The following is a 46,111-nucleotide window of genomic DNA, read 5'->3' as shown; positions in this document are numbered from 1 at the left end:
GGGCTTTGCCGACCTGCAAAAAGCCTGGGCCAAAGCTCCGGACAAGGAGCGCGAGGCCGTGCTGCGCGACGGCGCGCTGACCCTCCGCCGCCAGATGGCCGCCGAGGAGGCCGCCGTACAAAATGTCGTCAACGGCCTGCTTCTGGAAGAGGTCAAAGCCTGGCGCAAGGCCCACAAGGCCGCCCTGGTTCTGCCCCGGCAGAATGTGCTGGACGCCGACGACACGCTGGACATCACGGCAAGCGTGCTCAAGGGCATGGACGCCCGCAAGGCCGTCTTCCCGGCGTTGCCCGTGGTGTCCGTCAAGCTGCCCGGCGAGAAGGGGAAAACGCCGGAAACCCCCGGCCAAGCCAATCACAACGCCGCCCCCGGCGCAAAAAGGAAGTAAGCATGAGCGCACAGAAAAATTCCGGCAAGACCGGGGCTGAAGCCGCCGCTTCCGGCGAAGGCCAACAAATCCGCGTGGCCCTGAACAGCGCGCGGCTCCGCACGTCCTACGCCAATGTCTTCCAGACCCGCTGCACGGCCGAGGAAATCATCCTCACCCAGGACGGCGGCACTGAAAACGTCCTGGCCGTGGACCTGGACCGGCGCATCGTCATGACCCCGGCCTCGGCCCAACGCCTGCTCCTGGCCCTGGACAGCACGCTCAGGGAGCATGCCGCCCGTTTCAGCGGCAACTGCCCGCAAGGCTGAGCCGACTTTACGACCCGAAACCACGCAAAAGGGCCGCGTCGTGCTGACGCGGCCCTTACGTATTCTTTCTGTGTCCCGCCGGTTAAACGGCGTTTTGAACAGCGGCTTCCGTCTCTTTTTCCAGCCGGGCCTGTTCGTCCGCGCCGATGTTCAGGGCCCGGGCCAGGCCGTCCAGGTAGCTGCGTTCCATGAAATTGTCCACATTCACCACCGCGCGGGAAAGGCGGTAAAGATCGCGCCCTTCCTCGGGGTCGCGCACTCTGGCCGCCAGGGCCGCCGGGTCGATGGGCCTGTTCATGAGCCCGTCCAGCAGCCCGGTCATGCTCTGGCCGGGAAAGAGCGAGGCCGCCGTGTCCTGGATGCGTGATTTTTCCTCTTCGTCAATATGGCCGTCAGCCCGCGCCGCAAAGACCATGGCCTCCAGCAGAAGCAGGGCCGTGTTCTCGGCCGGGGGCAGAGCGCCCTGGGCATGGGACGCGGGGCTTTCCGCCGCCGGAGCCGCGTTTGCGCCGTCCGCCTGGCCGCCCTGGGCCCATTTTTTGTAGAAGTTCCAGGCCAGCGCGCCCGCCGCGGCCGTGCCTCCGACCACAAGCGCGCCCTTGGCGATGTTTTTGGCGCTCTTGCCCGTGAACAAAGCGCCCAGCAGGCCGCCCAGGGCCGCCGAACCCAGCAGGCCGCCGATGCCGCCCGGACTGCCCGCGCCGACATTTTGCAAAGTGTTTTTGAGCGTGTCGCCCATGTTTCCGAGTCCGGCTTTCAGGCCGCCGTTGCCGTTCAGTGCGTCAAGAATATTTTTCATACGGTCCTCGTAGGGGGATTTGCCATAACATATAGGCAGCGCGGTCGCTTTGACAAGCGGCCGCATGGCGTCAATCAGCAAAGGCTCGCCCGCATGCGCGGGCGGGCCCAGACTGATGACAAACCCCGCTTCGCGTGGTTTGCGCCACCAACGGCGGCTTAGGCTCAGCCCTCATTAAAAGCGCCTGCTGCAAAGCCGCCTTTTTCCGTGCGGCTGCGTTGCAAAAAAGAAATCGACCTCGCGGTATGTTCAATACAGCTTCGCCCGATTTCTCCTTTGCGCCTTGCCGCCCGAAAAAATGCAGCTTTTCGCGGACGGCGTTTTAATGAGAGCTGAGCCTATCCGCCGGGTGGAAAGGCACGAAAATCAGTCGCTTAACGGCGCGGCAAAGCCGCGACCTGTTCCTGATTTTCGGGGCTGCCGACTTTGTCAGCAGCCTCGGCCCGTCCGCATGCGCGGGCGGGCCTTATGTCTGTCGCGACCTTGCGGGTTTATTCCGCGCTGACCGTGCCCACGGCCTGCAGGCGGATGTCCGAGGGAATTTCCGCCTGGGAAATCACGGGCACCGTGGGCAGGAAGCGGGTGATCAACTGGGCCAGATGCGGCCGGACTATGGGGCTTGCCAGAATCACGGGCTGTCCGTCGGTATTCACGGCGTTTTCCACGGCGGAGTTGATGTTCTGCACCAGGCGCTGGGCCGCCGCCGGATTGAGCGAAAGAAAGGTTGCCCCGTTGTCGGTCTGGCGGATGCCTTCCTGCACCATGCGCTCGGCGTTGCCGTTGAGGGTCAGCACGGGCAGCACGCCCTGGCTGTCCAGATAAGGCCGCACGATGGAGCGGGAGAGTTTTTCGCGCACGTATTCGGCCAGCATGTCCGGATTTTTGACGCCGCCGCCGAAGTCGCCCAGAGTCTCCACAATGGTCAGCATGTCGCGGATGCCGACGTTTTCCCGCACCAGCAGTTGCAGAACTTTCTGCACGCCGCCCAGGGAAATGGTGCCGGGCACCAGATCCTCCACGGCCTTGGGCGAATGCTTGGCCACGGTGTCCAGCAGGCCCTGGACGGCCTGGCGGTCCAGAAAGTCGGCCAAGTGGCGCTTGAACACTTCCGTCAGATGTGTGGCGATGACCGTGGCCGGATCCACCACCGTATACCCCGCCAGCATGGCTTCCTCGCGCTGGCTGTCCGGAATCCAGAGGGCGGGCAGGTTGAAAGCGGGCTCGCGGGTTTCGATGCCGTTGATCTTGGTGGTCACGTTGCCGGGGTCCATGGCCAGGAAGTGGTCCACCAGGATTTCCGCCGAAGCCACCTGATTGCCCTTGATCAGCAGGGCGTACTGGCCGGGCTTCAGTTGCAGGTTGTCGCGAAGATGCAGGGAGGGGATGACCACGCCCATATCCAGAGCGAACTGCCGCCGGATGGAACGGATACGCGCCAGCAGGTTGCCGCTCTGCTCCTCGTCCACCAGGGGAATCAGGCCGTAGCCCACTTCCAGCTCCAGGGTGTCCAGAGGCAGCAGGGCCTGCACTTCCTCGGGGGTGTCCGCCGTGGCCGGGGACTTGCCGCCGCTCTTGCCCTTGGCACCCTTCTTGTCGGCCTTGGCGCCTTCCTCTTCATCCTTGGACGTCAGACGCGCCACCAGGAAAAGCAGGGTGGCGAGCACCAGGAAAGGAATGGTGGGCAGGCCCGGCACCAGGGCGAAGACCAGCAGCACGCCGGAAACCATTTTCAGGGCCTGGCTGTTGAAAGTGAGCTGGGCCAGGAATTCCTCGCCCATCTTGGCCTCCGAGGCGGCGCGCGAGACCAGCAGGCCCGTGCCCGTGGAAACGATGATGGACGGAATGGTGGAAACCAGGCCGTCGCCGATGGTCAGCAGGGAGTAGGTGGTCAGTGCCGTGTTCCAGTCCATGTCTTTCTGGACCACGCCGATGATGATGCCGCCGATCAGGTTGACCATGGTGATCATCATGCCCGCGTTCACGTCGCCGGAAACGAATTTGCACGCGCCGTCCATGGCGCCGTAGAAGTCGGCCTCCTTGCGCAGGGCGTGGCGGCGGTCGTTGGCCTCTTCCTCGTCGATGAGTCCGGCGTTGAGGTCGGCCTCGATGGCCATCTGTTTGCCGGGCATGGCATCCAGGGTGAAGCGCGCGGCCACTTCGGCGATGCGCGTGGTGCCCGCGGTGATGACGCTCTTGTTCAGGATGAACATGATCATGAAGATGACGCCGCCCACCACGTAGCTGCCGCCCACCACGAATTCGCCGAAGGCGCGGATCACGCTGCCTGCGGCCTCGGCTCCCATATCGCCGTTGAGCAGGATCAGGCGGGTGGAGGCCACGTTCAGGGCCAGGCGCAGCAGAGTGGTCACCAGCAGCAGAGAGGGAAAGATGGTGAACTCCAGGGGCGAGGTCATGAACATGGTGGTGACCAGCACCAGCAGGGAAATGGAAATGCTCACGCAGAGCATGATGTCCAGAAAAAAGGTGGGCAGCGGCACCAGCATGACGAACAGGATAATCACCACGCCCGCCGCCAGCATAAGTTCGCCGTGCTTGGAGAAGCGGCTGTAATCAATTTGCGGAAGTCCGGTCGTCGCCATTTTTCTGACACCTCGTCATGTTCTGCGGGCGGGGAGCCCCGCAAATAAATCTATTACTTTGACACTTGGAATGTTCGCTTACGGCAAGCAAAGCCCGCCTACGCGCATTTCGCGGCAAGGATTTGCAGGCAAATCCTTGCCGCGCGGTTAACGCGTTTCATGCGCAAGCCGCTCTAATTCTGCCGCATGGTTGGCTTGAGCTTCCAGATGCTGGCCAGCACAGTGGCCACGGCTTTGTACAGCTCTTCGGGAACCATGTCGCCCACTTCCACAGCCTTATACAAAGCGCGTGCCAAGGGCACGTTTTCGCGGATGGGCACGTTGTGCTCGCGGGCCACGGCCTTGATTTTTTCGGCCAGGTGATCCGCGCCCTTGGCAAGCACCACCGGGGCCGGGGCCTCCTGCGCGTTGTAGCGCAGGGCCACGGCGATATGGGTGGGGTTGGTCACCACCACGTCGGCCTTGGGCACGTCCTGCATCATGCGCTTCATGACCACTTCCATCATCTTGCGGCGCTGCTGCCCCTTGATGACCGGGTCGCCTTCGGCCTGCTTGCGCTCGTCCTTCACTTCATCCTTGGTCATTTTCATGCCTTCCTTGTAGGCAAAGCGCGACTGCCAGATGTCAAAAGCCGCGATGGCCAGGATGGGCAGCAGGGCATAGTAGGCCAGCTTGAGACCCATCTGGAGCATGTAGGCGGCCACGCCTTCGGGCGTGGCGTAGTACATGGGCAGGAAGTTCTGGTATTCCTGATAAATGAGATAGCCGGGAATCAGGGCAAGAATGATGGAGAACAGCAGGCTTTTAATGGTGCGCAGGGCGGTCTGGGGCGAAAACATCATCTGTTTCAGACCCTTGATGATATTGAAGCGCTGCCACTTGAATTTGAAAACCTTGGTGGTCCAGAGCTTGCCCACCTGAAGGCGCTGGGCCAGAAAAGCCAGAAAACCCAGAAAAAGCAGGATCGGCAGGATGATCTTGCACAGCTCCACTGTCAGATCGATGCTCAGAGTGTAGACGTTCTGGGGGTTGGGATCGAATTCCCAGGCATGGCCGAGAAAGCGCCGGAACAGCGTCTTGATCTCCTCGGTCATGGGGCCGATCCAGAGGTGGAGGGCAATGAGGCCGCCTGTCAGGCTCACGGCTTTGCCCAGCTCCTGGGATTTGGGAACATTGCCTTCCTGGCGCTGCTTGTTTCTGCGCTTCGGAGTGGCTTCTTCCGTTCTGCTGGGGTCTTGCTGCTTGCCGAACATGTGACGTTCCCGCTGTTGCGTTTTTGGCGATCAACGGGAAGACAGCAAGAAGCATGCCCCGGCCGGAGACGGCCCGATCATTGCCTGGCGGACGGGTTGCGACTATTCTGCACGGGAGCGGCACCAATAGCCGGGGGGCTGGACTATGCCAAGGAGCACGGCGGGCGACGGGGACACGGACAAGGGCTTTCACGGCATTTTGATCGCGCCGTATCCGGAAATGGGCGCGGTATTCACGCCCATTGCCCGGCGCATGGGCTGCCGCCTGCGCGTGGTCGTGGGACAGGAGGACGCGGCCGTGGCCGTGGCGCGGGCCACGCCGCCCGACGACTGCGACGTCTTTCTGAGCCGCAGCATCAACGCCGCCTTTTTGAAGCGGCATACGGCGGTGCCCGTGGTAGCCATTGAAATGACGGCCATGGATCTGTTGCGCCTGCTGCTGCCTGACGTCGGAAAGGTCCGGCGGGTGGCCTGGTTCCGTTACGCCGGTCCCCTGCGGGATGTGGATTGCGTGGCCGGGGTTCTGGGCATGGAGATCCGCGAGTGCCTTTTCCGTTCCCGCGCGGAGGCGCGCGACATGGCCGAAGCACTTGAACCGGGCTCCGTGGACCTGGTGGTGGGCGGCACCTATGTGCGGGATTTTGTGGCCCCCCTGGGCTTTTCCACCCGCCAGTTCAGGGTTGACGGAGACGCCGCCGCGCGCTGCCTGCGCGAGGCCGCCGCCATCGCGGAAGCCCGAAGGCTCGAGCGGCGGCGCGCGGCGCGCATCCACGCTGTCTTCAATGCCGTGAGCGAGGGCCTGCTGGTGCTGGACGAAAAGGGCGCGGTAAGCCATGTGAACACCTCCGCCGCCCGGCTGCTCAAGAGAACGCCCGAAGACCTGCTGGACAAGGACATCCGCGCGGCTGTCCCCGGCGGTTTTCTGAGCGGCGAGGGGCTGCCGGACAGGGCCGAACGGGGGCGGGTCCGGAACATCGGCGGCACGACCCTGGTCGTCAACCGGGTGCCCGTGGCGGTTCAGGGCAAAAGCGCGGGCCTGGTCTTCTCCTTTTCCGACGCCGGAAGCATCCGGCGGGCGGAAGGCCGTCTGCGCAGCAGCCTCAAGGCGCGCGGTTTTACCGCGCGTTATACTTTTGATGATATCGAAGCCCGCTCGCCAGTCATGCGGCAAGTAAAGGAACTGGCGGCGCTTTATGCCTCCACGGACGCCAATCTGCTGATCTGCGGCGAATCGGGCACGGGCAAGGAAATTTTCGCCCAGAGCATTCACGCGGGCAGCCGTCGCGCGGACAGCCCCTTTGTGGCGGTCAACTGCGCGGCCATTCCCGAAGGTCTGCTGGAAAGCGAGCTGTTCGGCTATGAGGAGGGCGCGTTCACGGGCGCGCGCCGCCAGGGCAAAGCCGGGATGTTTGAACTGGCCCATACCGGCACGCTTTTTCTGGACGAGGTGGGCGATCTGCCGCTGTTGTTGCAGGGCCGCCTGTTGCGCGTTCTGCAGGAGAGGGAGATCGTCCGGGTGGGGGGCACCCAGGTCATCCCCCTGGATGTGCGCGTGATCTGCGCCACCAACCGGGATCTGGAGGACCTCGTCCGGCGCAGGCTCTTTCGCGCGGACCTGTACTACCGCCTCAATGTGCTCAACCTGACCCTGCCTCCGTTGCGGGAACGGCCCGAAGACATTGTGGCCATGGCCGTTTCCTGGCTGCGCAGGCATCTGCGGCCGACGCCTCCGCCGGAGGCGCTGGAACAGGCCCTGGGGCCCCTGCTGACCCGCCGGGCCTGGCCCGGCAATTTGCGCGAGTTGTTCAGCGTGCTGGAGCGCCTGGCGCTGATCGCCAACCATACGGGAGCGGCAGGCGGACGGGATTGGGCGGAGCTTCTGGCGCGCGTCTGGCAGGGCGCGGAGCCGGCTTTGGAGAGCCCGCCGGGCGAAGCCTGTGCCGCTGACCTGCGGACGCAGATGCGGGCTCTGGAACGGAAGATCATTGAAACGGCTCTGGCCGCGACGGGCCAGGATCTGGGCGCGGCGGCGCGCCGTCTGGGCATCAGCCGGATGACGCTCTGGCGCAAGCTGCAGCCTTGAGGCGCGGCCCTGCCGTGCCGCAGCTTGTAACACTTTTGTTACATATTTGCATAAGAATTGTTACAAAAATCGCCGTAAAAACTGTCTGAACAGCCTTGGCTCCTCCCGCGGCCCGCTGCTGCGCCCTTTTTCACGAATGGCGCATTCCTGGCATGGATCTTGATGAAACTGCTTCAACCTCAACGCTGGAGTAGTTATGAGAAAGCTCATCCTTGCCGTCTGTCTCACGCTCGGCGTCTGCCTGCCGGGCCTTGCGTCCGAGGCCCGCGCCGACTACCCCCAGGACCGCCCCTTGAACATCATCGTGCCCTTCGGCCCCGGCGGCGCGGTGGACATCGCCGGCCGCATCCTGGCGGAGTATTTCCAGAAAGAATTCAAGATCACCATCAATGTGATCAACAAACCCGGCGGCGCGCAGGCTATCGGCCTCAACGACATGCTGCGCGCCCGGCCCGACGGCTATACGCTGTGCTTTCCCGCATTCGGCGGGCTGTGCACCACGCCCAAGCTGACCAATGTGGGCTTTACGGAAAAAGACTTCAAGCCCGTGGCCCAGATCACGGTCATGGAGCTGACTTTTTCCGTCAACAAGGCCTCGGGCCTGAAAGATTTCCCGGCCTTTATCGAGGCCGCGCAGAAGAACCCCGCCGATATCGTCTACGGCAGCACCGGGGCCATCACCACCCAGCGACTCTACCTGACCAGGCTTCTGCAACGCTTCCACAACGGCCTGAAAGTCCGGCACGCGGCCTACGGCAGCGGGCATGAGGTTTCCACGGCCCTGCTCGGCAAACACATCACGGCCGGATTCCAGGTGCCCGCCAATGTGCTGCCCTATGTGGAATCCGGCGACTTCGCCACCATTGCCGTTACCCGGAAGACCCGTCATCCGTCGCTGCCGGACACGCCGACCTTCCGCGAGATTTACGCCGACAGGCTGAGTCCGGAAGACGAGCAATGGATCGACATGGGGTCGTGGCACGGCCTGGTGGCCTCCAAAAAAGTGCCCGACGAACGCATCGCCGCCTTGCAGCCGCTGCTGCAAAAGGCCCTGGCCGATCCCGACGTCATCGCCAGGTTCAAGAAGATCGGCCTGTCCGTGGACTATCTGCCGCCCAAGGAATTCGGCGAGGTCATCGCGGCCGGTTCCGCCCTGGTGGACGACGTGCTGGCCGGGCGCAAATCGCTGGACTGATCCTTCGCGCCGGGCGCGCCCCGCGCGAAGAACGGGATGCGGCAAGGAAGACCCGCGTCCCGCCCTTCCAGCCCAGGTATGCCGCCAGATACGGGAGGCCCCATGAAAAACAAAACGGATTTTTTCATCGCCTTGGCTCTTCTGGTGATCTGCGCCGTGGCCTGGCAACAGATCCGCCTTTTGCCGGAATCAGCGTCGGCCGAGTTTTTCAGACCGGCCTCCTTTCCCACGGGCGTCACTGTGTTGCTGGCTGTGCTGGCCTGCATCCTGCTGGTCCGCAGTTTTCTGGTCCGGGGCCGGGCCGCGTGGCCGGAACGGCCCGTGCTGCTGAAAGTGCTGCTGCTGATTTTGCTGGTGCTCGGCTATGTGGCGGGCTTTGTCCGGCTTGGAGAATACGCCTATGACGCGCTCTGGCCGGGCGGCACGGGCTTCTGTTCCGCCACCCTGGTTTTTCTGGTGCTGGCACAGGTGCTCACGGGCTATCGCAGCCCCTGGCGCATCCTGCTGATCGCGGGCCTGATGACCGCTTTTCTGTATCTGGTCTTCGCCCTTTTGTTTAACGTCCCGCTTCCCTGAGGCTGAGCCTATGGATACTTTCCTTTCGGCACTGGCCGCGGCGTGCGGCTTTGAGGCGCTGCTGGCGAATCTTCTGGGCGTGGCGCTGGGCATCGTGTTCGGAGCCCTGCCGGGGCTCACGGCCGTCATGGGCGTGGCCCTGCTCATCCCCCTGACCTTCGGGCTGCCCCCGGTGGTGGCCTTTTCCTCCCTGCTCGGCATGTACTGCGGGGCCATTTACGCCGGTTCCATCACGGCCATTCTGGTCAGCACGCCGGGCACGGCGGCGGCCGCGGCCACCATGCTTGAAGGCCCCCGGCTGACCGCCAGGGGGGAATCGCTGCGCGCCCTGGAAATGACCACCGTGGCTTCCTTCATCGGCGGCGTGTTTTCCTGCTTCATCCTGGCCGGGGTGGCCCCGCAGCTCGCGCGTTTCGCCCTGAATTTCAGCGCGCCGGAGTATTTCGCCCTGGGCATTTTCGGCCTGACCATCGTGGCGACTCTGTCCGAGGGAGCGTTGCTCAAGGGCTGCATCGCGGCCTGCCTCGGCCTGCTCATCGCCATGGTGGGCATGGACCCGCTCACCGGCAATCTGCGCCTGACCTTTGATTCCGCCAACCTGATCAACGGCGTGTCGCTGATCCCGGCTCTGGTTGGCTTGTATGCGCTTTCGCAGGTTTTTCTCACCTGCGAGGACATTTTTCGCGGCAAGCGTCTTTCGGCCGTGAACATTTCCAGGAAGGGCATCTCCCTTGCGGAAATCTGGGCCAACAGAAGCGCGCTGCTGCGCGGCTCGCTGATCGGCACCTTTATCGGCATTGTGCCGGCCACGGGTTCGGGAACGGCCTCGTTCGCGGCTTACAGTGAAGCCAAGCGCAATTCCAGGCATCCGGAAGCCTTCGGCAACGGGGCCATAGAGGGGCTCGCGGCCACGGAGTCGGCCAACAACGCCGTGACCGGCGGGGCGCTCATTCCCCTGCTGACCCTGGGCATTCCCGGCGACGTGGTCACCGCCGTCATTCTGGGCGCGCTGATGATCCAGGGCATGACGCCCGGCCCGCTGCTTTTTCAGGAGCAGGGCGCCCTGGTCTACAGCATCTTCATTTCCCTGCTGCTGGCCAATGTCTTCATGCTGGTTCTGGGCATGGCATCGGTACGGGTGTTTTCGAAAATCGTGAGCATCCCCGGCGGCATCCTCATGCCGCTGGTCACCACGCTTTGTGTGGTGGGCGGCTACGCCCTGAACAATTCCAATTTCGATCTGGGGGTGATGGCGGTCTTCGGCATCCTGGGCTGGATCATGACCAAGGCTTCCATTCCGCTGGCCCCGCTGCTGCTGGCCATGATCCTCTCAGGCATCATTGAAACCAATTTTCGCCGCGCCCTGAGTATTTCCGACAATGACTACACGGTCTTTCTCACCCGGCCGGTGTGCGCCGTTTTTCTGTGCATCAGCCTGTTCATCCTGTTCAATCTGCTGCGCAAGGAATGGAAAAAAGCCGCGGCTCGGCGCTGAGGCCGCCACTACCCTAAAAAAACAGAAGGACGCGCTATGCCTGCCGCCACCCATATCTATCATAACGGAACTATCCTGACCATGGACTCGCGCGCTTCCACGGCCTCCTGCCTGGCCGTGCGCGGCGACAGAATCGCGGCGGTGGGCGGACCGGATGACGTGGCTCCCCTGCGCGGCCCGGACACGCGGCTCGTGGACCTCAAGGGACGGACCATGCTGCCCGGCTTTTACGACTGCCATAGCCATTATATGCGCGCGGGCATGTACAACGCCCTGTATCTGGACGCCTTTGCCGCGCCCATCGGCGGTCTGAAGACCCTGGCGGAACTGGCTGGGCGCATCCGGGCCGGAGCCGAGAAAACGCCCAAGGGCGAATGGCTGCTCTGCGCGGGCTACGATGACACGGGCCTGGCTGAAAAACGCCACTTCAGCCTGGCGGAACTGGATGCTCTCGTGCCGGAGCATCCGCTGTTTCTGCGGCACATTTCCGGGCATTCGGCCTTGTGCAACAGCCTGGCCCTGGCGGCGGCGGGCATCGGCCCGGACACGCCGGACCCGGCGGGCGGGCTGTTCCGGCGGGGGCCGGACGGGGCCCTGACCGGCCTTGTGGAGGAGCCCGCGGCCATGGACAGGGTGCTGGAGGCGGCTCCGGCCATGACCGGCGAGCTGTGGCTGATTTCAGCCCGCCGGGCCTGCGAGGACTACCTGGCCAAGGGCGTGACCACGGCCCATGACGGCGGCGTGACCACGGCCATGTGGCACAATTATTTCAAGGCGCATGCGGCGGGCATCATCAGGAACCGGGTCCAGCTTCTGCCCAAGCACGGCCTGTTCGACTTCAGCCTGGCCCCGCGCGACCCGGCGCCGGGCACCTGGCTGACCGGGGACGGCAAACTCAGCCTGGGCGCGGTCAAGCTCTTTCAGGACGGCAGCATCCAGGGCTACACGGGCTATCTGAGCAATCCCTACCATAAGCTTCTCGACGCCGGGCTTCCCGGCCAGTGGCGCGGCTATGCCATCCATACGCGCGCGGCCCTGGCGGAGCTGATCACGGGCTACCACAAAAAGGGCTGGCAGGTCGCCGTGCACGCCAACGGCGACGCGGCCATCGACGACGTGCTGGAGGCCTATGAGCAGGCCCAGAAAGCCCTGCCCGACGTGAACAGGCGTCATATCATCATTCACTGCCAGACCGCGCGCGAGGACCAGCTGGACCGCATCAGGCGGCTGGGCGTGGTGCCCTCCTTCTTTGTGGTGCATACCTATTACTGGGGGGACAGGCATCACGAGATTTTTCTCGGCCCGGACAGGGCCGGGCGCATCAACCCCCTGCGCAGCGCCCTTGAACGGCGGATTCCCTTTACCAATCACAACGATTCCGCCGTGACGCCCATGGACCCGCTGCTTTCGGTCTGGTCGGCCGTCAACCGGCGCACCGCTTCGGGCCGCGTGCTGGGAGAAGAGCAAACCATCCCGGTGCTGGAGGCCCTGCGCAGTGTGACCACTTGGGGGGCCCGGCAGTTTCACGAGGAGCGGATCAAGGGCAGCCTTGAGCCGGGCAAGCTGGCGGACATGACCATTCTGGCCGAGAATCCGCTGACCGTGGCCCCCCCGCGCCTGCGCGGCATCAGCGTCGCCGGCGTGCTGGTGGGCAATGAGCTCGTGTTCGGGGAATGCTGAGGCGGCGCGCGCCGCAGCCGCGTTGCGGGCGCGGCACGGGGGAGAAGCGTGTTTTACGGATGGAAGATCAGCCTGCTTTCCATGGGCGGCAACTTTATGCTGCAGGGCAGCGTGCTCTACTGCATGAACGCCTTCATGGAACCCTTGTGCGAAGTCCACGGCTGGACCCGGGCGGGACTCAATCTCAGCATGGGCTTTGCCGCGCTTATGGGACAACTGGCCATGCCTCTGGCCGCCGCCGTTTCCGCCCGCTGCTCCCTGCGGCGGCTCATGACCCTGGGGGCGCTGGCTGGCGGCGCGGCCACGGCGTTCATGGGCCTTACCGGGAACATCCTGCTCTATACCCTGCTGTTCACCGTGGCCTGGGTCTGCACCCAGATCTGCGGCGGGGTGGTGGGCAACGCCCTTATGAACAACTGGTTTCATCATTACCGGGGCCGAGCCTTCGGCCTGGCCAACGCGGGGACGTCTCTTTCAGGCGTGGCGCTGCCGTTTCTGAGCCTGGTGCTGATCCGGCATTTCGACGCGGGCACGGCCTATCTGGTTCTGGGCCTGCTGACCTGCGCTCTGGCCCCGCTGGCTTGGTTTCTGGTGCGCGACTCGCCCCGGGCCATGCATCTGCACCCCGACGGCAGGCGGCGCGAGCCCCGGCGTTCCAGGCGGCCTCCCGCGGAGGTCTCGTTTTCCGGCATGCTGCGGGAGCCGCACGCCTGGTTTCTGGGGCTGGCCTTCGGCATGGCCCTGATGGCCGGTTCGTCGATCATGAGCCAGATGAAGCCGCGTTTCGCGGATCTGGGGCTGGAAGCGTACCCGGCCATGCTGCTGGCCTGCGCCGCGGCGCTGTTCGCGGCCCTGGCCAAATACGCCTGGGGCTGGGTCTGCGACCGCTTCACGCCGCTTTTCGCCGCGCGTCTGGTCATGCTCTGCAGTTCGGCGAGCCTGGCCCTCTGCTTTCTGCCGCCCGGCCTCTGGAGCATGACGGCCTTCAGCCTGAGCTTCGGCGCCTGCATCGGCGGCCTGTGGACCATCCTGCCCGCCGTGGTTTCCTACTTTTTCGGCAACGGCAATTTTCTGCCGTCCTACAAGTTCATTTCCATCTTCATCATTCTGCGTAGCGCGGGCTTTCCCGTCATGGGCCTTTCCCATGACCTCACCGGCAGTTACGCCGCCTCGGACGTCATTTTCGGCGTGAGCCTGCTGGCCTCGCTGGGGCTGACGCTGCTGCTGCGCGAAAGCGAGGCCGTGGAAAGCGCCGCGCGCAGGCATGCCGCGGCGGCAACACCGGAACGGATCAGATAAAGGAGAGACGGTCCCGGCCGTCGTTTTTGGAATGGTACAGGGCTTCGTCCGCGCGTGAGACCAGACTGTCCATATCGTCCGTCTCTTCAATGCGGGTCACGCCGATGCTCAAGGAAACACCCAGTTCCCTGAGTTCCGGGTGTTCGCGCACGGCGGCCAGCAGCCGTTCCAGCAGGGCACGGCTCTCTTCCGCGTCAGCGTGGATCAGGCCGAAGAATTCATCGCCGCCCCAGCGCGCCACCATGCCGCTTTCCCCCGCGCTTTCACGGGCCAGCCGGGCCGCCAGCACCAGTACGCGGTCACCGGCCAGGTGCCCGTGCCGGTCGTTGATCTGCTTGAAGAAGTCCACATCGAACAGAAAGGCGTGGCAGGTCCGCTTCCAGTCGCGGGTGGCCTCCACCTCCCGGCTGATGATGTCGCCCAGCGCGCCCCGGTTGGGCAGGGAGGTCAGTTTGTCCGTGACCGCGAGTTTCTCCAGCATGCGGCTGTGGCGGTTCATGAGATAGGAAATGAGCAGCAGAACGGCGGCGATCACCAGCAGGGCCGTGGCCGCGCTTTGGATCAGCTGGACTCTGAATGCGCTCCGGAGCGGGGAGGTATCCTTTTCCACAATCAGGTACCAGCCCAGGGTGTCCACATAACGGGACAGCATGCAGATGTTCCGCGAGCCCAGGCCGGACCAGCGCCCCTCGGTTTCGTCCTTGTGCCCGAGCAGTTTGTCCTTGAGTTCGGACAGCGGCGGTGTGGCGAAGAGATTGCGTTTTTCAATCAGCGCGCTGTCCGAGGCGACCTGAATCACGCCCTCGTCGTTGACCAGATATGCCTTGAGCGCGAAACGTCGCTCATAGGAAGTCAGGATATCCTGGAGGCGGTGCATCTTCATGCCCACGCCCAGTACGCCCAGCAACTTGCCGTTGTCGTCGTCGATGCGGCAGTTGACGAAGACCGTAAGCGCATTGTGGTCCGCCTCATCCGTATCCACGTCCAGACCGTAGAGGCGGCCGCTGTTCACAAAGCCGTAGTACCATGCGTCGCGGGCGTTGCGCGGGGAGATGGTTTTGCCGGATTTGCCTTCATAGTGAAAATAGGTCCGGCTGGCCTCGGAAACAACAAAGACGGAATTGTATTTGAATTTTTTTTGCAGTCCCGCCAGATAATTCTGCAATTGCCGGATATGCCCGGCGTTGCCGGGGCGCTTTTGTTCTTCCTCAAGCCAGGCCTGCAGAAAGCTGTCGTTGGCCATGGACAGGGAGACGGCCACGGGCATGCTCAGGGCCTTGTCGATTTCATGATAGATGGTCAGGGAGCCGAGCTCCGAGATGCTGCGGATGTTGTGGTCGAAAACCTGCTTGTAGGCGCGATGGCTTTCCAACGTGACGCAGGCGAAACCCAGGATGATGATACAGCAGACAATGAGTTTGATATGGCGCAGAATATATCTCATGAGATCCCCGCAACGAAACTCGCCGCGCGAAAGGCTTTTTTACAGTTCGGCCGGAACGGAACCGGATAGCCTGTTCTGCCACGAAGCGCGGGGCGGCGCAAGGCGGAGCGGGGATCGGAAACGCTATTTCGTGTTCCACCACCACTGGGCGCGGCGGCAGAGCAGGTCGATGTCTCCGGCCGCGGCCAGATTGAGCATCTGGCGGTACTGGCGCACGGCCTCGTGGCTGTGGGGATTGGCCTCGAACAGACCGGCGAAGAGCTGCGCGTCCTCGGTGAGCATCTTGCGCGCCGCGTTTTGGCGGCGGCGGAAGGACGGGGTGAGGAAGGGCAGCAGGTCTTTCTGCCCGGCCAGCAGGGCGAAATAGGCCAGATTGGTGATGAAGTTCATGTTCTGGATGCGGGCCATGGCCTGATCGTGCTTTTCCGCCGTGGTCCGGAAGGTCCGGCAGCCTAGGGCCGTGAAAAAACCCTCGGCCATGGCCAGATCCCTATCCGTGGCGTTGCGGCCGGGGGTCACGGCCACGGGCTGGTCCGCATCCGGGTCGGGCTGGGGGCCGAAAAGGGGGTGGGTGCCCACCACCGGGCCGGGCCAGAGCCGCTCCATCTGGCGCAGGGGCTGTTCCTTGACCGAGGTAATGTCGGCCAGCACCGCCGTTGACGGCAGATGCGGGCGCACGCGCAGCAGCACGTCCTCGAACACGGCGGCGGGCACACAGATCAGGGCCAGGTCCGCCCCGGCGCAGGCCGGGGCCAGAATTTCCGGCGTCAGGGGCTGGTCCGCGCCCGCCACGGCCAGCCCGGCGGCCAGGGCTCGGGCGCGGAGCATGGCCCCCATGCGCCCGGTCGCGCCGATGATGACGGTTTTGGCCGGGATAGCCGCTCCGGGAGCGTTTTTGCCAGAGTTCATTGCAGTCGGCTCCAGACGTCCCAGAACCGCGGGAAGGACTTGCGCACCACGGTGGGGTCGTCCAGGCGTTCGCGCACGCGCAGGCCGGGAACGCGCAGGCCCAGCAGGGCCAGGGACATGGCCATGCGGTGGTCGTTGTGCGCGGACAGCGTCGCGCCTTCGGGCAGGCGCGGCGAATCGGGCTTGTTGCGGCGGTGTCCGGCCAGGCCGCCCATGCCGTTGACCAGCATGCCGTCCGAAAGCTCGTCCACGGTCACGCCCGTCTTGGCCAGTTCCGTGGCCGGGGCGTTGATGCGGTCCGACTCCTTGATCCGCAGATGGGCCACGTTGCTGATGCGCGTGGAACCCTTGGCAAAGGCGGCCAGCACCGCCACCGTGGGCACCAGGTCCGGGCAGGAGCCCATGTCCAGGGCCACGCCGTGCATTTCGGAGGGGTACACCGTGACCGCGTCGGGCTCTACCTCCAGACGAGCGCCCATCTTCCGGAGGATGTCCAGCATGGCGCGGTCGCCCTGCAGGGAAGCGGCGCGCAGGCCCTGCACACGCACGGCCCTGCGGCCCAGGGCCCCCGCTGCCAGAAAATAGGACGCGCCGGACCAGTCGCCCTCCACCGTATAGTCGCCGGGTCGGTACGCGCCGGGCCGCACGCTGACGCGCAGGCAGCCGGGGCGGGCTTCGTCCAGATCGCGCCAGGCCCCTTCCGGCAGGACCTGCCAGGGGGCGGCCTCGTTTTTGCGCGTTTCCACGCTGAAGCTGATGCCGAAATCCGTCAGGCATTGCAGGGTCAGGCCCACATAGGGCCAGGACACGGCTTTGCGCCCGGCCAGCTCCACGCTGAGCGGCGTGGCGCAGAACGGCGCGGCCAGCAGCAGGCCGGAAAAATACTGGCTGGATACATCCATGCCCAGGCGGGTCACGCCGTCGGCAAGGGCGGGGTTCAGCCCGTGAGCCTGGAGCAGCAGAGGCGGGCAGCCGGGCCTGCCCTCAAAGGCCACGCCCGCGCCCAGGCGGGTCAGGGCATCGGTGAGATCGCCGATGGGGCGCTCGTGCATGCGCTCCGAGCCGTGGATGCGGAACAGGCCCTCACCGGCGGCCAGCACGGCCGTGAGCAGGCGGCAGGTGGTGCCGGATTCGCGCACGTCGCAATCCAGGGGGCGCCCCCGGCCGCCGCGCGGCGCGCCGCCCAGTCCCTGAACCCGCCAGCCGCCGCTGCCGTTTCCCGCCCCGTTGCCGGAGGCGTCGAGCGCTTCCATGCGCGCGCCCGCGCCGCAAAGAATGGCCCTGGTGCATTCCAGGTCCGCGCTTTCCAGGGTGTGGCGCACCGTGGACTCGCCCCCGGCCAGGGCCGCGCCGATGAGGTAGCGGTGGGACAGGGATTTGGAGGCCGGGGCCGTGACCGTAACGACTGTCTGATCTGTGTTCTGAAGCATGGTTTTACATACCTTGTTCGTCGGAAGCGTCGTTCCCGCTGAGACTCATGCGGTCCAGCTGCGGGCCGGTGGGATAACTGCCCAGGATGCGGAAGCTGGTGCAGGCGTTGCGCAGCCGCTCCAGCAGGGCGGCGTGGCGCGGGTCTTCCAGATCGCTCTCCACATCCGCGAAAAAGACGTATTTCCAGCACTGGCCGCGCAGGGGGCGGGATTCCAGCTTGCGCATGTTGATTTCGTTCCCGGCCAGCAGGTCCAGCACCGTGGAAAGGGAACCGGCCTTGTCCGGCAGGGTGAAGAGCAGGGATGTCTTGTCCGCGCCGGTGTGGCCGGGCATGGGCCGGGGCGCCGTGCCGCTTTGGCCGGGCTGGGCCGATTTGGGGCCGATGATCACAAAGCGCGTCCAGTTGCCGGGCTCGTCCTCAATGCGCCGGGCCAGCACGCCCAGGCCGAGCATGTCGGCCAGTTTGCCGTGGCCGATGGCCGCCGCGTCCGGCTGTCCCGCCGCGCGCTGGGCCGCCGCGGCCGTGGATTCCACCGGGGTCAGGGCCGCGCCCGGCAGATGCGCGCGCAGCCAGCCGCCGCACTGGGCCAGGGGCTGGGGGTGGGAATAGACCGTGCGCACGGCGGCCAGGGCCGGGGCGTTGCTCAGCAGGCAGTGCGAAATGCGCGAAAAAAGTTCGGCCTGAATGAAGACCTCGTGCTTGAGGAAAAGGTCAAAACTCACGCCCACCGTGCCCTGGAGCGAGTTTTCCAGGGGCACCACGCCCAGTTCGCACTGGCCGGAGCTGACCTCCTCGAAAATCTGGGCAATGTCCCCGCAGGGGTGGAAACTGGCCGCGTGGCCCAGATACTCCACGCCCGCGAAATAGGAGAAGGTGCCTTCCGGTCCCAGGTAGGCCACGTTCTGCGGGCGTTGCAGGGCGCGCGAGGAGGAGAAGATCTCCCGCCAGATGGCCCGCAGATGTTCCTCCGGCAGGGGGCCGGGATTTTTGGCCGCCAGGCCGTCCAGCACCTCGCGCTCGCGCAGCGGCTTGAAGATGATGCCCGGTTCCGTGGCCTTGATCCGGCCCACTTCCAGGCTCAGGTCCGCGCGGCGGTTGAAGAGCCGGAGCAGCTCCAGGTCCACGCTGTCGATTTCCCTGCGGATGGCGGACAGGCGTTGCGCGCCCCCCCTTCCGTTTTCCGTATCCCGGCCCTGGGACCAATGTGCCTTGGCGTCGTCCATGCCCCTAGACCTCCCGGATTTCTTCGCGCACGCGCATGCCGAAATGGCGTCCCGCATCGTCGATGCGGCAGAGCACCGTATCGCCGGGCTTGAGGCCCACCACGCTCAGCGGCGTGCCGTCCGGACCCGTGAGCCGGATGGTTTCCGCGTTCTGGAGGAAGATGGCGCCGGTTTTGGCCCCGCCCTCGCACTCCACCCGGGCTTCGATCAGGAGCATGGGCCGCACCTCGATCTTGACCCGGCCCAAGGTCGCCACGCTGGTTTCGCCGTCCGCGCCCACGATGAGCACTTCCTGCCCGGCGCGCAGTTCGCCCAGATAGGTGGTCTTGTCGTGGGGCAGGCGGGTGTAGGCGTGCACGGCTCCGGCATTGACCCGGAAAGGCCGCGCGGCCACGTATTCGTTGTGTTCGGTTTCGGCGTGCACCAGAAAGGTAAAGGCGCTGGAATTGCCTACCAGCATGCCCTGGCCCCGGCGCAGCAGGGAGAGGGTGTCCGCGCAGACCCGGTGCCCCAGACCCACGGATTCCACGCGGGTGATCACGCCGGGGAGCAGATGCTCGCGGCCCTGGGAGAGCTTGCACTGGGCCACGATGGCCTTGAGCTCGCCGAGAGCTTCAGGCCGCACCACAATGCCGTCCACGCCGCGTTCCAGGATGCCCGCGGCCAGGCGGGCCTCGTCCAGAGTCCCGGCTTCGGCCAGCACCGCGTCGCTCTGGGCCAGCAGATTCTCCACCGGGATGACCTCCCAGCCGCGCGCCAGCACCACGCGCTCGCCGTTTTTGAGGCGGGCCAGCACGGCTTCCTCGTCAGCCTTGACCGTAAGCGCCGCCACGGCCACGTCCTCCTCGGCCCAGACCGGGCAGCGCGACAGCGCCGCCACCTGCTCCAGATGGTCGCGCGGCACGATGACGCCGTCCACGCCGGATTCCAGGGCCAGAGTCACCTGCCCTTTGTCAAAGGGCGCGCAACGGAAATAGATGCGGGACATGGAGCTTACTCTCCCACGATCTTGAGGGCCTGATCCACGTCGGCGTCCTCGTGCACGATGGCGCGCAGGGCCTTGACCAGATTCACGCGGCTGGGATGCTGGAAGACGTTGCGGCCCACGGAAATGCCCGCGCCGCCCGCCTTGAGGGAATCATGGACCATTTCCAGAATCTGGCGGGTGGATTCCATGCGTTCGCCGCCCGCGATGACCACAGGCACGCAGCAGGCCGAAACCACGTCGGAGAAACTTTCGATGTCGCCGGTGTAGGGCACCTTGACGATGTCCGCGCCCAGTTCCACGCCCACGCGGGCGCAGTGGGCCACCACTTCGGGATCGTAGCTGTTTTTCACTTGCGGGCCGCGCGCGTACATCATGGCCAGCAGGGGCATGTGCCAGTTGTCGCAGGCTTCGGCCACCCGGCCCAGGTCGGCCAGCATCAGGCGTTCGTTGGGATCGCCCAGGTTGACGTGCACGGAGACGCAGTCCGCGCCGTGCTTGATGCCTTCCTCCACGGTGCCCACCAGGGTTTTGGTGTTGCCGCAGGGCGAAAGGGCCGTGGAGGCGGAAAGGTGGACGATGAGGCCCACGTCTTTGCCCGCGCTGCGGTGCGAGCAGCGCACCAGGCCCTTGTGCATGAGCACCGCGTCCGCGCCGCCCATGGCCATGTCGTTGACGGCCTCACGCATGTCCACCAGGCCATCCACCGCGCCGATGGTGACGCCGTGGTCCATGGGCACGATGATGGTACGGCCGTTTTCACGATTGATGATGCGCTCCAGGCGGACTTTTTTGCCGAGGTACATGGGGAACTCCTTTCTCTTGTTGCGTGTCAGCATTTTTGCGGACAGCCCGCCTGCGGCCGGAAACAAAAAGGGCCGCAGGTGGTTGCCTGCGGCCCTTTGAACTTGCGGACAATGGACGTCAGCGAAGTTCCCGACCACAGGCTTCGGTAAAGTACGCAAAAAAATACCAGCTGAAGCCGGCGGCGTACGAGGAAGCAATGGCGGGAACAAATCGGGACATGACGTAAAACTCCGTGTTGGAATGTGAGTAGCTCCAGGTTTGGCGGATGTCAATAAAAAATTACGGGAGATTTTTTTGTTGACAGCATTTGTGACAAATGACACAAATTAATTGAATCAAATGTTAACATTTAACTTTTAACAAGGAGCGCCGGAATATTTCCGTAAACCCAGGCCGCCGCCCGTCGGCGACGGTGAACCTTCTGCCGGGACGCACGCCGCGGCCCGACGTGAGGAGCGAGTATGAGCGGGAAAAGGAGAATAAGTTTGCCGACCCAGATGGGCATCGGCATGGTTTTGGGCATCATGGCGGGCGCATCCGCCCAGTACTGGAACATGGACCCGCAGTGGTTCAAACCCCTGGGGCAGTTGTTCATCAACCTTGTGCGCATGGTGGTGGTGCCGCTGGTGCTGGCTACGCTGGTGGCGGGCGCGGCCAGCGTGGGGGACATCGGCCGCCTGGGCCGCGTGGCAGGAAAAACCCTGGTTTATTATTTCGCCAGCACAGCCGTGGCCATCATCATCGGCCTGATCCTCGCCAATATCTTTCAGCCGGGTCTGGGGCTTGATCTTTCCACCACCGGCCTCAAGGCCAAGGACGTGGTCCCTCCGAGCCTCACCCAGGTGCTGCTCGGCATCGTGCCTATCAATCCTGTTGAGGCCCTGAGCAAGGGCAATATGCTGCAAATTATTTTCTTTGCCGTGTTGCTGGGTTTTTCCCTCAGTATCTGCGGCGAAAAAGTCAGGGTCGTCACGGCGTTTTTTGACGGCATGGCCGAAGTGATGATCCGCGTGACCTCCATGGTCATGCTTTATGCGCCCATCGGTGTTTTCGGGCTTATGGCCTATACCGTCGCCACCCATGGGCTGGAAGTGCTGCTGCCGCTCATCAAGCTGGTGGCCGTCATGTATCTGGCCTGCATCCTGCAAATACTGCTGGTCTATTTTCCCTGCGTGAAGTTCAGCGGCGTCAGGCCCGGACATTTCCTGCGCGGCATCAGCGAGCCCCTGCTCATTGCCTTTACCACCTGCTCCAGCGCGGCGGCCCTCTCCTCCAACCTCATGAGCGTGCAGAAGCTCGGAGCCTCCCGGAGCGTCTCCAGCTTCTCCATCCCCCTGGGCAATACCATCAATATGGACGGGGCCGCCATCTATATGGGCATCGTGGCCATTTTCGCGGCTGAGATCTACGGCATCCCCATGCCGCCGGACAAGCAGCTGACCGTCGTTCTCATGGCGCTTCTGGCCTCCATCGGCTCCATGGGCGTGCCGGGGGCGGCGCTGATCATGATCACCATGGTCTTCACGCAGGTGGGCATCCCCTTGCAAGCCATCGCCCTGGTGGCCGGGGTGGACCGGGTCATGGACATGGCGCGCACCACCATCAATGTGCTGGGCGATGCCACGGGGGCCATTGTGGTTTCGCGTCTGGAAACGGATATGGACCCCGCGCGCGGGGCGGCCATGAACGTCTGAGAATCGTGGAGGACAAAGCCATGAAGGAAAAGACGGCGGGCATTCTCGGCGGCATGGGGCCCGAGGCCACGGTGGATCTGATGCGCCGCATCATCGCCCATACCGACGCCCGCGACGACGCGGACCATGTGCGCTGCATTGTGGACAACAACCCCAAGGTGCCCTCGCGCATCAAGGCCCTGCTGGAGGGCGGCGGGGTTTCTCCCGGCCCGTGTCTGGCGGACATGGCGCGGCGGCTGGAGGCCTGGGGCGCGGATTTTCTGTGCATGGCCTGCAACACGGCGCACAACTATTACGGCGAGGTGCGGGCGGCTGTGGGCATTCCGGTGCTCAATATGGTTGAACTCACGGTCAGGGCCGCGTCGGAACTCGCGCCGGGCGGCGCGGCGGGCATCCTGGCTTCGCCGGCGGTGCGGCTCACCGGCCTTTACGAAGGCCCCTGCGCGGCCTTGGGCCTGACTCCCCTGTATGCCGACGGTCCGTGGGAGCAACGCCTTTTGCAGGTCATCAAAGATGTCAAGGCGGGCCGCGCGGACGAGGCGGCGCGCGCGGCCTTTGCGGAGATAGCCGGGCACGTGCGGAGCAGGGGGGCGGCGGTGCTGATCGTCGCCTGTACGGAACTCGGTGTCATCGGCGCGCGGGCGGACTGCCCCCAGGTGGATGCCGCCGATGTACTGGCGCGGACCGTGGTGGACATGGCCAAGGGGCGTACCTCCCCACATTGATTTTTTCCGGCAACAGCCATCAGGGGCGTTCCCCGGTGGCCGGACAACGGCTGAACAACAAACATCTGATTCAGGAGGAAACTACATGAATCTGGCTCGCTTCGCCCGTCGCGGCTATGTGCAAGAGGCCACGCCACTGGAATTCCTGCCCGCCTTCAGCAGGGCCCTAGGCAACAAGGCCAACATCTGGATCAAGCGGGACGACCTGCTGCCCGGCGCGGGCGGCGGCAACAAGACCCGCAAGCTGGATTTCTCCATTGCCGACGCGCTGGCCCAGGGCGCGGACACCATCATCACCTGCGGGGCCGTGCAGTCCAACCATTGCCGCCTGACTCTTTCCTGGGCGGTCAAGGAAGGCCTGGACTGCCATCTGGTGCTGGAGGAGCGCGTGCCCGGCAGCTACAGGCCCGAAGCCTCGGGCAACAATTTTCTCTACCGACTGATGGGCGTGAGCTCCATCAGCGTGGTGCCCGGCGGCAGCAACATGGCCGCTGAAATGGAGAAAAAGGCCGAGATGCTGCGGCGTGAGGGCCGCAAGCCCTACATCGTGCCCGGCGGGGCCTCAAATCCCGTGGGCGCGCTGGGCTACGTGCAGTGCGCCCAGGAGCTCATGCAGCAGATGTTCGAGCAGGGCCTCAACTTTGATCACATCATTGTGCCCAGCGGCAGCGCGGGCACGCATGCGGGCTTTCTGCTGGGACTGCTGGGCTGCCACATGGACATTCCGGTCACGGGCATCGGCGTGAACCGCAAAAAGCCCGTGCAGGAAGAGGCTGTGCACAAGCTCATGCGGGACACGGCCGAATATATGGGCGTGAACATGGATATTCCGCGCGATGCCGTGGTGGCCTATGACGATTACGTGGGGCCGGGCTACTCCCTGCCCACCGACGCCATGGTGGAGGCGGTCAAGCTTCTGGCGCGCACCGAAAGCATCCTGCTGGACCCGGTCTATTCGGGCAAGGCCATGTCCGGTTTGATGGACCTGGTGCGCAAGGATCATTTCAAAAAAGGCGCGAACCTGCTTTTCCTGCATACCGGCGGTTCCCCGGCGCTCTATGCCTATCTGGATTCCTTCCGCAAGAATACGTAAACGGCCCGCCGCGCGCCCGCGCGTTTTGACTGAGCCGGGCGCGCGGCTCTTTCCCGCCAGTTTTCCGGCTCAGCCGGGACAAGCACAAGGAAAAGGACCATGCAGGAAAAGACATTGCGAATGTACGGCGGCATGTGGGGCGGGCTTGTACCTCTGGCCATTCTTGTCATGGGCCTGGTCTGGCTCTCCGTGGCGGGGCGCGGCGGCACCAAGCCCTTCTGGGCCTGCGCCTGGCTGGCCCTGGCCGTGGGGCTGTTTTTCGCCCGCGACAAAGCGGAATACTGCAAGGCCGCCATGCGCGGCATCGGCGACAAGACGGGCATCGTCATTGTCACGGCCTGGCTGTTCGCCGGGGTTTTCGGCAAACTCATGGCCGCCGGGGGCCTGGTCAACGGCCTGCTCTGGCTGGGCATGGCCACCGGGGCGCAGGGCGCGGTCTTCACCCTGCTGGTCTTTCTGGCGGCCATGCTTTTCGCGCTGGGCACGGGCACCAGCACGGGCACCTGCATCGCCCTGACGCCCGTGCTGTACCCGGCGGGCTACTTTCTGGGGGCGGACCCGGCCATGCTCGGGCTGGCTATCCTGTCCGGCGCGGCCTTCGGGGACAATCTGGCCCCGGTGTCGGACACGACCATTGTTTCCGCGTACACCCAGGGCGCGAGCATGCGCGAGGTGGTGCGCAGCCGCTTTCCGCTGGCCATGAGCGCGGCCGTCATTTCGGGCATCGCCTTTCTGATGTTGGGCGGCGGCGGAGAGGTGCGCGTACTGCCCGAAATCAAAGCCACGCTGAATCCGTCGGGCGTGTTCATGCTGCTGGCCCTGGTGGTGGTCGTGGTTGCGGCCCTGCGCGGCAGGCATATCATTGAAGCCCTGATTTACGGCAACGTGGCCGCGGCCCTGGCGGGCATTTGCGTGGGCACGCTCAAGCCCGGCGACATTTTCGGCATTCCGGCCAAGGCCGGGGGTTCCACGGGCATCATCCAGTCCGGCATCGACGGCGTGGTGGGGGCCATCATCTTCGCTGTCCTGATTCTGGCCGTGACCCAGATTCTTGTGGAATGCGGCATCATGGGCAAGATTCTGGAGTTCGCCCGGAAAAGCGTGGTGGCCACCGTGCGTCAGGCCGAACTCTTTATTGTGGGGGTGACCATTCTGGCGTCCATTCCCATTTCGGCCAACGCCCCGGCGGAGCTTCTGGTGGGCCCCAGCCTGGTGCGTCCCATGGGCGAAAAATTCCGCCTGGCGGCGGCGCGGCGCGCCAACCTCATGGATTGCGCGGTGTGCACGGTCTTCTTCATCCTGCCCTGGCATATCGCCGTGGCAGCCTGGTACGGCGCTCTCTACAGCGCGGCCGAAAGCTACGGCATCGCCGCGCCGCCCATCAGCGCGGCTCTGTACAATCCCTACTCCTGGGCGTTGCTGGCGGTGCTGCTCTTCTCGGTCCTGACCGGCTGGAACCGCCGTTTCGCCGAGTCCGGCGAAAACGGGGAAACAGCCTAGCAATGCAAACTTGCCTGCCCCGGACAAGCCCGATGAGCGGCTGTCCGGGGCAGGGCTGATTGTTCCTGCGGGCACGGGAGGGGGGAAGAGGCGCGCTCGCGTCCGGAAATGTTGACATAACGCCGGCGTAAGTCTACCTCATGGGACAAAAACATGAGGAGTCCCCCTTGCCTCAGGTCAAGACGTACAGCGCCCAGGCCATCGCCCATATCAAGCAGCGCCTGCTGGACGGTACCCTTTCGCCCGGCGACCCCATCCGTGAAACCGAGATCGCCGAACATCTCGGCATCAGCCGGGGGCCGGTGCGCGAAGCCCTGCAAAGCCTGCTGCAACAGGGTCTGGTCACGGGTCTGCCGCAGAAGGCCAAGTTCATCCGGCATCTTACGGCGCGGGAGATTGAAGACAGCTATTGCCTGGGCGGCACTCTGGAAGGGGCCTGCATTGTCCAGTCCCTGGAGCGCTGGGATGGCAAGGCCCTGGGCGGAGTGAAGGAAATTCTGGCCGAAATGGAGCGTCAGAGCCGTGCCGCCGCCGGTCTTGCCGCGCTGAGCCAGATTGACGAAGCCTTTCACGACGCCCTGCTGGCCCCTTGCCGCAACCGCCTGATGGCGGGCATCGCGCGCAATTCCTGCGCGCATATCTCCAAATTCCTCTACTACAAATGCTGGGACACGCTTTTTTCACCGCGCGAATTCTATCAGCGGCACGAAGTCATTTATGACGCCGTGCGCGGGCGCGATCCCCAGCATATCCAGCGGACCCTGCTGGAGCACTATGCGGAATCGGGCCGCCGCCTGGCCCTGGTCTGCGGCCGCCGGGAGGAGTGAGGCCCCAAGCCGCTCAGCTTCTGACGGCCAGCAGCCGGAGCCGCCGGTAATCGGCGACCCACTGCTCCCCGTCCCAGAGGCGCGGCCGCAGGGCGCGTTCCACCTCGCGGAAGATTTTCACTTGTTCCGCCCGGTCAAAACCGGCCAGATCCCCGGCGAAAAACTGTTCCAGCCAGTGGGCAAGACCGTTTTCGCCGCCGGACAGGGGCGTGGGACGGTCGTAGGCCTCAATTTGCCGGACCTGAAAGCCCGCTGTTTCCAGTTTCCGGCGGTATGCCGCCGGGGTGGGGAAATAGAAGGGTTCGGCCGGGGTCCGGCCGCGAGCCGCCAGCGCCGAGGCAAAGGCCGAACACACGGCTGCCACGTTGCCTTGGGCACCGAATTCGCAGACCAGCAGGCCGCCCGGCTTCAGAACCGCGTGCAGGGTGCGCAGCAGCGCGTCCTGATCCTGAACCCAGTGAAAGACCGCGTTGGAAAAGACCAGGTCGAAACGGGCCGTCCAGCCCTGGGCGGCCAGACCGGCCGCGTCCAGAACATGATATTCCGGACCGGGGCACTTTTCGCGCGCCGCCCGGATCATGGCGGCGGACTGGTCTGCGCCGATCACCTGCCCGGCTTTCCGGGCCAGGGCGGCGGTCAGCTCGCCGGTACCGCAGCCGAAATCCAGAATACACTGACCGGCGTCCTCCGGGACGCAGGCCAGCAGATTTTTGCCGTATTCGGCCACAAAACCGTGGCTTTTCCGGTAAAGCGCGGGGTTCCAGTCCATTTTTTTCAGCGCGATCAGGATTTGGCGACGGGGTGGGCCGGTTCCGGGGCCGGAGGGACGGGCTGGGCCGCGGCTTTGGGCCGCAGTTTGCGTGTCTCCAGGCGTTGCCGCACGAAGTCGGCGGCTTTGACGCCCTCGGGCACGGCGGAAAGCGGAAATTCCGCCCGGCCCAGATTGCGGTGCCCGCCCGCGGTGCCCACGTCGTAAAAGCAGGCGTCGGCCAGACGGCCGATATCGCGGCCGCCGTCGCCGCGAAAGATCACGATCACGGTCTTGTCCACAATGCCGCTGACCGCGATCCATTTCAGGCCGTGCACGCGGGTGAAGAAGTCGGCAATGGCCACCAGCAGGTCCGCGCTCTTGATTTCGCCGAGCGTGGCGTGGGCTCCGCCGCCCCGGCAGTCGGTGAGCGAACGGAAGGCGCGCGAAAAGAGCGGCAGCCAGGCGCGCAGATATTCGCTGCGGCTGATCCGCCGCAACAGATTGTTGTCCGCATGGTGGGAGAGCCACTGATAGGCGCGCAGATCCTCTTCGCCGCCGGAGCGCTCAAAGGCCGCCGTGTCCGTGCGGATGCCGTAGAGCAGAGCCGTGGCCAGCCGCGGGCCAGGGCGCACACGCAGACTCTGGAGAAGGCGTGTCATCATGGTGCTGGTGGCTCCCACGCCGGGCCGGATATCGCAAAAGGCCGTCGGAGTGGTGCAGTCCGTGAGATCCGTCAGGGGGTGGTGGTCGATGATCAGGTCAAAGGGGATGCCCGCAAAGGCCTTATTATGAGCGGGCTGGGAGTCCACCATGCCGAAACGGGTGTATTGTCCCGCCTTTTCAGGCTGCCAGGGTTTGGCCGGGATGCGCAGATAGCGGATCATGGCCAGATTGTCCGGCCTGCTCACCTCATTGATGCGCATGATGTCCACGCTGTGCACCTTGTGCAGCATGAGCCGTTTGAGGGCCATGGCCGCCGCCAGGGCGTCCGGATCGGCGTTGATCATGATGCACCAGCGGTCGTCCTTGTCCAGATTCTGCCGCCATTGCTTGAAACCGGCGATGTGTTCGGCGTTGATCGGCATGGCCCTCCCCTTGGCCCGCCTGTGGGCGTTATGGCTGTGCGTTTGTGTCCGTCTCTTCCGGCATGGCTTCGCGGGCCAACGCCGCCAGCACGGGCAGCGATGCCGCCACGCCCGGCCAGTGAAAAATTTCCGCCAGATGAACGGCCGCGCGCGGCAGGCGGGCCATGAGAGCGGCTGCCGCGCGGCGTTGCCGCGCTGTGAATTCCGTCAGCGGAAGGTGTCGATCCTTCCTGCCGGGCGCGCTCCAATGAATCAGGGCCGCTGTTTCCGGCAGTTCGGAATTCAGGAGATGGTCTTGAGCATAGCCCAGGAGATGCCCTACGTCCAGACAGAAGCCCAGCCCGTGGTCCGCCGGAAAGGTTTTTCCCAATTCCAGCACGTCGCAGGAATCCACATTCTCCAGCAAAAGGGGAATGCGGCTGCGGGCCTGCCAGCGGGCCGCGAAAGCGCGCAGCAGGCGGCGTTTGTGTGCCGGGGAACCTTCGGGCGGGTGCAGCACGGCCAGGCCCGGATGCAGATGGGCGGCTTTGGCGCAGACCGCCAGGGCCAGGTCCGCCGCGGCCGCCGTCCCGTGGCCGGGAGGCCACGGCAGGTCCACGGGCAGGTGGACGTGGCAGCGCAACGCCCCTGATGCCGAAGGCTCCGCCGGACCCGGCGGCAAATCATTTTCGTCGTACTTCAGGCAGGCCTCGGCCTCGAAAAAGCAGAGGGCCATCTCGTCCACTCTGCCGCTCAGAAAACGCGCGTTTTCCGCCACCGTGCCGGGCAGCACAAAGGAGGGCGCGGCCAGACGCCCCGCCAGGGGGTGGGCCGTGGATTGCCCGCTCATGGCCGGGGTTCCTGAGAGACGGGAGCCGCCGTGGCGGCGGCTTCACGCCGCAGGCTCGCAACCAGACGGCCCAGACGCGGTTCGTCCAGCGCCTGGTGCTCCGGGGAAGCAGCGGCCGCCGGGGCAAGAGCCGCGTACAAGCGCAGGGCCAGAGCCGCCCAGGCTCCGCCGGGACTTTCCCGGACGGCGTCGTTGGCCGGGGCCGGGCTGTGGTGGCAGAGCGTTTTGTCCAGAAAATCGTCCGCGAACAGCGTCAGCTCCGCCGGGTCCAGGGGCAGATCCAGAAAATGTCCCAGGCGTTGCAACTGGCGTTCGGGCCGGTGCAGCAGAAGGCCGTAGTCCGTCAGCAGGCGCGGCAGGCCGGCGCTGCCTTCCAGAGCGTCGAGCAGGTATGCGAGCCAGAGGGCGTGGCTGTGTTCCGCGTCCAGGCGGTCCCGCTGCCACAAGGAATGGGCCACGCTTTCCGGGTGGCGCAGGGCGATGCAGCAGTGCGCGCGCAGGCCCGAAGCCGCCAGCACCGGCCGCCAGAAGGGCAGCAGGCGGCTCATGCGCGGGTCTTTGAGGCCCGGAATCGCCTGTCCGGCGCTTTTTTCGCGCAACAGACTCAGGGCCGTGACTCCCGGCGGACCGGCGGCCAGCCGCCGCAGCGCCGCCGTGTCCGGCGCTTCCGGGCTGCGCCAGGTCAGGCCCAGTTGGGCCAGCAGAGCCTTGTTGAAGGCATAGAGCCCGGCATCCTCGAAAAAGCCCTTGGGATTGCAGGGGTGCGCGGGCAGCAGATTCTTGCCCAACGCGACCCCCAGAACCCGCAGGCCCCTGGCCAGCGTGCTGGTGCCGCTGCGGTGCATGCCCAGCACCAGCACGAGACGGCCGGGGGCGTTCATGATTACAGCAGGTTTTGCGCGGCCCAGCCGTGGGCTTCGGCCGCTTCCCTGGTTTTGGGGCCGCCCAGCACGCAGACCGCGCCTTGGCGCGCGGCTTCGGCCAGCACGTCGGCAAACTCGCTGAAGTGCCGCTCCGTGGTGCCCAGAATTTCCTCGCGCATTTGCTGGCGGATTTCGTCCGTATCGCCGGTGAGCCAGCGCGCCAGGGACTGGGCCCCCTTGGCGTCGGGCAGCAGGTAACTGTCCAGATCGCCTACCGCGCCCACAATGGCCTGGGTCAGTTGGGCCTTGTCCGGCTTGAAGCCGCGCAGAAAGTCGGCCATGCCGTCATAAGCGGCCAGGGTCTGGTCCACGTTGGGGTCGCGGTAGGAGGCGCAGACCAGGGTGCCGCCCAGGCGGTCCAGCATGCAGAAGGCCCCGTAGGCCCCGCCGCGCACGCGCACCTGCTCCCACAGGTATCCCATGCGCAGGTAGCGCAGAATCACGCTGGCCGAGCCGTGATAGACATAACCCTGGTCATAGATGTTGGCGGCTTTGCCCACGTAATTGATCTGGGCCGGGGTCAGGAAGGCTTCGGCCAGGGGCAGGTCGCGCATAGGCCCGGCTTCGTGGTCCGTGCGTTCCGGGCCGCCGGAAGGCAGTTCGGCCAGCAGGGCGCGGGCCCTGTCTTGGGCCAGGGTCAGGCCCCCGGCTTCGGCCGTGCAGTCAAAGACCGCGCCGGAAGAGGCCACGGCCAGGCCGCGCAATTCCTCCAGATCGGCCAGCAGGGCCTCCGGCTGCGTTTCCAGCTGTTCCAGCAGGCCGCGTACCGAAGCCAGATAACTCACGCCGCCGGTGCGTTCGGCCAGCGCGCCCGCGCCGGTGAAATGGGCGCGCAGCCGCGTGCCCACCGCCGTATGCCCGGCGGCCTGCAGGCCGTGCTCCAGGCGGGCCTTGCCTTCCAGCAGCATCTGCCTGAGACGCTCGCCGGCCACGGCGGGATCGCGCAGAGGCTCCAGCAGGATTTCATGGAAGATGTCGAACAGGTCCGGAATCTTGTCGTAGACCGCCTTGCCCGCCAGGCTCAGATAACTGAAGGTGCGGCGTTCGCCCCTGGTGGTGCCCAGGAGGGTGTCGGCCCCGACGCCGCCGGTCTTGGCCGCCATGTGCGCGCCGAGCTCCGTGAAATCGCGCCGGGCCGTGCCCAGTTCGGTGAGGGAACGGGCAAAGAGCGGCAGCAGGGGAACCAGGCGTTCGGGCAGGCCTTTCAGAGGCAGCAGCAGATTGGCGTAGGCAATGCCCCTGGTGGGCAGCTCGTGGCTGAGGCAGATTTCCGGCAGGCGGGATTCGGCGCGGGGAATGGCGGCGTTGCGGCGCGGCAGGTCGTCCAGGCCCAGGGCCGGGATGGTCGCCAGGGCTTCCGGGCTGTCCGGCGCGGTCTGGGTCTCCTGCAGGCGCAGGGTTTCTTCCACCAGGGCCGCGCGCCGCTCCGGCCCGGCTTCGGCCTGGACATCGGCCAGGCGGGCGCTTTCCGCCTCTTCGCGGACCTTGCCCAGACCGGCGTCCGGCAGCAGGACCACAGTGGCCCGGTGCTCATTGTGCAAAAACCACCGGCGGATGGCTTCCTCAAAAACCTTCTCGCCCCTGGCCAGGCGTTCCTTGATGGCCGTGAGCGGTCCTTCCCAGGCCAGGGGGGCCAGGGGATCGCCGTCGTACAGCCAGGTGGAAAGAGCCTGGATCATGGCCGCCAGCCCGCGCGGGAAGCGGCCGGAATTGTTTTCGCGATAGGCGAATTCCACGCTGTTCACCGCCGCTTCCACGGCCGTCGGGTCAATGCCGTCCTCGGCCAGTCGGGCCAGCGTGTCGAAAATCAGCAGTTCGGCCTGTTGCACGTCGCCGGGAGCCACGCCCTTGAGACCCGTGGAATAGTACATCTGGCGCAGGTCCGTTTCCAGGCCGCAGCCCGTGGTGTCCTCGCCCAGGCCGGAACCGATCAGGGCCTTGCGCAGCGGCGAACCGGGCAGGCCTTCCAGAATGTGCTCCAGCATTTCCATGAGCAGGGCCTGGCCCACGTCGCCGCGCTCGCCCAGCAGCCAGTTGACCGTGAACAGGGCGCGCTGTTCGCCTTCGGCCGCCGCGTAAGGCACCTCGATCTGGCGCGGCACGTCCCGGCGCGGCTGCAGGGGCACGGCGGAATCCGCGGGCCGGGCCGCGTAGCCCGCCAGGGCCGCGTCCAGCAGACGCAGGCGCTCGTCCTCGGGGTCGTCGCCCCAGAAGAAGAAGCGGGCGTTGCTCGGATGATAGTAGCGGCTGTGGAAATCGTGAAAGGCCTGATAGGTCAGGTCCGGAATGCGCTCGGGATTGCCGCCGGAATCCAGGCTGTAGAGCGTGTCCGGGAACAGGGCCTGCTGGCTCTGCTCGGCCAGCACGGAGTCCGGCGAGGAGTACACGCCCTTCATCTCATTGTAGACCACGCCCTTGTAGGTCCAGGGTCCGTCGGCGCTTTCGGCCTCCACGTGCCAGCCTTCCTGGCGGAAGATGTCCTCGCTGATGCGGGGATGGAAGACCGCGTCGATGTAGACGTCGATGAGATTGTAAAAGTCGCGCAGGTTGGCGCTGGCCACCGGATAGCAGGTCTTGTCCGGAAAGGTGAAGGCGTTGAGAAAGGTTTGCAGCGAGCCCTTGAGCAACTCCACGAAGGGTTCCTTGACCGGATACTTGTCCGAGCCGCAGAGCACCGAATGCTCCAGAATGTGGGCCACGCCCGTGGAATCCGTGGGCGGCGTGCGGAAGCTCACGCCGAAGCATTTGTTTTCGTCCGCGTTGACCACGGAGAGCAGTTGCGCGCCCGTGGCCTTGTGCTGCCAGAGGCGGGCCGTGCCGCCCACTTCCGCCATGTCCCGTTCCGTGAGCAGGTTGAAGCCGTGTTTGTCCATGTATGGGGTATCCTTGTGCTTGAGTTCGTGGCTGAGACCGGAAACCGGCCAGCACACTATAGGTAGGGAACACGGCTTTGAAAAGGGGGCCGGGGCGTCCCCGTGCGTGGCGGCCTCCGGTTTGGGCGCGGCGCGGACTGCGCTGAAAAGAACACTCCCGAGTCCCCATTTTCGGTACGCCGGGCGGAAGCGCGCCGCCCGCCGGGCCGGTACAGCCACATTTTATAATATTGCATATATTATTATGCAACTATTGATGTTTCCAGAGAAAGCCCCTACATTCCAAAGTGAGAATCGTAACCATACCGGCTCCGACCCGCCTGAGTTTTGTTCTTTGCCGCCAATCGATTCAAGAGACAACTGTAAGAGGGAAAGGGTGCGCAACCCTGAATCAACGCGCTTGAGATGCGGGTCATCTTCAGGCGCGGCTGATATATTTTTATGGATTTTCAATCACACCAAAAAAATGAAAAAGGCATGAGCATGAGCAACGAAAATATGGCTCCCGGGATTGAGAAAAAGCCATTGAGCATGATTGTAAACGGCAAGAAGGTCGGCCCTCTCGAGGTGCCGGTCGGGATGCCGATGATCGACTTTTTACATCATTATCTTAACCTGACCGGCACGCATTTCGGCTGCGGGCAAGGCGTCTGCCATGCCTGCACCGTCGTGGAAGTGCGGCCGGACGGCAGCCTGGTCGACACCCGGACCTGCATTGCCAATGCGCATGCCTTTGACGGCAAGACGATCATCACGATCGAAGGCCAGGCCAAAACGGACGCTGACGGCAATATTACGGAACTGACGCCGATCCAGAGAGCTTTCATTGAAAAATTCGCGTTCCAGTGCGGCTACTGCACGCCCGGCTTTGTCGCGGGCGCGACCGCCTTCATCGACGGCCTGAAGCGTAAGCCGGTCAAGCGCGCCGAACTGGAGGGCGCAATCGAGGAAGCGCTCAACGAGCATATTTGCCGCTGCACGGGCTATGTGCGGTATTACGAAGCCGTGCGCGATGTGGCGCTTGCCACTCCCGGCTGTGTGATCGGGTAGGGGGCCGCCATGAAAAGCCATGCATTGCGCAATTCAATTTTCGTCGTCATCGCTGTCGTTATCGTGGCGGCGCTCGCCGTTTTGTTCGGGCTGTTCCGGACATCGGGCGTGGCCCCGCAGGCGGAGCGGACTCTTTCGCCCGAACAGATGAAAGCTCTGATTCCGCGCGGGCGTGAACTGGCTCTGGCCGGCGACTGCTTCGGCTGCCACTCGCTGCCGCAAGGGCCGATGGGCGCCGGAGGCCTGGCCATAGGGACGCCGTTCGGCACGCTGTATTCGACCAACATCACGCCGGACAAACAGTACGGCATCGGCAACTATACGCGCGCCGATTTTCATCGCGTGATGCGCGACGGCATCGCGCCGGGCAATCGCAATCTCTATCCGGCAATGCCCTTTGTCTTCACGCAGCTCACGACGCCTGACGACATTGACGCGCTTTACGCCTACAATATGAGCATTCCGGCTATGCCGGTCGCCAACAAGGCCAATACCGGCGCTTTTGTGCTGCCGGTGCGCCCGTTCATGAACTTCTGGACCCTGTTGAACTTTCCGGACCGCAAGCTGCCGCGGAACGAACAGCGCTCCGCCGCATGGAACCGGGGGGCCTATCTTGTCGAAGGGCTGGCGCATTGCGGCGCCTGCCATTCGCCGCGCAACTTCATGATGGGCCTCGAATTCTCCCGGGCCTTGCAGGGCGGCGAAGTGGACGGCGTGGCTGTTCCCGCTATTACCGCCGCGGCGCTTGCCAAGCACGGCTTCGACGTTCCCGCGCTGAGCGCCTATCTGGCCACCGGCATCGCTCCCCAAGGCACCGCGTTCGACGGGATGTACACCGTCACGCATTTCTCGACCGGCGCGATGGAACCGGAGGACGTCAAGGCGGTAGCCACCTATCTGCTCACCGCCAAGGACGGCCGGCATGAACGGCCAGGGCATCCCCAATGTCGGCCCGGCCATGAAGGGCAATGCGACGCTGGCCATGGACGACCCGCAGACGCTCATCAAAGCCGTTCTCAACGGCATTCCCACCCAGATCTTCAAGAACGGCGAGCGGATGTACGCCATGCCGCCCTTCGCGCACCGCATGAGCGACGCCGGGATCGCCGAACTCGTGACCTGGATCAGGGCGGAATGGGGCGGCCAAGCCGTGCCGGTGAGCGCCGGTCAGGTGAGCGCCCAGGAAACCGCGGTAAAATGAATACAATAACGGACGGCCCTGTCGCAAGGCATGCCTGTCTTCTTTTTATGACGCTTGCAGTCTGCGCCGCAAGCGGCTCCCGAATAGGAAAAAACCATGACTATTGATATTTCTCGACGCAATTTTATCAAACTTGGAACAGTTTTCGGCATTTCCGTCATGATCGGACGCTTGCCGGATGCCTATGCACTGGAAATAAATTCGGGCCCCGGCCCCACGGACTGGATGTCGCCGGACGGCAAGGTTCGCTACCGCTGGGATGCCGTGCGCAAGGTAGCCGGGCAGAAGGACTTCGCGCGGGACTTTCGCGCGCGGGATCTGCCCGGCTGGCCCAAGGAGCAGGCCCATGCCTTCTTCATCAAGGCGACGCGGGCCGACCGGACCTTTGAGGGTGTGGATCTGGGCCTGCTGGGGCCGGAGTTGCAGCCCGACCGTCTTGTCCTGCATGAAAACCTGGCCGGTGACGGCGTGACCATGCCGCAGGCCGAGGGTTTGGCCGCCGACTTTTACGGCAAAAACTTTCTGGTTCCCAAAGGGCAGACTCCGCCGCTGCTCGGCCACCCGGTGGCCCTGCTGATTTATCGTGACTTTGATACGTTCGAGGCGGCGAAGCGCAGACTGCGCTTTGCCGAAAATGTGGTGAAATACGGTGCCGCCACCGGCCCGAACACGCCGCCCAACTACGGCGCGGCACGTTATGTCCGCATCGGCGGCGACAGCCCGACAGCCTCATCCGTGTATTCGCCGATGCAGGACGCCGTCATTTGGGGCGCTTTCGACGGGAACAAGCCGGTCTGGCCGCCGGAAAGCCCGTCCGGACTTTTCGTGCCCGCCTCGGTGATGACGCGGCATCGCGGCGGCGGCGGCGTGCGCGACCCGCTCACGGTGGCGCGCGAAACCTATGAGCCGATGCGGCGCGGCATGAACGCGGCCGCGGACATCGAAAAGGCCATTGAAGCGGCGCGCAAGGATGAAAGCAAACTGGTGCTGGAGCGGCAGGGATTCTCGCAGTCAATCGACTCGTGCGCGCTGGAGGCGGACAACGGCAATGCCTGGTATGATGCCGAAACGCGCACCCTGCACCTGGTCGCGTCGGCGCAATCGCCGTATGAGGTCGCCCGCGTCGCGGCGCTGATGGTCAAGGACAACAAGCGCTTCCCGGTCAAGACGATCAAGCTGCTCACGGGCACCACCGTGGGGTACGGCGCCAAGGACCATTCCATCTTCCCGTTCTATGTCATCGCGGCGTGTTTCTATGGGAACGGCCTGCCGGTGCGGCTTGCCAACAACCGCTATGAGCAGTTTCAGCTCGGCATCAAGCGCCATTCCGTCGAAATGGACGTGACCATCGTGGCCGACCGCAAGAGCGGCAAGTTCGAGATCCTGAAGGGCTTCTACAATCTCAATGGCGGCGGCCGCGCCAATTTCTCCTTCTCGGTCGCGCAGGTGGCCGCCACCGCCGCGCAGTCCATCTATTATTTCCCGAAATCCGACCTGGCGGCCATCGCGCTGGCATCGCCCGCGGTGGAGGCGGGGTCCATGCGCGGCTACGGCACCCTTCAGGCCATGAGCATCACGGAGCTGATGGTCGATGAAGTCGCCGCCGAACTGGGCATTGACCAGATCGAACTGCGCCGCCGCAATGCGATGCAGGCCGGTTTCGAAAACACCCAGGGCGCTCAGCCGCTCGGCGAGCCGGGCAATATTGAAATGCTCGACATCGCGGCAAAGCATCCGTTGTGGGTGAACCGGCACAAAGCCAAGGCCGAGTTCGACAGGGCCAACCCCGGCAGGCTGTACGGCGTCGGCTTCGCGCAGGCGCAGAAGGATTACGGCACCGGCGCGGATACCACCGCGCTGGCGCTGGAGTTCGATGCCGACGGCAAGGTGCGGATGCGCCATTGCGTGCAGGAGATCGGCACCGGCGCGACCACCGCCCAGCAGGTCATCGTCCGTGACCTGCTGGGCAAGGCGCCCGATTCCGTCGAGTTCGGCGTTGCGGAATTCGCCGAACTGCCGATGGTCAGCAACTGGTCGCCCTACACCACGACGCAGAAAGAACAGGACGACCTGCAGAAGAATCCCTACTGGGTGCCGTTTATGCTGCCGGCCATGAGCGCCTCCAACAGCGCCTATTTCATCGGCTTCGGCACGCGGCAGGCGGCGAAGTTCCTGTTTGAAAACGCGCTGTGGCCGGCGGCGCGGGCCATCTGGAGCGAGGGCCCGGCCGGCGGGCAGATCTCCAGCGGCTTCATGACCGTGAATGACCTGCGCGTGGTCGAGGGCGGCATCGGCGGGGGCGGCATGGAAATCCTGCCGTTCGAGCGGGTCGCCAAAAAAGCCCACGAGCTGGGGCTGGTGACCGGGGTTGCCCTGCACTGCTTCAGCCGCTGGGAATGGACGACCGCGACATTCGATGTTCCGACCATCGGTTCCATCGAAGTGGCCGCCGACGTGCTCTCCGTGCGTTACGGCGACGGCGCCGCGCCGGAGCTCAAGCGGCGCATGACCAGCGGCGGCTATGACTTCATCAAGAGAAGCAGCGTGAAATTCCCTCCGGTTCAGCGCAATAACGCCGGTGTGACGACCTATGCGCCCGCTGCCTGCATCGTTGAGCTCAACGTCAATACCTTCACCGGCGAGATAGAAATCATGCGCCATCACAGCCTGCTCGGCACCGGCAGCATGATCGTGCCGGAGCTTGTATCCGGCCAGTTGCAGGGCGGTCTGGCCATGGGCATCGGGCATGCCCTGATGGAGGAATTGCCGCTCTACGAAGACGGGCCGGGCAACGGAACGTGGAACTTCAACCGGTACACGCTGCCTCGGGCCACGGATGTCGCGGTCTGGAATCAGACGGCCGATTATCTTGCGCCGGAATCCGAAACCGCGCCGCCCAAAGGAATCGGGGAAGTGGTGATGGTTCCGGTGGTCGCGGCCATCGGCAATGCCGTCACCCATGCCGTCGGCAAGCGTTTCTACCGGCTGCCCGTGACGCCGGAAAAGATCAAAAAGGCTCTGGGCTTGTAACGACGTATCGGACCCTCGCGGGTAAAGAGCCCGCGGAGCCGTCTGGCCCGCAACCAGGAAGCGGCCCTAAAGAAGTCCTGAACCCGGCCGGGTTCAGGACTTCTTTAGGGCAATGGAATGACGGGAGGCCCCGGAAGCGTCGGCGTAGTGTGCGCGTGGACGGTTTTAACCGGTTTTTTCCCGCAGCGAGCGCCACAGAAAGCGCCCCAGGCCCCAGAAGGTGCACAGCCAGCTCAGCACGGACACGTAGATGAACAGACGCGGCACCGCCATAAGCGAGGCCACGCCCAGGGCCTTGCTGCACATGATGGTGCAGGCCGTGAACATGCCCATGGGGAAGACCATGCTCCAGTAGCCGGGCGTGTAGACAAAGGGAAAGCGCCGCGCCGCGTGCCGCCAGAACCCGAGGATGAACAGCATGACCACCCACCAGGCCGCGAAGCCCCAGGCCATGAGGGTCATGCCCTTGAGAAAGGGCAGAACGGACTGGAGGAAGGGCGATTCCCCGGCGCGCAGGATGAGCTCGCTGCCCGCCAGGGTGGTGATGGCCACGGCCCCGGCGTTGACCCAGAAGGTCGGGTCCAGGGCCTCGGGAGCCAGCGGCTTGTAGCACAGCCGGTAGACGATGAGGGTGATGACGATGGCATAGAGCATGAAGCCCGTGCCGAAGAGCGCCGTGAGCAGGAGGAAGGCCGTCTCGTGGTCCCAGCTCGTGTGGTCGATGATCACGCAGCCGAGAATGACCAGGGCCTGGCAGCTCACGGTGTTCAGGAGCCACGCGCCGTTGATGCCCTTTTCAATGGGCGGTTTCCGGTCCGTGGTGAAAAGGGCCAGAAAGTCCGCCCAGATGAAGAAACACCACACGGCCAGGGCCAGCCAGAAGAGGCCGCAGGCCAGGTCATAGCGCCCCAGCAGCAGGGCGCACTGGTTCGCCAGCAGGCCCGTGCCCGCCACCATGGTCAGGTAGCCGGGGCCGCGCGCGTGATCGGCCATATCACCGAGGAAGTCCCGGGGATAAAACCCCAGGCGCAGGATGTACACCGCCCACAGGCAGCAGAACATGCCGATGTTTACATAGAAAAGCGCCAGCGCCCCGGCCTCCATGCCCAGCAGGTGCAGGGCAATGGACACGATGCCCGTGGCCATGACCATGCCGAAGTTGGCCGGGGCGGCGCCTCTGACCAGCGCAAGGGCCCTTGCCGTGAGCGGGCCGCCCATCACACCCCTCCCCAGCGGCGGCGATAGATGGTGAAGGGGAAGGTCGCATAGCTCAGCGGCACGCTGAAGATGTGCACCAGCCGGGTGAACGGCAGCAGGGCGAAGATGGTCAGGCCGCTCAGCACGTGCAGTTGCAGGAAGAGCGGCACGTGGATCATGCGGCCGGGCGCGGGCGCGAGCGTGAGAACGCCGCGCAGCCAGGGGCCGATGGTGGTGAAGGCGTCAAAGTGCGCCGCATAGGCCTGGTACATGCCCGTGGCGGCGTTGAAGCCGATGAGCAGGAGCACGATGATGTCCGTCCAGCGCGTGGTGAGGCGCACGGGCAGGCAGATTATCCGGCGCAGCAGCAGAATGCCCACGCCCAGCAGCACCATGGGCGCGATGAGCATGCCCGCCAGTCCGGCTATTTGGGCGTGGGCCCGGGCGGAGACGCCCACGGCGCGCAGGGCTTCGGGCGGCAGCACCAGGCCCACGATATGCCCGCCCAGAGAGAGCAGGATGCCGATGTGGAAGATGAGACTGCCGCAACGCAGCATCCGGCTCTCCAGGAACTGGCTGGAGCGGGCGTTCCACTCTTCCTGGGCATAGGTGTAGCGCAGCAGCAGGCCGCCGGTCAGCAGGGTCAGACAGATATAGGGATAGACCGCGAAAGCGGCGATGAACAGCTTCATGAGCGGAGTCATATGCATACCTCCCGGGGGGAAATGTTCCGCGCCGCACGGCTGCCGCCCCGGATTGCGGGATGGTCGGCGTCGGGGGATGCGGGATCGGGGGCGGCGTCGGGAGCGCACTCCCGCATGGCGTCGGCGGCGGCGCGCAGCATGGGCGCCCAAGGGCTGTTTTCCGCCGCGAGATGCGCGGCGATGCCCTGTGCCGCCGTGGCGAATTTTTCGCACAGGCAGGCGGCGGCCCAGGCCGGAGCCATTGCCAGGAATTCCAACACCAGCGGCAGATAGTCCGGCAGTTCCCCGCCGGAAGGCGTGCAGCCGCTGTCGCGGTACAGTTCCGTCAGCGCGGCCAGGGCGCGCCCCTGCAAGGGGGAGTCGCCGTAGGCGTGCGTGGTCAGATACAGGCAGGCGGCGCGGTTGAGATCAAAGGTCTGCACGAAGGCCGCCTGCAGATCCAGCAGCGGCGTGGCCGCCGCATGGTCCAGAAAGGCGACGGCCCAGGCGGGCGCGGGCTCCCGGCGCGCCTCGCGCGCCAGGGCGGCCAGCTCCTCGTCCGGGTAGCGCAGAAGCTGCGCCGCCCACAAGAAGGTTTCGGCGCGGGTCATGCGTGCACCCCCTTGAACTCCGGAGCCACGGGGTCGCGGTCCGGGTAGCCGGTGTGGCCCTTGAGAGCCTCCACATCCTCGCCGAGGGCATCCTCTCGCCGTACCGTGGGGATGACGAAACGGTCCTCATAGCGGGCCACGGCCAGCAGGCGGTACATGGCGGCGGCGCTTTCCGGGGTCATGCCCGCCGCTTCCAGCGCGTCGCCCGCGTCCGGGCCGCTGAAGGTCTTCTCCCGCATGAAGCGGCGCAGGGCCAGAATCTTGCGCAGGGCGGTCCGCACCGGGCCTTCCCGGCCGACGGTGAAGAGATTTGCCAGATAGCGCACGGGGATGCGCATGGCGTCCAGCTGCGTGTCGATGTCGATGTTCGTCTCATTGGTGAGCGGGCTGGCGGGCGGAATGTACCAGACCATGGGCAGGGTGCGGAATTCCGGATGCAGGGGCAGCGCCAGTTTCCAGTCGCTGATCAGCGTGTACGCGGGCGAGTTCCGGGCCGCCGTGAGAAACTGATGGGGGATGCCGTCCTTTTCCGCCTGCCGGATGACGGCGGGATCGTTGGGATCGAGAAAGACCCGCAACTGCGCCTCATAGAGGGCGGCCGGGTCGGGCGTGGCGGCCAGCTCATGCACGGCGTCGGCATCGTAGAGCATGACGCCGATGTAGCGGATGCGCCCGGTGCAGGACTGCGCGCAGAGTGTGGGCTGACCCGATTCCACGCGGGGATAACAGAAAATGCACTTCTGGGAGTGGTGGTTTTTCCAGTTGAAATACACCTTTTTGTATGGGCAGCCGGACATGCAGAAGCGCCAGGAGCGGCAGCGCGTCTGGTCCGTGAGCACAATGCCGTCCTCGTCCCGCTTATAAATGGCTCCAGAAGGGCAGGAGGCCACGCAGGCCGGGTTCAGGCAGTGCTCGCACAGGCGCGGCAGATGCAGCATGAACACCCGCTGGAATTGCAGCAGGGCCTGGGCGTCCAGGCCCGCGAAATCGGGGTCGTCCAGGCCGGTGACCTGGGTTCCGGCCAGGTCGTCGTCCCAGTTGGGGCCGGCCTGCGGGGTCATGGGACGGCCCGTGACGCTGGAATAGGCCCGGGCTATGGGCTGATGCTTCTGCTCCGGGGAGGTGGTCAGGTTCTGGTAGTCGTAGTTCCAGGGCTCGTAATACTGATCCATGCCCGGAAGGTTCGGATTGCCGAAAATCTGCGCGGCCTTGCGCAGCTTGCCTCCGGCCCTGAGGCGGAGTTTGCCGTTCTCCACTTCCCAGCCGCCCTTGTGGATGTCCTGATTCTCCCACAGGCGGGGATAGCCGATACCGGGCTTGGTTTCCACATTGTTGAACCACATATATTCGCTGCCCGGATCCGTGGTCCAGGCATTCTTGCAGGGGATGCTGCAGGTGTGGCAACCCAGACACTTGTCCAGGTTGAGCACCATGCTCATCTGCGCTTTAATCTTCATGGAATGTCACCTCCCCGGCCTTGCGCACCACGATGTATTCATCGCGCTGGCAACCCGTGGGTCCGTAGTAGTTGAAGGAATAGCTGAGCTGGCCGTAGCCGCCGATCATCTGCGTGGGCTTGATGAAGGGGCGCGTCAGGCTGTTGTGCGTGCCGCCGCGCTGGCCCGAAAGGGGCGAAAGCGGCGTGTCCACGTGACGTTCCTGGGCGTGGTAGATGAAGGCCCGGCCCCTGGGGATGCGGTAGCTCACCAGGGCTCGGCCCATGAACACGCCGTTGGCGTTGAAACATTCCAGCCATTCGTTGTCCGCAATGCCCGCCTGGGCGGCGTCCTCGTCGTTGAGCCAGATTTCGCCGCCGCCGCGCGAGAGCGTGCGCATGATCAGGTTGTCTGAGTAGGTGGAGTGAATGGACCACTTGCTGTGCGGGGTCAGCAGGTTGAGCACCAGGTCCGTGTCCTTGCGGGGAACGGCGTCCCCGGTCACCTCGCCCAGGGCCGCCAGGGGCAGGGGCGGGCGGAACACGGGCAGGCTTTCGCCCAGGCCGCGCATCCACTGGTGGTCCAGATAGAAGTGCTGGCGGCCCGACAGGGTATGGAAGGGCAGCAGCCGCTGCACGTTCTGGGCAAAGCTGGTGTAGGTCACCTGTTCGCCCTTGAGGCCGCTCCAGTTGGGGCTGTTCAGCGCCCGTCCCGGCCGCGCCGTGATGGATTCAAAAGTATGGTCGATGCCCTCGGAGGGCGCGGAGATGTCCTTGAGGGACAGGCCGGTGCGTTTTTCCACGCTGGTCCAGGAGCGCACCGAGACGGTGCCGTTGGATTCCGGCGAGAGGCAGAGAATGGCGTCGCAGGCGGCGCGGTCCGTGTCCAGACGGGGCATGCCCTTGCTGACGCCTTCCTCCCGCACCGTGCCCAGGCGGGCCTTGAGCAGGTCATGTTCGACCGCTCCGGACCACTTGGCCCCCTTGACGCCCATGCCTTCCGGCCGCCGGATGTTGGGGCCGAGGGAGGTGTACATCTTGAGCACGTCGGCATAGCGGCGCTCCACCACATACAGGCCGGGCATGGTCTTGCCGGGCACGGGTTCCACCTCGCCCGTGCGCCAGTCGCGCACCTGGCCCAGGGGCTGGGCGATCTCGCCGGGGCTGTCGTGCAGCAGGGGCGTGGCGACCAGGTCCTTGCGCGTGCCCAAATGCTTTTCCGCCAGCCGGGAGAAGACCTCGGCCACGGTACGGAACTGCTCCCAGTTGTTGCGGGCTTCCCACGGCGGGTCGGCCGCCGGGGTAAAGGGATGGATGAAGGGGTGCATGTCCGTGGAGGACAGATCGTTGATTTCATACCAGTGAGCCGCGGGCAGCACCATGTCGGCATAGACGCAGGACGTGCTCATGCGGAATTCCGACACCACCATGAGGTCCAGCTTGCCCTGTTCCATGGGCGGATCACATTGGAATTCGCTCGGCTGCACCGGGGATTCCCCGCCGCGCACGGCGTTTTCCGTGCCCAGAAGGTGGCGCAGGAAGTACTCGTGCCCCTTGACGTTGGAGCCCAGCGGGTTGGTGCGCCAGAAACACATGATGCGCGGCACGTTGTCTTCGTGCGAAGGAGCCTCGACGGCCATGCGCAGGTCGCCGGACTTCAGGCGCGCCACGGCGTGCTTGATGATTTCCTCGTCGCTGGCCGCGCCGTCGGCTTCAGCCTTGCGGCAGATCTCCAGGGAATTTTCCTGGAACTGCGGATAAAACGGCAGCCAGCCCAGGCGCGCGGCCACGGCGTTGCAGTCCGCCGGGTGGTCGGGCAGAGCGCCTTCCCGGCCGGGCGGGCACATGCGTCCCATGTTCAGCAGTTCGTAGCGCCAGGCGTCAATGGCGAAATAATAGAAGGAGGTGCCGTTCTGGAGGCGCGGCGGTCCGGTCCAGTCCCCGGCCATGGTCACCGTGGTCCAGCCGGAGAGCGGGCGCACCTTTTCCTGGCCCACATAATGGGCCCAGCCGCCGCCGTTGACGCCCTGGCAGCCGCAGAGCGTGGTCAGGGAAAGAATGCTGCGGTAAATGACGTCGTTGTTGTACCAGTGGTTGATGCCCGCGCCCATGACGATCATGGAGCGGCCGTTCGTGGCGGCGGCATTGCCCGCGAAACCGCGGGCCACCTGGATGACCTGTTCGCGCGGCACGCCGGTGAGCGCTTCCTGCCAGGCCGGGGTGCCGTTGACCCCGGCGTCGTCGTAATCGCGGGCCACGTCGCCGCCGTGCCCCCGGTCCACGCCCAGGCTTCCGGCCAGCAGCTCAAAGACCGTGGTCACGCGGCGCGGGCCCTCGGCCGTCCGCAAGGTGATGTACGGCACGGGACGCAGTTTGACGGAGGGCTTTCCCGCGTCGAAAACCGGAAAGGCCGCCATGGTCCACTGGGCTCCGGGGGCTTCTTCCATACGCAGCAGCGGCGTCAGTTCGGCCTCGTCGGCCTCGTCGCGCATGTGCAGATTCCAACGGCCGTCCTCGCCGTAGCGCGCGCCCACGCTGCCCATGGGCACGGCCGGGCCGTTGCGCGTGACGTCGTAGACCACGGTTTTCCATTCCGGATTGTTGCCCTCGCGCCCGATGTCCGAAGCGCGCACAAAACGGCCGGGAGTATGCTGATTGTCCGCGCCGTCCAGGAGGACAAGGCAGGGCAGGTCGGTGAAGCGCCGGGCGTAATCCTCGAAATAGGGAACGCGGCGGTCCAGGAAGTATTCCTTGAACACCACGTGGGTCATGGCCATGCCCAGGGCCGCGTCCGTGCCGGGCTTCACTGTGAGCCAGTGGTCCGCGAACTTGGTGAAGTCCGCATAGTCCGGCGACACGGCGGCGATTTTCGTGCCCCGGTAGCGGGCCTCGGTAAAGAAATGGGCGTCGGGCGTGCGCGTCTGGGGCAGGTTGGAGCCCCAGGCGATGATATAGCCCGCGTTGTACCAGTCCGCGCTTTCGGGCACGTCGGTCTGTTCGCCCCAGATCTGCGGCGAGGCCGGGGGCAGGTCGCAGTACCAGTCGTAAAAGCTGATCATGCTGCCGCCGATGAGGCTGAAAAAGCGCGCGCCCGAGGCGAAGCTGACCATAGACATGGCGGGCAGGGGCGTGAAGCCGAAGATGCGGTCCGGCCCGTAGCGGCGGATGGTGTGCACCATGGAGGCGGCAAACATCTCGGCGGCCTCGTCCCAGGTCCAGCGCACAAAACCGCCCTTGCCGCGCGCGCGTTGGTAGGCCCCCCGTTTCACGGGGTCGTTGACAATGGAAGCCCAGGCCTCCACCGGGTCGCCGTGCTCTTGCAGCGCCGCGCGCCAGAACTCAAGCAGCTTGCCCCGGATGAGCGGGTGGCGCACCCGCAGCGGGCTGTATACGTACCATGAGGCCGAGGTGCCGCGCGGGCAGCCGCGGGGTTCGTAATCGGGGAAATCCGGATGCGGCGTGGGATAATCGGTTTTCTGGGCTTCCCAGACGATGATGCCGTCCTTGACGAACACGTCAAAGGAGCAGGAGCCGGTGCAGTTGACGCCGTGGGTGGAGCGGGCCACTTTGTCGTACTGCCAGCGGCGGCGGTAATAATCTTCCCAGGAGCGGCCGCCCCGGCGTTCGCTGTATTCGGAACTGGAGAATGACTCGCCTCCCATTTCGCTGAGGCGTTCTTTGAAGTATCGGAGCTTGGGGAATAGCGTAGGACGCATAAATCCTCCTGCGGAGAATCGAGCTGTAGTTGGTGTATATGCGCCACGGTCTGAAAACAGGGGACGTTGCGGAACGGCTGAAACCGGCGGAAGCCGGCAAAGACAGGCCCTGGCGACAAAGCTTGCGGCTTGTTTCATCACCGGGTGACCAACTGATCTCTGTTTTGTATAGGGACTATAAAAAGAGAGAGGGACTAAGGCCGGACGTTGGAACGGAAGGTGGGGGGAATCCGCGAAACAAGGCTGGCAAGCGTACTTGTTGTTTTCATACGATTTTTGCATGCACGCTGTCAATGACAAGCGGGAGTTCGTCCAGGGCAGACGCATCTAATTCCAGCCTTTGTAGACCTCTTATTTGCCGTGATAATCCGTCAAAACCAGCCTTTTATGCGCTGGCTGCGTCATCTGGCGC

General features: G+C 64.8%; 36 protein-coding genes. 16 read left to right on the top strand and 20 right to left on the bottom strand.

What is annotated here, in order from left to right; genetic code table 11:
- Together KH208_RS07890 and KH208_RS07885 are read left to right on the top strand one after the other, a co-directional pair.
- The coding region (locus KH208_RS07890; protein ID WP_291435302.1) for an OmpH family outer membrane protein at positions 1 to 388 on the top strand (388 nt) is incomplete at its 5' end.
- Positions 389 to 390: 2 nt separating this feature from the next.
- Positions 391 to 696, top strand: a complete 306-nt coding sequence (locus tag KH208_RS07885) for a DUF3467 domain-containing protein (RefSeq protein ID WP_291435300.1) — start codon at positions 391 to 393, stop codon at positions 694 to 696.
- A gap of 82 nt (positions 697 to 778) precedes the next feature.
- Here the strand turns inward: KH208_RS07885 and KH208_RS07880 are convergent, their stop codons facing one another.
- The 3 genes from KH208_RS07880 to flhB all read right to left on the bottom strand — a co-directional run bounded on the left by KH208_RS07880 (position 779) and on the right by flhB (position 5,348).
- Positions 779 to 1,495 carry a DUF533 domain-containing protein gene (locus KH208_RS07880; protein ID WP_291435298.1) on the bottom strand — a complete coding sequence of 239 codons (717 nt, stop codon included), beginning with the start codon at positions 1,493 to 1,495 and terminating at the stop codon, positions 779 to 781.
- A 491-nt stretch (positions 1,496 to 1,986) separates the two neighbouring features.
- Positions 1,987 to 4,095 (bottom strand): flagellar biosynthesis protein FlhA, encoded by a 2,109-nt coding sequence (gene flhA / locus KH208_RS07875; protein WP_291435297.1) that lies wholly within the window; start codon positions 4,093 to 4,095, stop codon positions 1,987 to 1,989.
- A gap of 173 nt (positions 4,096 to 4,268) precedes the next feature.
- On the bottom strand, positions 4,269 to 5,348 hold the full coding sequence (gene flhB, locus KH208_RS07870; RefSeq protein ID WP_291435296.1) for a flagellar biosynthesis protein FlhB: 1,080 nt from the start codon (positions 5,346 to 5,348) through the stop codon (positions 4,269 to 4,271).
- Positions 5,349 to 5,493: 145 nt separating this feature from the next.
- On the opposite strand from flhB, the gene KH208_RS07865 reads away from it, so the two are divergent.
- The 6 genes from KH208_RS07865 (at position 5,494) to KH208_RS07840 (ending at position 13,676) form a co-directional block, all read left to right on the top strand.
- Complete coding sequence (locus tag KH208_RS07865; protein ID WP_291435295.1) at positions 5,494 to 7,431, top strand: sigma 54-interacting transcriptional regulator; 1,938 nt, start codon at positions 5,494 to 5,496, stop codon at positions 7,429 to 7,431.
- A 196-nt stretch (positions 7,432 to 7,627) separates the two neighbouring features.
- A complete protein-coding gene (locus KH208_RS07860; protein WP_291435293.1) occupies positions 7,628 to 8,626 on the top strand; it encodes a tripartite tricarboxylate transporter substrate binding protein in 999 nt (332 codons plus the stop codon).
- Positions 8,627 to 8,728: 102 nt separating this feature from the next.
- A complete protein-coding gene (locus tag KH208_RS07855) occupies positions 8,729 to 9,202 on the top strand; it encodes a tripartite tricarboxylate transporter TctB family protein (RefSeq protein ID WP_291435291.1) in 474 nt (157 codons plus the stop codon).
- 10 nt (positions 9,203 to 9,212) lie between these two features.
- On the top strand, positions 9,213 to 10,697 hold the full coding sequence (locus KH208_RS07850; protein WP_291435289.1) for a tripartite tricarboxylate transporter permease: 1,485 nt from the start codon (positions 9,213 to 9,215) through the stop codon (positions 10,695 to 10,697).
- A 36-nt stretch (positions 10,698 to 10,733) separates the two neighbouring features.
- Positions 10,734 to 12,377, top strand: coding sequence for an amidohydrolase (locus KH208_RS07845; protein WP_291435287.1), 1,644 nt, complete (start codon positions 10,734 to 10,736; stop codon positions 12,375 to 12,377).
- Between the two features lie 48 nt (positions 12,378 to 12,425).
- Positions 12,426 to 13,676: an MFS transporter gene (locus KH208_RS07840; RefSeq protein WP_291435285.1), complete on the top strand. Its 1,251-nt coding sequence runs from the start codon at positions 12,426 to 12,428 to the stop codon at positions 13,674 to 13,676.
- Here KH208_RS07840 and KH208_RS07835 read toward each other — a convergent pair.
- From KH208_RS07835 to KH208_RS07810, 6 genes are all read right to left on the bottom strand, one after another.
- Positions 13,669 to 15,120 carry a sensor domain-containing diguanylate cyclase gene (locus KH208_RS07835; protein ID WP_291435283.1) on the bottom strand — a complete coding sequence of 484 codons (1,452 nt, stop codon included), beginning with the start codon at positions 15,118 to 15,120 and terminating at the stop codon, positions 13,669 to 13,671. The genes KH208_RS07840 and KH208_RS07835 overlap by 8 nt on opposite strands.
- Positions 15,121 to 15,243: 123 nt before the next feature.
- The gene (locus KH208_RS07830) at positions 15,244 to 16,029 is read right to left on the bottom strand and encodes a prephenate dehydrogenase (RefSeq protein ID WP_291435281.1); all 786 of its coding nucleotides are present in this window, start codon (positions 16,027 to 16,029) and stop codon (positions 15,244 to 15,246) included.
- Positions 16,026 to 17,459, bottom strand: coding sequence for a 3-phosphoshikimate 1-carboxyvinyltransferase (locus KH208_RS07825; protein WP_291435279.1), 1,434 nt, complete (start codon positions 17,457 to 17,459; stop codon positions 16,026 to 16,028). The genes KH208_RS07830 and KH208_RS07825 overlap by 4 nt, the downstream gene beginning before the upstream one ends.
- Before the next feature lie 4 nt (positions 17,460 to 17,463).
- Positions 17,464 to 18,684 (bottom strand): prephenate dehydratase, encoded by a 1,221-nt coding sequence (pheA, locus tag KH208_RS07820; protein WP_291435277.1) that lies wholly within the window; start codon positions 18,682 to 18,684, stop codon positions 17,464 to 17,466.
- 4 nt (positions 18,685 to 18,688) lie between these two features.
- A complete protein-coding gene (locus tag KH208_RS07815; protein ID WP_291435275.1) occupies positions 18,689 to 19,672 on the bottom strand; it encodes a 3-dehydroquinate synthase II family protein in 984 nt (327 codons plus the stop codon).
- A gap of 5 nt (positions 19,673 to 19,677) precedes the next feature.
- Positions 19,678 to 20,475 (bottom strand): 2-amino-3,7-dideoxy-D-threo-hept-6-ulosonate synthase, encoded by a 798-nt coding sequence (locus KH208_RS07810; protein ID WP_291435273.1) that lies wholly within the window; start codon positions 20,473 to 20,475, stop codon positions 19,678 to 19,680.
- 486 nt (positions 20,476 to 20,961) lie between these two features.
- On the opposite strand from KH208_RS07810, the gene KH208_RS07805 reads away from it, so the two are divergent.
- The 5 genes from KH208_RS07805 (at position 20,962) to KH208_RS07785 (ending at position 26,315) form a co-directional block, all read left to right on the top strand.
- Positions 20,962 to 22,170, top strand: a complete 1,209-nt coding sequence (locus KH208_RS07805) for a dicarboxylate/amino acid:cation symporter (protein WP_291435271.1) — start codon at positions 20,962 to 20,964, stop codon at positions 22,168 to 22,170.
- Between the two features lie 20 nt (positions 22,171 to 22,190).
- On the top strand, positions 22,191 to 22,895 hold the full coding sequence (locus KH208_RS07800) for an amino acid racemase (protein ID WP_291435269.1): 705 nt from the start codon (positions 22,191 to 22,193) through the stop codon (positions 22,893 to 22,895).
- A gap of 85 nt (positions 22,896 to 22,980) precedes the next feature.
- Positions 22,981 to 23,988, top strand: coding sequence for a D-cysteine desulfhydrase (locus tag KH208_RS07795; RefSeq protein WP_291435268.1), 1,008 nt, complete (start codon positions 22,981 to 22,983; stop codon positions 23,986 to 23,988).
- A 99-nt stretch (positions 23,989 to 24,087) separates the two neighbouring features.
- On the top strand, positions 24,088 to 25,488 hold the full coding sequence (locus KH208_RS07790) for a Na+/H+ antiporter NhaC family protein (RefSeq protein ID WP_291435266.1): 1,401 nt from the start codon (positions 24,088 to 24,090) through the stop codon (positions 25,486 to 25,488).
- A gap of 167 nt (positions 25,489 to 25,655) precedes the next feature.
- Positions 25,656 to 26,315, top strand: a complete 660-nt coding sequence (locus KH208_RS07785; RefSeq protein ID WP_291435264.1) for a GntR family transcriptional regulator — start codon at positions 25,656 to 25,658, stop codon at positions 26,313 to 26,315.
- A 13-nt stretch (positions 26,316 to 26,328) separates the two neighbouring features.
- Here the strand turns inward: KH208_RS07785 and KH208_RS07780 are convergent, their stop codons facing one another.
- Genes KH208_RS07780 through KH208_RS07760 form a run of 5 tightly spaced genes read right to left on the bottom strand, consistent with a single transcriptional unit; the run spans position 26,329 to position 32,776 of the window.
- On the bottom strand, positions 26,329 to 27,084 hold the full coding sequence (locus tag KH208_RS07780) for a methyltransferase domain-containing protein (protein ID WP_291435262.1): 756 nt from the start codon (positions 27,082 to 27,084) through the stop codon (positions 26,329 to 26,331).
- Positions 27,085 to 27,098: 14 nt separating this feature from the next.
- Complete coding sequence (locus tag KH208_RS07775) at positions 27,099 to 28,151, bottom strand: DHH family phosphoesterase (protein WP_291435260.1); 1,053 nt, start codon at positions 28,149 to 28,151, stop codon at positions 27,099 to 27,101.
- Between the two features lie 28 nt (positions 28,152 to 28,179).
- Positions 28,180 to 28,980: a cobamide remodeling phosphodiesterase CbiR gene (gene cbiR, locus KH208_RS07770; RefSeq protein WP_291435258.1), complete on the bottom strand. Its 801-nt coding sequence runs from the start codon at positions 28,978 to 28,980 to the stop codon at positions 28,180 to 28,182.
- Complete coding sequence (locus KH208_RS07765) at positions 28,977 to 29,861, bottom strand: glycosyl transferase family 1 (RefSeq protein ID WP_291435256.1); 885 nt, start codon at positions 29,859 to 29,861, stop codon at positions 28,977 to 28,979. Before KH208_RS07765 ends, cbiR begins: the two co-directional genes overlap by 4 nt.
- Positions 29,862 to 29,863: 2 nt before the next feature.
- Positions 29,864 to 32,776 (bottom strand): insulinase family protein, encoded by a 2,913-nt coding sequence (locus tag KH208_RS07760; protein WP_291435255.1) that lies wholly within the window; start codon positions 32,774 to 32,776, stop codon positions 29,864 to 29,866.
- Positions 32,777 to 33,253: 477 nt separating this feature from the next.
- On the opposite strand from KH208_RS07760, the gene KH208_RS07755 reads away from it, so the two are divergent.
- A complete protein-coding gene (locus KH208_RS07755; RefSeq protein ID WP_291435254.1) occupies positions 33,254 to 33,826 on the top strand; it encodes a (2Fe-2S)-binding protein in 573 nt (190 codons plus the stop codon).
- Positions 33,827 to 33,859: 33 nt separating this feature from the next.
- Here KH208_RS07755 and KH208_RS15530 read toward each other — a convergent pair whose 3' ends face one another.
- Positions 33,860 to 34,750 carry a hypothetical protein gene (locus KH208_RS15530; RefSeq protein ID WP_367114949.1) on the bottom strand — a complete coding sequence of 297 codons (891 nt, stop codon included), beginning with the start codon at positions 34,748 to 34,750 and terminating at the stop codon, positions 33,860 to 33,862.
- Here KH208_RS15530 and KH208_RS15525 point away from each other — a divergent pair.
- Entirely contained in the window at positions 34,749 to 35,027 is a 279-nt protein-coding gene (locus tag KH208_RS15525) for a cytochrome c (protein ID WP_367114948.1), read from the top strand. The two genes, KH208_RS15530 and KH208_RS15525, sit on opposite strands and share 2 nt — an antisense overlap.
- Before the next feature lie 96 nt (positions 35,028 to 35,123).
- Positions 35,124 to 38,057: a molybdopterin cofactor-binding domain-containing protein gene (locus tag KH208_RS07745; RefSeq protein WP_291435251.1), complete on the top strand. Its 2,934-nt coding sequence runs from the start codon at positions 35,124 to 35,126 to the stop codon at positions 38,055 to 38,057.
- Between the two features lie 165 nt (positions 38,058 to 38,222).
- Here KH208_RS07745 and KH208_RS07740 read toward each other — a convergent pair whose 3' ends face one another.
- Genes KH208_RS07740 through KH208_RS07720 form a run of 5 tightly spaced genes read right to left on the bottom strand, consistent with a single transcriptional unit; the run spans position 38,223 to position 45,699 of the window.
- Positions 38,223 to 39,275, bottom strand: a complete 1,053-nt coding sequence (locus tag KH208_RS07740) for a tellurite resistance/C4-dicarboxylate transporter family protein (RefSeq protein ID WP_291435249.1) — start codon at positions 39,273 to 39,275, stop codon at positions 38,223 to 38,225.
- Positions 39,275 to 39,958 carry a respiratory nitrate reductase subunit gamma gene (gene narI, locus KH208_RS07735; RefSeq protein WP_291435247.1) on the bottom strand — a complete coding sequence of 228 codons (684 nt, stop codon included), beginning with the start codon at positions 39,956 to 39,958 and terminating at the stop codon, positions 39,275 to 39,277. Before narI ends, KH208_RS07740 begins: the two co-directional genes overlap by 1 nt.
- Complete coding sequence (gene narJ, locus KH208_RS07730; protein WP_291435245.1) at positions 39,955 to 40,548, bottom strand: nitrate reductase molybdenum cofactor assembly chaperone; 594 nt, start codon at positions 40,546 to 40,548, stop codon at positions 39,955 to 39,957. Before narJ ends, narI begins: the two co-directional genes overlap by 4 nt.
- Entirely contained in the window at positions 40,545 to 42,005 is a 1,461-nt protein-coding gene (gene narH, locus KH208_RS07725) for a nitrate reductase subunit beta (RefSeq protein ID WP_291435243.1), read from the bottom strand. Before narH ends, narJ begins: the two co-directional genes overlap by 4 nt.
- Entirely contained in the window at positions 41,995 to 45,699 is a 3,705-nt protein-coding gene (locus KH208_RS07720; RefSeq protein ID WP_291435242.1) for a nitrate reductase subunit alpha, read from the bottom strand. Before KH208_RS07720 ends, narH begins: the two co-directional genes overlap by 11 nt.
- Positions 45,700 to 46,111 lie beyond the last annotated feature (412 nt).

Source organism: Desulfovibrio sp., from assembly GCF_018379785.1.
GTDB lineage: Bacteria > Desulfobacterota > Desulfovibrionia > Desulfovibrionales > Desulfovibrionaceae > Desulfovibrio.
Note: the sequence above shows the minus strand (reverse complement) of the source record. Positions and strands in the feature narration are given on the sequence as shown.

Bases quoted from the DNA above. Each gene is read 5' to 3' on its own strand.
- KH208_RS07885 (WP_291435300.1), top strand. From the start codon at position 391: ATGAGCGCACAGAAAAATTCCGGCAAGACCGGGGCTGAAGCCGCCGCT.
- KH208_RS07775 (WP_291435260.1), bottom strand. From the start codon at position 28,151: ATGCCGATCAACGCCGAACACATCGCCGGTTTCAAGCAATGGCGGCAG.
- flhA (WP_291435297.1), bottom strand. From the start codon at position 4,095: ATGGCGACGACCGGACTTCCGCAAATTGATTACAGCCGCTTCTCCAAG.
- KH208_RS07850 (WP_291435289.1), top strand. From the start codon at position 9,213: ATGGATACTTTCCTTTCGGCACTGGCCGCGGCGTGCGGCTTTGAGGCG.
- KH208_RS07845 (WP_291435287.1), top strand. From the start codon at position 10,734: ATGCCTGCCGCCACCCATATCTATCATAACGGAACTATCCTGACCATG.
- KH208_RS07830 (WP_291435281.1), bottom strand. From the start codon at position 16,029: ATGAACTCTGGCAAAAACGCTCCCGGAGCGGCTATCCCGGCCAAAACC.
- KH208_RS07855 (WP_291435291.1), top strand. From the start codon at position 8,729: ATGAAAAACAAAACGGATTTTTTCATCGCCTTGGCTCTTCTGGTGATC.
- KH208_RS15525 (WP_367114948.1), top strand. From the start codon at position 34,749: ATGAACGGCCAGGGCATCCCCAATGTCGGCCCGGCCATGAAGGGCAAT.
- KH208_RS07790 (WP_291435266.1), top strand. From the start codon at position 24,088: ATGCAGGAAAAGACATTGCGAATGTACGGCGGCATGTGGGGCGGGCTT.
- KH208_RS07835 (WP_291435283.1), bottom strand. From the start codon at position 15,120: ATGAGATATATTCTGCGCCATATCAAACTCATTGTCTGCTGTATCATC.
- KH208_RS07795 (WP_291435268.1), top strand. From the start codon at position 22,981: ATGAATCTGGCTCGCTTCGCCCGTCGCGGCTATGTGCAAGAGGCCACG.
- KH208_RS07815 (WP_291435275.1), bottom strand. From the start codon at position 19,672: ATGTCCCGCATCTATTTCCGTTGCGCGCCCTTTGACAAAGGGCAGGTG.
- KH208_RS07825 (WP_291435279.1), bottom strand. From the start codon at position 17,459: ATGCTTCAGAACACAGATCAGACAGTCGTTACGGTCACGGCCCCGGCC.
- KH208_RS07720 (WP_291435242.1), bottom strand. From the start codon at position 45,699: ATGCGTCCTACGCTATTCCCCAAGCTCCGATACTTCAAAGAACGCCTC.
- KH208_RS07880 (WP_291435298.1), bottom strand. From the start codon at position 1,495: ATGAAAAATATTCTTGACGCACTGAACGGCAACGGCGGCCTGAAAGCC.
- KH208_RS07780 (WP_291435262.1), bottom strand. From the start codon at position 27,084: ATGGACTGGAACCCCGCGCTTTACCGGAAAAGCCACGGTTTTGTGGCC.
- pheA (WP_291435277.1), bottom strand. From the start codon at position 18,684: ATGGACGACGCCAAGGCACATTGGTCCCAGGGCCGGGATACGGAAAAC.
- KH208_RS15530 (WP_367114949.1), bottom strand. From the start codon at position 34,750: ATGCCGGCCGTCCTTGGCGGTGAGCAGATAGGTGGCTACCGCCTTGAC.
- KH208_RS07765 (WP_291435256.1), bottom strand. From the start codon at position 29,861: ATGAACGCCCCCGGCCGTCTCGTGCTGGTGCTGGGCATGCACCGCAGC.
- KH208_RS07760 (WP_291435255.1), bottom strand. From the start codon at position 32,776: ATGGACAAACACGGCTTCAACCTGCTCACGGAACGGGACATGGCGGAA.
- narH (WP_291435243.1), bottom strand. From the start codon at position 42,005: ATGAAGATTAAAGCGCAGATGAGCATGGTGCTCAACCTGGACAAGTGT.
- KH208_RS07865 (WP_291435295.1), top strand. From the start codon at position 5,494: ATGCCAAGGAGCACGGCGGGCGACGGGGACACGGACAAGGGCTTTCAC.
- KH208_RS07860 (WP_291435293.1), top strand. From the start codon at position 7,628: ATGAGAAAGCTCATCCTTGCCGTCTGTCTCACGCTCGGCGTCTGCCTG.
- narI (WP_291435247.1), bottom strand. From the start codon at position 39,958: ATGACTCCGCTCATGAAGCTGTTCATCGCCGCTTTCGCGGTCTATCCC.
- narJ (WP_291435245.1), bottom strand. From the start codon at position 40,548: ATGACCCGCGCCGAAACCTTCTTGTGGGCGGCGCAGCTTCTGCGCTAC.
- KH208_RS07740 (WP_291435249.1), bottom strand. From the start codon at position 39,275: ATGGGCGGCCCGCTCACGGCAAGGGCCCTTGCGCTGGTCAGAGGCGCC.
- KH208_RS07745 (WP_291435251.1), top strand. From the start codon at position 35,124: ATGACTATTGATATTTCTCGACGCAATTTTATCAAACTTGGAACAGTT.
- KH208_RS07810 (WP_291435273.1), bottom strand. From the start codon at position 20,475: ATGTACCTCGGCAAAAAAGTCCGCCTGGAGCGCATCATCAATCGTGAA.
- KH208_RS07755 (WP_291435254.1), top strand. From the start codon at position 33,254: ATGAGCATGAGCAACGAAAATATGGCTCCCGGGATTGAGAAAAAGCCA.
- flhB (WP_291435296.1), bottom strand. From the start codon at position 5,348: ATGTTCGGCAAGCAGCAAGACCCCAGCAGAACGGAAGAAGCCACTCCG.
- cbiR (WP_291435258.1), bottom strand. From the start codon at position 28,980: ATGAGCGGGCAATCCACGGCCCACCCCCTGGCGGGGCGTCTGGCCGCG.
- KH208_RS07800 (WP_291435269.1), top strand. From the start codon at position 22,191: ATGAAGGAAAAGACGGCGGGCATTCTCGGCGGCATGGGGCCCGAGGCC.